This is a genomic window from Rhizobium sp. N122, from assembly GCF_002211295.1.
Classification (GTDB): Bacteria; Pseudomonadota; Alphaproteobacteria; order Rhizobiales; family Rhizobiaceae; genus Rhizobium.
This window is the reverse complement of sequence record NZ_LOKU01000010.1, coordinates 1-54,500: the sequence shown is the minus strand read 5'-3', so window position 1 is coordinate 54,500 and position 54,500 is coordinate 1. Positions and strand designations below refer to the sequence as shown.

61 protein-coding genes (1 of these 61 running past the window's edge) are annotated in these 54,500 nt (G+C 62.8%); 37 read left to right on the top strand and 24 right to left on the bottom strand.

The window, feature by feature from the left end; all coding sequences use genetic code 11:
• Positions 1–408, bottom strand: the beginning of a protein-coding gene (locus ATY75_RS09285) for a protein adenylyltransferase SelO (protein ID WP_088937380.1). 1,095 nt of this gene lie to the left of the window's left edge; only the first 408 of its 1,503 coding nucleotides appear in the window; its start codon is at positions 406–408; its stop codon lies beyond the left edge, outside the window.
• A gap of 237 nt (positions 409–645) precedes the next feature.
• Here ATY75_RS09285 and ATY75_RS09280 point away from each other — a divergent pair, with 237 nt between their 5' ends.
• On the top strand, positions 646–2,097 hold the full coding sequence (locus ATY75_RS09280; RefSeq protein ID WP_088937307.1) for an MFS transporter: 1,452 nt from the start codon (positions 646–648) through the stop codon (positions 2,095–2,097).
• Positions 2,098–2,160: 63 nt separating this feature from the next.
• On the opposite strand, the gene ATY75_RS09275 is transcribed toward ATY75_RS09280, so the two are convergent.
• Positions 2,161–2,679, bottom strand: a complete 519-nt coding sequence (locus ATY75_RS09275; protein ID WP_088937306.1) for a DUF1697 domain-containing protein — start codon at positions 2,677–2,679, stop codon at positions 2,161–2,163.
• A gap of 243 nt (positions 2,680–2,922) precedes the next feature.
• A complete protein-coding gene (locus tag ATY75_RS09270; RefSeq protein WP_088937305.1) occupies positions 2,923–5,031 on the bottom strand; it encodes a S9 family peptidase in 2,109 nt (702 codons plus the stop codon).
• 254 nt (positions 5,032–5,285) lie between these two features.
• Here ATY75_RS09270 and ATY75_RS09265 point away from each other — a divergent pair, with 254 nt between their 5' ends.
• Both ATY75_RS09265 and ATY75_RS09260 read left to right on the top strand, forming a co-directional pair.
• The gene (locus ATY75_RS09265) at positions 5,286–5,675 is read left to right on the top strand and encodes a DUF930 domain-containing protein (protein ID WP_064837623.1); all 390 of its coding nucleotides are present in this window, start codon (positions 5,286–5,288) and stop codon (positions 5,673–5,675) included.
• Between the two features lie 93 nt (positions 5,676–5,768).
• A complete protein-coding gene (locus tag ATY75_RS09260) occupies positions 5,769–6,557 on the top strand; it encodes a polysaccharide deacetylase family protein (RefSeq protein WP_088937304.1) in 789 nt (262 codons plus the stop codon).
• A 230-nt stretch (positions 6,558–6,787) separates the two neighbouring features.
• On the opposite strand, the gene ATY75_RS09250 is transcribed toward ATY75_RS09260, so the two are convergent.
• Both ATY75_RS09250 and ATY75_RS09245 read right to left on the bottom strand, forming a co-directional pair.
• Positions 6,788–8,080: an FAD-dependent oxidoreductase gene (locus tag ATY75_RS09250; RefSeq protein ID WP_088937303.1), complete on the bottom strand. Its 1,293-nt coding sequence runs from the start codon at positions 8,078–8,080 to the stop codon at positions 6,788–6,790.
• 18 nt (positions 8,081–8,098) lie between these two features.
• The gene (locus ATY75_RS09245) at positions 8,099–9,265 is read right to left on the bottom strand and encodes an AI-2E family transporter (protein ID WP_088937302.1); all 1,167 of its coding nucleotides are present in this window, start codon (positions 9,263–9,265) and stop codon (positions 8,099–8,101) included.
• A gap of 181 nt (positions 9,266–9,446) precedes the next feature.
• Between ATY75_RS09245 and ATY75_RS09240 the strand changes: the two genes are divergently transcribed.
• Positions 9,447–9,830: a hypothetical protein gene (locus ATY75_RS09240; protein ID WP_088937301.1), complete on the top strand. Its 384-nt coding sequence runs from the start codon at positions 9,447–9,449 to the stop codon at positions 9,828–9,830.
• A gap of 11 nt (positions 9,831–9,841) precedes the next feature.
• Here ATY75_RS09240 and ATY75_RS09235 read toward each other — a convergent pair whose 3' ends face one another.
• Positions 9,842–10,807 carry a VOC family protein gene (locus ATY75_RS09235; protein ID WP_190241336.1) on the bottom strand — a complete coding sequence of 322 codons (966 nt, stop codon included), beginning with the start codon at positions 10,805–10,807 and terminating at the stop codon, positions 9,842–9,844.
• 189 nt (positions 10,808–10,996) lie between these two features.
• Between ATY75_RS09235 and ATY75_RS09230 the strand changes: the two genes are divergently transcribed.
• The 4 genes from ATY75_RS09230 to ATY75_RS09215 all read left to right on the top strand — a co-directional run bounded on the left by ATY75_RS09230 (position 10,997) and on the right by ATY75_RS09215 (position 13,665).
• On the top strand, positions 10,997–11,416 hold the full coding sequence (locus ATY75_RS09230) for a universal stress protein (protein WP_088937299.1): 420 nt from the start codon (positions 10,997–10,999) through the stop codon (positions 11,414–11,416).
• Between the two features lie 128 nt (positions 11,417–11,544).
• Positions 11,545–12,213 (top strand): hemolysin III family protein, encoded by a 669-nt coding sequence (locus tag ATY75_RS09225; RefSeq protein ID WP_064837637.1) that lies wholly within the window; start codon positions 11,545–11,547, stop codon positions 12,211–12,213.
• 70 nt (positions 12,214–12,283) lie between these two features.
• Entirely contained in the window at positions 12,284–12,823 is a 540-nt protein-coding gene (locus tag ATY75_RS09220; RefSeq protein WP_088937379.1) for a GNAT family N-acetyltransferase, read from the top strand.
• 140 nt (positions 12,824–12,963) lie between these two features.
• Entirely contained in the window at positions 12,964–13,665 is a 702-nt protein-coding gene (locus ATY75_RS09215; protein WP_088937298.1) for a pentapeptide repeat-containing protein, read from the top strand.
• Between the two features lie 221 nt (positions 13,666–13,886).
• Here the strand turns inward: ATY75_RS09215 and msrB are convergent, their stop codons facing one another.
• Positions 13,887–14,300 carry a peptide-methionine (R)-S-oxide reductase MsrB gene (msrB, locus tag ATY75_RS09210; protein WP_088937297.1) on the bottom strand — a complete coding sequence of 138 codons (414 nt, stop codon included), beginning with the start codon at positions 14,298–14,300 and terminating at the stop codon, positions 13,887–13,889.
• 189 nt (positions 14,301–14,489) lie between these two features.
• On the opposite strand from msrB, the gene ATY75_RS09205 reads away from it, so the two are divergent.
• The 9 genes from ATY75_RS09205 to ATY75_RS09165 all read left to right on the top strand — a co-directional run bounded on the left by ATY75_RS09205 (position 14,490) and on the right by ATY75_RS09165 (position 21,841).
• Positions 14,490–14,705 carry a hypothetical protein gene (locus ATY75_RS09205; RefSeq protein ID WP_088937296.1) on the top strand — a complete coding sequence of 72 codons (216 nt, stop codon included), beginning with the start codon at positions 14,490–14,492 and terminating at the stop codon, positions 14,703–14,705.
• 115 nt (positions 14,706–14,820) lie between these two features.
• Entirely contained in the window at positions 14,821–17,184 is a 2,364-nt protein-coding gene (locus ATY75_RS09200) for a putative monovalent cation/H+ antiporter subunit A (protein ID WP_088937295.1), read from the top strand.
• Positions 17,184–17,624 (top strand): Na(+)/H(+) antiporter subunit B, encoded by a 441-nt coding sequence (locus tag ATY75_RS09195; protein ID WP_064837648.1) that lies wholly within the window; start codon positions 17,184–17,186, stop codon positions 17,622–17,624. The genes ATY75_RS09200 and ATY75_RS09195 overlap by 1 nt, the downstream gene beginning before the upstream one ends.
• Entirely contained in the window at positions 17,624–18,001 is a 378-nt protein-coding gene (locus tag ATY75_RS09190) for a Na+/H+ antiporter subunit C (protein WP_049734441.1), read from the top strand. The genes ATY75_RS09195 and ATY75_RS09190 overlap by 1 nt, the downstream gene beginning before the upstream one ends.
• A 264-nt stretch (positions 18,002–18,265) precedes the next feature.
• Complete coding sequence (locus ATY75_RS09185; protein ID WP_088937294.1) at positions 18,266–19,819, top strand: Na+/H+ antiporter subunit D; 1,554 nt, start codon at positions 18,266–18,268, stop codon at positions 19,817–19,819.
• Complete coding sequence (locus ATY75_RS09180) at positions 19,816–20,289, top strand: Na+/H+ antiporter subunit E (RefSeq protein ID WP_088937293.1); 474 nt, start codon at positions 19,816–19,818, stop codon at positions 20,287–20,289. The genes ATY75_RS09185 and ATY75_RS09180 overlap by 4 nt, the downstream gene beginning before the upstream one ends.
• A complete protein-coding gene (locus tag ATY75_RS09175) occupies positions 20,286–20,639 on the top strand; it encodes a cation:proton antiporter (protein WP_088937292.1) in 354 nt (117 codons plus the stop codon). Before ATY75_RS09180 ends, ATY75_RS09175 begins: the two co-directional genes overlap by 4 nt.
• Positions 20,636–20,968: a monovalent cation/H(+) antiporter subunit G gene (gene mnhG, locus ATY75_RS09170; RefSeq protein ID WP_064837658.1), complete on the top strand. Its 333-nt coding sequence runs from the start codon at positions 20,636–20,638 to the stop codon at positions 20,966–20,968. The genes ATY75_RS09175 and mnhG overlap by 4 nt, the downstream gene beginning before the upstream one ends.
• A 441-nt stretch (positions 20,969–21,409) precedes the next feature.
• Positions 21,410–21,841 carry a MucR family transcriptional regulator gene (locus tag ATY75_RS09165; protein ID WP_003569414.1) on the top strand — a complete coding sequence of 144 codons (432 nt, stop codon included), beginning with the start codon at positions 21,410–21,412 and terminating at the stop codon, positions 21,839–21,841.
• 231 nt (positions 21,842–22,072) lie between these two features.
• On the opposite strand, the gene ATY75_RS09160 is transcribed toward ATY75_RS09165, so the two are convergent.
• Positions 22,073–22,495, bottom strand: coding sequence for a SufE family protein (locus ATY75_RS09160; protein WP_088937291.1), 423 nt, complete (start codon positions 22,493–22,495; stop codon positions 22,073–22,075).
• Positions 22,496–22,766: 271 nt separating this feature from the next.
• Entirely contained in the window at positions 22,767–23,261 is a 495-nt protein-coding gene (locus ATY75_RS09155) for a DUF5330 domain-containing protein (protein WP_088937290.1), read from the bottom strand.
• 452 nt (positions 23,262–23,713) lie between these two features.
• On the opposite strand from ATY75_RS09155, the gene ATY75_RS09150 reads away from it, so the two are divergent.
• The 3 genes from ATY75_RS09150 (at position 23,714) to ATY75_RS09140 (ending at position 26,658) form a co-directional block, all read left to right on the top strand.
• On the top strand, positions 23,714–25,255 hold the full coding sequence (locus ATY75_RS09150) for a HAMP domain-containing sensor histidine kinase (protein ID WP_088937289.1): 1,542 nt from the start codon (positions 23,714–23,716) through the stop codon (positions 25,253–25,255).
• Entirely contained in the window at positions 25,227–26,150 is a 924-nt protein-coding gene (locus ATY75_RS09145) for a peptidoglycan-binding domain-containing protein (protein WP_088937288.1), read from the top strand. The genes ATY75_RS09150 and ATY75_RS09145 overlap by 29 nt, the downstream gene beginning before the upstream one ends.
• Before the next feature lie 163 nt (positions 26,151–26,313).
• Positions 26,314–26,658: a DUF1491 family protein gene (locus ATY75_RS09140; protein WP_064837669.1), complete on the top strand. Its 345-nt coding sequence runs from the start codon at positions 26,314–26,316 to the stop codon at positions 26,656–26,658.
• A 36-nt stretch (positions 26,659–26,694) separates the two neighbouring features.
• Here the strand turns inward: ATY75_RS09140 and ATY75_RS09135 are convergent, their stop codons facing one another.
• Together ATY75_RS09135 and ATY75_RS09130 are read right to left on the bottom strand one after the other, a co-directional pair.
• A complete protein-coding gene (locus tag ATY75_RS09135) occupies positions 26,695–27,744 on the bottom strand; it encodes a DUF2336 domain-containing protein (RefSeq protein WP_088937287.1) in 1,050 nt (349 codons plus the stop codon).
• Between the two features lie 248 nt (positions 27,745–27,992).
• On the bottom strand, positions 27,993–28,199 hold the full coding sequence (locus tag ATY75_RS09130) for a hypothetical protein (RefSeq protein WP_003578078.1): 207 nt from the start codon (positions 28,197–28,199) through the stop codon (positions 27,993–27,995).
• 540 nt (positions 28,200–28,739) lie between these two features.
• Here ATY75_RS09130 and ATY75_RS34560 point away from each other — a divergent pair.
• Complete coding sequence (locus ATY75_RS34560; protein ID WP_190241334.1) at positions 28,740–28,907, top strand: hypothetical protein; 168 nt, start codon at positions 28,740–28,742, stop codon at positions 28,905–28,907.
• 12 nt (positions 28,908–28,919) lie between these two features.
• On the opposite strand, the gene ATY75_RS09125 is transcribed toward ATY75_RS34560, so the two are convergent.
• From ATY75_RS09125 to ATY75_RS09115, 3 genes are all read right to left on the bottom strand, one after another.
• Positions 28,920–29,468 (bottom strand): DUF1254 domain-containing protein, encoded by a 549-nt coding sequence (locus ATY75_RS09125; RefSeq protein WP_088937286.1) that lies wholly within the window; start codon positions 29,466–29,468, stop codon positions 28,920–28,922.
• Positions 29,461–30,048 (bottom strand): DUF1214 domain-containing protein, encoded by a 588-nt coding sequence (locus ATY75_RS09120; RefSeq protein ID WP_088937285.1) that lies wholly within the window; start codon positions 30,046–30,048, stop codon positions 29,461–29,463. The genes ATY75_RS09125 and ATY75_RS09120 overlap by 8 nt, the downstream gene beginning before the upstream one ends.
• Before the next feature lie 313 nt (positions 30,049–30,361).
• On the bottom strand, positions 30,362–32,548 hold the full coding sequence (locus ATY75_RS09115; protein ID WP_088937284.1) for a PBP1A family penicillin-binding protein: 2,187 nt from the start codon (positions 32,546–32,548) through the stop codon (positions 30,362–30,364).
• Positions 32,549–32,765: 217 nt separating this feature from the next.
• On the opposite strand from ATY75_RS09115, the gene ATY75_RS09110 reads away from it, so the two are divergent.
• The 4 genes from ATY75_RS09110 to ATY75_RS09095 all read left to right on the top strand — a co-directional run bounded on the left by ATY75_RS09110 (position 32,766) and on the right by ATY75_RS09095 (position 35,444).
• On the top strand, positions 32,766–33,242 hold the full coding sequence (locus ATY75_RS09110; protein ID WP_088937283.1) for a YcgN family cysteine cluster protein: 477 nt from the start codon (positions 32,766–32,768) through the stop codon (positions 33,240–33,242).
• 220 nt (positions 33,243–33,462) lie between these two features.
• Entirely contained in the window at positions 33,463–34,446 is a 984-nt protein-coding gene (locus ATY75_RS09105; protein ID WP_088937282.1) for a TerC family protein, read from the top strand.
• Between the two features lie 43 nt (positions 34,447–34,489).
• Positions 34,490–34,792 (top strand): hypothetical protein, encoded by a 303-nt coding sequence (locus tag ATY75_RS09100; RefSeq protein ID WP_007626744.1) that lies wholly within the window; start codon positions 34,490–34,492, stop codon positions 34,790–34,792.
• A gap of 25 nt (positions 34,793–34,817) precedes the next feature.
• Entirely contained in the window at positions 34,818–35,444 is a 627-nt protein-coding gene (locus ATY75_RS09095; protein ID WP_088937378.1) for an exopolysaccharide biosynthesis protein, read from the top strand.
• Here ATY75_RS09095 and ATY75_RS09090 read toward each other — a convergent pair.
• A complete protein-coding gene (locus ATY75_RS09090; RefSeq protein WP_088937281.1) occupies positions 35,441–36,010 on the bottom strand; it encodes a TetR family transcriptional regulator in 570 nt (189 codons plus the stop codon). The genes ATY75_RS09095 and ATY75_RS09090 overlap by 4 nt on opposite strands.
• Positions 36,011–36,098: 88 nt before the next feature.
• Between ATY75_RS09090 and ATY75_RS09085 the strand changes: the two genes are divergently transcribed.
• Positions 36,099–37,013 (top strand): SDR family oxidoreductase, encoded by a 915-nt coding sequence (locus ATY75_RS09085; protein WP_088937280.1) that lies wholly within the window; start codon positions 36,099–36,101, stop codon positions 37,011–37,013.
• A 9-nt stretch (positions 37,014–37,022) separates the two neighbouring features.
• Here the strand turns inward: ATY75_RS09085 and ATY75_RS09080 are convergent, their stop codons facing one another.
• A complete protein-coding gene (locus ATY75_RS09080; protein ID WP_190241337.1) occupies positions 37,023–38,090 on the bottom strand; it encodes a fatty acid desaturase in 1,068 nt (355 codons plus the stop codon).
• Between the two features lie 101 nt (positions 38,091–38,191).
• Here ATY75_RS09080 and ATY75_RS34555 point away from each other — a divergent pair, with 101 nt between their 5' ends.
• The gene (locus ATY75_RS34555) at positions 38,192–38,773 is read left to right on the top strand and encodes a hypothetical protein (protein WP_190241338.1); all 582 of its coding nucleotides are present in this window, start codon (positions 38,192–38,194) and stop codon (positions 38,771–38,773) included.
• 172 nt (positions 38,774–38,945) lie between these two features.
• Here ATY75_RS34555 and ATY75_RS09075 read toward each other — a convergent pair whose 3' ends face one another.
• Positions 38,946–39,242: a hypothetical protein gene (locus ATY75_RS09075; RefSeq protein ID WP_088937278.1), complete on the bottom strand. Its 297-nt coding sequence runs from the start codon at positions 39,240–39,242 to the stop codon at positions 38,946–38,948.
• Positions 39,243–39,420: 178 nt separating this feature from the next.
• Entirely contained in the window at positions 39,421–40,821 is a 1,401-nt protein-coding gene (locus ATY75_RS09070) for an MFS transporter (protein ID WP_088937277.1), read from the bottom strand.
• A gap of 123 nt (positions 40,822–40,944) precedes the next feature.
• On the opposite strand from ATY75_RS09070, the gene ATY75_RS09065 reads away from it, so the two are divergent.
• Positions 40,945–41,907 (top strand): LysR family transcriptional regulator, encoded by a 963-nt coding sequence (locus tag ATY75_RS09065; protein WP_064837698.1) that lies wholly within the window; start codon positions 40,945–40,947, stop codon positions 41,905–41,907.
• 6 nt (positions 41,908–41,913) lie between these two features.
• Here ATY75_RS09065 and ATY75_RS09060 read toward each other — a convergent pair whose 3' ends face one another.
• Together ATY75_RS09060 and ATY75_RS09055 are read right to left on the bottom strand one after the other, a co-directional pair.
• Positions 41,914–42,294 (bottom strand): VOC family protein, encoded by a 381-nt coding sequence (locus tag ATY75_RS09060; RefSeq protein ID WP_088937276.1) that lies wholly within the window; start codon positions 42,292–42,294, stop codon positions 41,914–41,916.
• A gap of 219 nt (positions 42,295–42,513) precedes the next feature.
• A complete protein-coding gene (locus ATY75_RS09055; protein WP_088937275.1) occupies positions 42,514–43,131 on the bottom strand; it encodes an NAD(P)-binding domain-containing protein in 618 nt (205 codons plus the stop codon).
• A gap of 102 nt (positions 43,132–43,233) precedes the next feature.
• Between ATY75_RS09055 and ATY75_RS09050 the strand changes: the two genes are divergently transcribed.
• Positions 43,234–44,121: a LysR family transcriptional regulator gene (locus ATY75_RS09050; protein ID WP_088937274.1), complete on the top strand. Its 888-nt coding sequence runs from the start codon at positions 43,234–43,236 to the stop codon at positions 44,119–44,121.
• Between the two features lie 27 nt (positions 44,122–44,148).
• Here ATY75_RS09050 and ATY75_RS09045 read toward each other — a convergent pair whose 3' ends face one another.
• Positions 44,149–45,054, bottom strand: a complete 906-nt coding sequence (locus tag ATY75_RS09045; protein ID WP_064837709.1) for a S1C family serine protease — start codon at positions 45,052–45,054, stop codon at positions 44,149–44,151.
• Between the two features lie 290 nt (positions 45,055–45,344).
• On the opposite strand from ATY75_RS09045, the gene ATY75_RS09040 reads away from it, so the two are divergent.
• Together ATY75_RS09040 and ATY75_RS09035 are read left to right on the top strand one after the other, a co-directional pair.
• Entirely contained in the window at positions 45,345–46,748 is a 1,404-nt protein-coding gene (locus ATY75_RS09040) for a PLP-dependent aminotransferase family protein (protein ID WP_088937377.1), read from the top strand.
• Positions 46,749–46,952: 204 nt separating this feature from the next.
• Entirely contained in the window at positions 46,953–47,321 is a 369-nt protein-coding gene (locus tag ATY75_RS09035; RefSeq protein WP_088937376.1) for a DUF983 domain-containing protein, read from the top strand.
• A 99-nt stretch (positions 47,322–47,420) separates the two neighbouring features.
• Here the strand turns inward: ATY75_RS09035 and ATY75_RS09030 are convergent, their stop codons facing one another.
• Entirely contained in the window at positions 47,421–48,320 is a 900-nt protein-coding gene (locus tag ATY75_RS09030; RefSeq protein ID WP_088937273.1) for a LysR family transcriptional regulator, read from the bottom strand.
• A 142-nt stretch (positions 48,321–48,462) separates the two neighbouring features.
• Here ATY75_RS09030 and ATY75_RS09025 point away from each other — a divergent pair, with 142 nt between their 5' ends.
• The 4 genes from ATY75_RS09025 (at position 48,463) to ATY75_RS09010 (ending at position 51,243) form a co-directional block, all read left to right on the top strand.
• The gene (locus ATY75_RS09025) at positions 48,463–49,074 is read left to right on the top strand and encodes a glutathione S-transferase family protein (RefSeq protein WP_088937272.1); all 612 of its coding nucleotides are present in this window, start codon (positions 48,463–48,465) and stop codon (positions 49,072–49,074) included.
• Between the two features lie 60 nt (positions 49,075–49,134).
• Complete coding sequence (locus ATY75_RS09020; protein WP_088937271.1) at positions 49,135–50,088, top strand: pyridoxamine 5'-phosphate oxidase family protein; 954 nt, start codon at positions 49,135–49,137, stop codon at positions 50,086–50,088.
• A 105-nt stretch (positions 50,089–50,193) separates the two neighbouring features.
• Positions 50,194–50,655, top strand: coding sequence for a nuclear transport factor 2 family protein (locus ATY75_RS09015; protein WP_088937270.1), 462 nt, complete (start codon positions 50,194–50,196; stop codon positions 50,653–50,655).
• A 27-nt stretch (positions 50,656–50,682) separates the two neighbouring features.
• Positions 50,683–51,243: a TetR/AcrR family transcriptional regulator gene (locus ATY75_RS09010; RefSeq protein ID WP_088937269.1), complete on the top strand. Its 561-nt coding sequence runs from the start codon at positions 50,683–50,685 to the stop codon at positions 51,241–51,243.
• A 38-nt stretch (positions 51,244–51,281) separates the two neighbouring features.
• On the opposite strand, the gene ATY75_RS35445 is transcribed toward ATY75_RS09010, so the two are convergent.
• Positions 51,282–51,413 carry a hypothetical protein gene (locus ATY75_RS35445; protein ID WP_257784956.1) on the bottom strand — a complete coding sequence of 44 codons (132 nt, stop codon included), beginning with the start codon at positions 51,411–51,413 and terminating at the stop codon, positions 51,282–51,284.
• A gap of 146 nt (positions 51,414–51,559) precedes the next feature.
• On the opposite strand from ATY75_RS35445, the gene ATY75_RS09005 reads away from it, so the two are divergent.
• Both ATY75_RS09005 and ATY75_RS09000 read left to right on the top strand, forming a co-directional pair.
• A complete protein-coding gene (locus ATY75_RS09005; RefSeq protein WP_088937268.1) occupies positions 51,560–52,246 on the top strand; it encodes a hypothetical protein in 687 nt (228 codons plus the stop codon).
• A gap of 19 nt (positions 52,247–52,265) precedes the next feature.
• Positions 52,266–52,571 carry a Dabb family protein gene (locus ATY75_RS09000; RefSeq protein ID WP_088937267.1) on the top strand — a complete coding sequence of 102 codons (306 nt, stop codon included), beginning with the start codon at positions 52,266–52,268 and terminating at the stop codon, positions 52,569–52,571.
• 224 nt (positions 52,572–52,795) lie between these two features.
• On the opposite strand, the gene ATY75_RS08990 is transcribed toward ATY75_RS09000, so the two are convergent.
• The gene (locus ATY75_RS08990) at positions 52,796–54,046 is read right to left on the bottom strand and encodes an MFS transporter (RefSeq protein ID WP_088937265.1); all 1,251 of its coding nucleotides are present in this window, start codon (positions 54,044–54,046) and stop codon (positions 52,796–52,798) included.
• Positions 54,047–54,500: the final 454 nt, after the last annotated feature.

Below are 54,500 nucleotides of genomic sequence, written 5' to 3'. Positions count from 1 at the left end.
GATTGCCGCCCGCCCGTCGCCGCGGCGGGAAAACGGGGTAGGCCCAGCGCCCTTCAGCTGGATATCGAAGCGCTTGCCGCTGCGGTCGATCACCTCGCCGAGCAGGATCGCCCGCCCGTCGCCGAGCTGCGGCGAGAAGCCGCCGAACTGATGGCCGGCATAGGCCATCGCCAGCGGTTGCGCCCCTTCGGGAACGAGATTGCCGGAAAAGATCGCCGCGCCGTCGCGCCGCAGCGCCTCGACATCGAGCCCTAGTTCGGCGGCCAGCGGTTCGTTGAGCTTGATCAGCCAGGGCTCCGCCACCGCAGTCGGCAGCTGCGCCGCGAAGAACCGCTGCGGCAGGCCGGCATAGCTGTTGTCGAAGGCAAAGGCCGCGCTGGGCCGGTTTTTCTCAAGAGCGGAGGTCATGATCGATAGGTAGGGCCGGGCGGCCTGCGGCGCAAGCTCTTCACGAAGCATGAGGCCGATGCAAGCAATCGTGATCTGCTTTTCCCTCTCGTCAAAGCTGCTTTGCCATAAAGGACATAGCGCCGCCATGATCGCGGGCGTATACCAAATCGTCTCCCCTTGGCCTTGCGCCATGTCATCCCCCGCGGCCTTGCAGCCTCGTGTGCTCCGCCGCGCCACCGCGAGTGATCCCGGACGATGTCGGATCAGATTTACCAGGCGCCGATGGTTCGGCGCGCCGCGCCCAATTTCCGGGTGATCGCGATGATTGTCGCGAGTGCGATGCTGATGGAAAACATCGACGCGACCGTGCTGGCGACAGCGCTGCCGACCATGGCGCGCGATTTTTCCGTCAGCGCGCCGGCCATGTCGATCGCGCTGACTTCCTATCTCCTCAGCCTGGCGATCTTCATTCCGGCGAGCGGCCGCATGGCTGACAGTTTCGGCTCCCGCACCGTCTTTCGCGCCGCAATCGCCGTCTTCGTCATCGGCTCCATCCTCTGTGCGCTGGCGCCGACGCTGTCCTTCCTGGTCTTGGCGCGGCTGCTGCAGGGCTTGGGCGGCGCGATGATGATGCCGGTCGGCCGCCTGGTGCTGATGCGCAGCGTCGCCCGCAAGGATATGGTCAGCGCCATGTCCTGGCTGCTGGTGCCGGCGCTGATCGGCCCGATCGTCGGCCCGCCGCTCGGCGGCTTCTTTGTCACCTATCTCGACTGGCGCTGGATCTTCTACATCAACGTGCCGGTCGGCATCATCGGCATGATTTTCGTCTCGATCTATATCGACGAGGTCAAGGGCAAGGCGAGCGGCCCCTTCGATACGATCGGCTTCGTGCTCTCCGGCCTCTCGCTCGGCTCACTGCTCTTCGGCTTCGAAATGTCGAGCCACGAAGGCGAGGGCGCCTTCTCGCTCTTCCTGATCGCTGTCGGTCTGCTCTTCGGCATCGGCTATCTCAGGCATGCCCGCAAGCATCCGTCGCCGATCATGGATTTTTCGCTTATGAAGGTGCCGAGCTTCGGCACGTCGGTGATTGCCGGTTCGCTGACGCGCATCACGCAAGGAGCGCAGCCCTTCCTGCTGCCGCTGCTCTTCCAGATCGGCTTCGGCCTGTCGGCTGCCGCCGCCGGCCAGATCGTCATTGCCACCGCCCTTGGCGCGCTCGCCATGAAGCCGATGGCGAAGTTCGTCTTCAGCCGGCTCGGTTTCCGCCGCAGCCTCGTCCTCAACGGCATCTTCGGGACGGTCGGTTACGGCCTCTGCGCCGCCTTCCGGCCGGACTGGCCGATGCCGCTGATCTTCATCGTCCTGGTGCTCAGCGCCTTCTTCCTGTCGTTCCAGTTCACCGCCTACAACACCATCGCCTATGACGAGATCGACAAGGAGCGGATGAGCTCGGCCACGAGCTTCTACACCACCTTCCAGCAGCTGATGCTGTCGCTCGGCATCTGCATCGGCGCCTTGGCGCTGCATGGCTCCATGGCTTTCAACGATGTCGAAACGCCGATGCTCGGCGATTTCTCCACCGCCTTCGTCGTCGTCACCCTCATCTCGATCAGCGCGACGATCTGGAACCTGCGCTTCTCGCCGACCGCCGGCGAGGAGATCAGCGGCTATAGAGCGAAACGGACGAAGGATATTGCCGGCAGCTGACGCGACATCCATGAAAACAAGGACTTGAATCGCCTCGTCTGAATCAAATTCTACGCAGGCCCCTCAGCCTTCCATCGCCGCCGCCATGTCAGCGAGCTTGCGCACAGTGTTGAGATTGCGCGAGGTTCCCGCCTTCAGCGCCGGCAGCTTCAGCTTCGAACGGCCGGACCCCTTGGGGTAGTGCACGTAGATTTCACGGGTCGCGAGCTTCGCTTCCTCGCCATCGGGCGCCACCATTTTCTCCAGCGCATCGGCAGGCGGCTTTTCGGGCAGGAAATAGACGAGCAGAAAATTCGGCTTGGCGTCGGGAAAGGGCGCGTTCGCGGCAATCGCCTCGAGTTCCTTGCGGCTGCGCATCATCACGCCCGGCCGCTTACCCATCTTCTGCCCGAGCGCCGCGTCGAGCTTTTCCTCCACGGTCGCTTCGGATGCGTCCGAGCGAAACAGCACATTGCCGCTCTGGATGTAGGTTTTGACGTCTGTGAAGCCGAGGTCTTCGCAGATAGTCTTGAGTTCGGCCATCGGCAAGGCGCCGGTGCCGCCGACGTTCACGGCGCGGAGAAGGGCGACGTAGACGGGCATTTGTCTCTCCGTTGACCGTTGTGCCGTGCCAGCCCCTCTCTGCCCTGCCGGGCATCTCCCCCACAGGTGGGGAGCTTGGCTGGGCGCACCGACTTCCCTAAACAACTATTGTCAGGGTTGGGCGAAACGGAAGAGAGGCGGGAAGGTTTGGCTACTTGCCGATCTCCCCACCTGTGGGGGAGATGCCGGCAGGGCAGAGGGGGCTCACACGGCACGCCTTGCGCTATTCCCCTCTATCAACCCTCACATCTTCCCCGCAACCTTGATCGCAAACGCATACTCGAATGCAATCTCCTCCAGCCGCTGGAACCGGCCGGACGCGCCGCCATGGCCGGCATCCATGTTGGTCTTGAGCAGGATCGGCGCTTCACCGGTGGTCTCCTCACGCAGCTTCGCCACCCACTTGGCCGGCTCCCAATAGGTGACGCGCGGATCGGTCAGGCCGCCGAGCGCCAGGATCGGCGGGTAGGGTTTGGCGCCGACATTGTCATAGGGCGAATAGGCGGCGATCTGCTCGTATTCTTCGCGGCTCTCGATCGGGTTGCCCCATTCCGGCCATTCCGGCGGGGTCAGCGGCAGAGTGTCGTCGAGCATGGTGTTGAGCACGTCGACGAAGGGAACGGCGGCGATGATGCCGGCAAATTTCTCCGGCGCCATATTGGCGACCGCGCCCATCAGCATGCCGCCGGCCGAGCCGCCCTCGGCGATGATCTTCGCGTAAGAGGTGAACTTCTGTTGATTCAGATAGTCGGCCGCGGCGACGAAGTCTTTGAAGGTGTTCGTCTTCTTGTCCATCTTGCCGTCTTCGTACCAGGCAAAGCCCTTGTCCTTGCCGCCGCGGATATGGGCGATGGCATAGACGAAGCCGCGGTCAGCGAGCGACAGGCAATTGGTGTTGAAGCCGGCCGGAATGGTGATGCCGTAGGCGCCGTAGCCATAGAGCAGGCAGGGCGCGGTGCCGTCGAGCGGCGTGTCCTTGCGATAGAGCAGGGTGACCGGCACCGTCTCGCCGTCCCAGGCCGGGGCGAAGACGCGGCGGGTGACATAGTCGTCGGGATTGTGGCCAGACGGCACTTCCTGCGTCTTCAACAGCGTGCGCTCGCGCGTCACCATGTTGTAATCGTAAAGCTGCGACGGCGTCGTCATCGAGGAATAGGAGAAGCGGATGATATCCGTGTCATATTCCGCCGCGCCCGAAAGGCCCAGCGAATAGGCCTCCTCGGCAAAGGCGATCGCATGTTCCTCGCCGGTCGCCCGATCGCGGATCATGATCTGTGGCAGCCCGTCCTTGCGCTCCAGCCACAGAAGATGGCGAGCATAGGCCATATGGCTGATAACAAGCGTGCCGGGCTTGTGCGGCACGACCTCGCGCCAGTTTTCCTTGCCGGGCTTATCAACCGGCGCTTCCATGATCTTGAAATCCTTGGCGCCGCCGTCATTGGTCAGAATGTAGAAGATATCGCCGCCCTCGGTCAGCGAATATTCGATGCCTTCCTCGCGCGCCGCCACCAGTTTCGGCTCGGCGGTCAGATCCTTGGTCGACAGCAGCCGGTATTCGCTGGTCTCGTGATCGTGGATGTCGATATAGATGACATCGTCGAGCAGCGAGCCGCCGACGCCCATGAAGAAGCCGGCATCGGCTTCCTCATAGACCAGCCGGTCTTCCGATTGCGGCCGGCCGACAATGTGGTGGAACACCTTCGAGGGCCGGTGGTTCTCGTCGAGCGCCGAATAGAAGAAGCTCTTGCCATCGGGGGCCCAGACGCCGCCGCCGGCGGTATTCTCGATCACGTCGTCGAGATCCTGGCCGGTCGAGAGGTCGCGTACCTTCAGCGTGAAGAACTCCGAGCCCTTGTCGTCATAGCCCCAGATGCCGCGGCTGTGGTCGTTCGTATGGTCGAGGCCGGCGAGGCGGAAATAGGCCTTGCCGGATGCTTCCTTGTCGCCGTCGAGCAGCACCGTGCGGATCGTCTCGTCGGCGACGGCGCCGTCGCGGGGAATGCGGAAATAGCGCGGCTGCTCGCCGCCGGTAACGTAAAAGGTGCCATAGGCATAGGCACCGTCCTTCATCGGCACCGAGCTGTCGTCTTCCTTGATGCGGCCGCGCATTTCCGAAAACAGCACCTTCTGCAGCGGCTTGGTGTCTTCCATCGCCGCATTCATATAGGTGTTTTCGGCTTCGAGATGCCGGCGGATCTCGGGATCGAGGATCGACGGATCCTTGAACATCGCCTGCCAGTTTTCGGCACGCAGCCAGGCATAATTATCCGTGCGGGTAATGCCGTGGCGCGTATCGGAGAGGGGCTTCTTCGGGGCGGCGGGCGGCGTCGGCAGGCTCTTGAAAGCGGACAAGGAATGGCTCCGGATTGGGATATCGGGTTGGCAAGAGATAGAGGCGCGCCGCCGCCGGATCAAGCGGCAAGGCTGCGCCAACAGTGCGGGTGGCCTTCCACAGGCAGGGAGGCGGCTCGGCTCGCCCTGCCTTGATGTCACCACAATATTTAAGAATGTCCGCTATCGCAGAGCGAAATTTACACGTGCCAAGCCCCCGGCAAGCTGCCCGGGGCAGGGTGAAGAATGGACAACAGCAAGGGATTTTCTCAGCAATGCCGAAACGTCTGCTCCTGTTCGTATCCCTCGTCGGCCTTGCCGCCCCCGCCTTTGCCGTCGATCCGGCCATCAAGAAGCAGCTGGAAAAACTCGATCCCTCGACGCGTCTGGAGCAGAGCTGCGACACCGAGGCGATGAGCCGCATCAACCAGGACAGCACCGGTTTCAAGCCCGATAAGGTGATCGCCTATACTTTCAAGGACCCGATCCCTGGCGACAATTCGCTGCAGGCGCCAGGCGCCGTCTTCCGCAGCAAGGGCGACTGGTACCATCTCTCCTACAATTGCATCACCGGCCCGCAGCATATCAACGTGCGCGAGCTCAACTATCAGATCGGCGACAAGGTGCCGCGGGAGAAGTGGGACAAATATTATCTCTATGATTGATGCCCCGGCCTTCGTTCGGAGGTGACATCCGGCCACATGGCGCCATAGAGAAGCAGCCGCTAAAATCGGCCGACGAAATCGCAGAAGTCCCATATGAACCGTATCCTGCTCGCTTCGGCGTTGCTTTTCGCCGCCCTCTCTGCCGCCATGGCGGATGAAATTCCGCCAGCGCCGCCGGCCGCACTTCCGGCAACAAAGACGCCGGCGGTAAAGCTCGTCGAGCCGCATCTGCATATCGCCCGCTCCAACGTAGCAGGTCATGCCCGCATCGCGCTCACCTTCGATGCCTGCATGGGGCAGGCGGATGAGCGCATCCTGTCGACCCTGGTGCGCGAGCGTATTCCGGCAACGATCTTCGTCACCGCCCGCTGGTTGAAGCGCAACCCCGCCGCTCTTGCCGTGTTCCTGCAGAATCCCGATCTGTTCGAACTGGAAAATCACGGCGAGAACCATATCCCGGCCGTCGATACGCCAACGCTGATCTACGGCATCGCCGCTGCCGGCTCGCCGCAGGCGGTGAAACAGGAAGTCGACGGCGGCGCCGCGGCAATGACCGCGGCCGGCATTCCCGCACCCCACTGGTTCCGCGGCTCGACCGCCAAATACGATCTTTCCGCCATCGGCGAGATCCGCGCCATGGGCTATCGCATCGCCGGCTATTCGGTGAACGGCGACGGCGGCTCTCTGCTTGGAGCCGTCATCACCGAAACACGCATCGCCTCGGCCAAAGACGGCGATGTCGTCATCTCCCACATCAACCAGCCGACCCATGCGGCGGGCGAGGGGGTGGCGAAGGCGCTGGTCGATTTGAAAGCCAAGGGCACGGAATTCGTCCGGCTCGATGATGTCGAGGATATGGGCGACGATCGGACGACGGAGTAGCTTCTGGCTAACCGTGTGCCGTGCCCGCCCCCCTCTGCCCTGCCGGGCATCTCGCCCACAGGTGGGGAGATTACAAGTGGCCAAACCTTTCCGCCCGTCTACCGTTCCGGCGGGCTGCCACTCTAGTTGTTTGGGGAAACCATTGCGCCCAGCCAATCTCCCCACCTGTGGGGGAGATGCCCGGCAGGGCAGAGGGGGGCGGGCACGGCACAACAGCCAACGCGAAGCCTCTACCGCAACTCATCCCCACTCCCCAGCCTATCCTCCCCAAACCGCCGCAACCCCGGCCCATCCCGGTCGAGCGCGAAGTCCTCGAACCAGTCGCGATGCATGCCGGCCAGCATCGCGCCGATCATCTGGGCGGCGAGATAGGAAAAGGTGATGCCGTTGCCGCCGTAGCCGTAGGCGGCAAGCACATGCGGCATGCCGGGCACGGGACCGATCAGCGGCAGGCCGTCGGCGGTTTCGCCGAAGGTTCCGCACCAGGCGTGTTCCACCCGCGTATCGGCTTTCGGCCATAGCCGCTGCATCTTCTCGCGAATTGCCATGATCTTTGCCGGCAGCTTGCGGTCGCGGGCTTCGGGATCGGCGGTGCCGTCATCCTCGCCGCCGGCGACGATGCGGTTATCCTCGGTCGTGCGCATGTAGAGATAGGGGTGGCTGTCCTCCCAGATCAGCGCCCGGTCGCGCCAGAAATGCGCCGGGTCCTGGGGGACGGTGGCGAGCGCCCAGCTCGAACTGGTGCGATGCAGCTTCGGCATGTCGATGCCCGGCATCGAATAGCCGGTCGCAAGCACGGCGCGCCGCGCCTCGATGACATGGCCCGCGTCCGTCTCTGCGGTGACGCGATCGCCTTCGCTGTGAAGTGCCGTGACGGAAGTGTTGACCAGCCGCGCGCCGCGTCTAACGGAGATTTCGAGCAATGCCCAGGTCAGGAGCAGCGGATCGGCCTCGGCCGAACCCGGTGAATAGATCGCTCCATCCCGGTCGAGTTCGAACTGGGTGAACAGATCGGGATGTTCGAGGTAGACGCCGGGCAGGCCGGCTCGGCGTCGCAACTGGCGCTCCTCCAGAAGCTCGCGCGCCCCTTCCTGGTTGGCGGCGAGATAGAGCGTGTTGCGCGACCGGAAGCCGCAGGCAATCCCGTGTGCGGCGATCAGCTTGGAAAGGCCGGCGACCGCTGCTCCGCTGCGACGATAAATGCCGGCGGCGCGTTCGAAGCCGTAATAGTCCTCAAGCTCGGTCAGCGTGCTGTCGATTTCCCATTGCAGCATCGCCGTGCTCGCCGCGGTGCTGCCGAAACCGGGTCGCTCCCGGTCGATGATAGTGACGGAAAAGCCGCGCGCCGTCAGATGTTCGGCAACCAATGCGCCGGTGATGCCGCCGCCGATCACGGCGATGTCGGTGGAAAAACTCTCCTCGATCGGACGCCATTCCGGCCGAATGCCGCTTTTCCCCCAGAGGGAACGGCCGCTGACCATTTGGTCGTGATCGGATTCGTTGAGATCGAGATCAGATGCCACCGATATCTCCCCGGCTGATCATTTCGGCAATTGCGGCTGCGGCTTTTCCTCGATCAGCAATTCCTCGATGATCGTAATGACGATCAGCGACAGCGGCAGGGCCAGCATGGCGCCGACGGCGCCCCACATCCAGGTCCAGAACAGGATGGCGAGGAAAACGATGAAGGGATTGATTTCCAGCCGCCGTCCCATCACCGCCGGAAAGATCAGGTTTTCCATGATCAGATGCACGGTAAAGAAGGCCGCGGCCGGCATCAGGCCGATGACGATGTCGTCATGGGTGAGAATGCCGGCAACCGCGACCGCAAACGTCATCAGCGTGATGCCGAGATAGGGAATGAAGCTCGACAGGAAGGCGAAGAAGCCCCAGAGCACCGGCGCCGCCAACCCGCCGGCATAGGCGATGATCGTCATGACGACGCCGAGGCCGACATAGATCAGCGAGGCGGTGGCGAAATAGAAGCCGAGCACCTGCTCGACGGCATTGATGACACGGATGGCCGCCAGGCGCTGCGTGCGGGTGCGGAAGGTCATGATGATCGTCTTGCGCAGGTTGACGCGGCTGGCGAGGAAAAGCAGCAGCGCTGCGAAGAAGATCATCCCCTGCACGACAGCCGGCGTCAGGCTTGTCGTCACCACATGCAGCACATTGCCGGTGTTTTCGAGCAGCGCACCGATCGACATCGGCCCGCTTTCGAAGGTCGCCGGCGTGATATGCAGCCATTCGATGCGCTCGAGATAGGGCATGACGCGGTTGATGGTTCGCTCGGCAAAAGCCGGCCCCTCATTGGCCAGCGTCATCAGCGGGCCGGCGAGCGAGTTGATCAGCAGGAAGATCACCAGAGCCACGCTGCTCGACAGCATGAAGGCGTTGGCAAGCCGCGGCACACCCATCCGGCTCAGTTTTTCCGCCGCCATACCGAGGATCATGCCGACCACCACGGCCAGCGTGATCGGGATCAGGATCAGCGACATCAGGTAGACGGCGGCCAGCCCCAGAATGCCGAAGATGCCGATGATCGCCCAAGCCATGCTGATGTCCAGCCCGTCCTTCTCCAGCCGATGCAGCGGTGCCGGCGGCAGCTCTTCCGCTGCCTCCTTCAGGGTCTGCGCCCAAGCACTGGTGCGGCGTTCGCCGATCGCGATCTTCTTGGCCTGTTTGCGGATGCCATTGGCGATGCCCATGCGGTGAGGTCCCCCGAAGCCCATTGCTTCGTCACGGAAACGCGCCGACGCGGTTCCGGTTCCGCGAGGCCATGATGCCGTCGAACCGAGAAGCGTCACCGGCAACCGTGTCGATTTGAAATATCCCGGGGGAACAACCTCGCAGCCCCAGGAGTTCGGGCGTTTTGAAGGAGTTAAGGCCATGAAAAATGATCCCGATCAGACAAAAGCCGCCGAGAGTTTTACGACTGATCCGCCTTATGCCGACGAGGCGGCGCTTGTAGCCGCCGACCAGAGGCGGTGGTGGGGTTGGACCGTCCTGTTGGCCGGTGCAGCGGTGCTCATCATTGCCGGCGTGAGCGTCGCGATCTGGCCTGATCCTGGCAATAACGATCCGACGGCCACCGCCTCGACAAAACCGGACCCGATCAATGCGCAGCCATCCGGTCCCGGCACCTTCAACGACGATCCGGCCTCCGGCGCTTCAAAGCCTCCGGAAGCGGTAGATCGTTCACCCGCGCCGAGCGGAAATGGTGGCGGACCGACCGGGGTCACGAGCCCGGCCGGCACCGAGAAGGTCCAATAGCGTCGCTGCGGTCAAGCCGAAAGCGTGAGTCCAATCCCCCAGGGATCCCTGAGGAACACGCCGCCATCGCGCGTCTCGCTCTTGATCTCCAGCGCATCGAGCTTGGCGATGGCCGCATCCAGTGTGGCCTTGTCGTTGAACCGGAGCTTATAGTCCGAAAGCCCGGTCATATTGTCGGCGCGTGCCGTAGCACCCCGGCTGTTCCAGATATTGGCGGCGATATGGTGATGGTAGCCGCCGGTCGCAAAGAAGCTTGCGCCGGGACGGCTCGCCATCAGCTTCAATCCGAGCACGTCGCGATAGAAGGCGTCTGCCTGCGGGATATCGCCGACCTGCAGATGCAGGTGGCCGATCGCCGTCCCCATGGCCATGCCGTCCCAGCGCTCATCCGGCGCGCTGTCATAGAGTGCCTGCAGGTCGAGGCGCAGCGTCGCCATATCCACCATGCCGTCCTGATCGAATTTCCATTGCTGGTGCGGTCGGTCGGCATAGATTTCGATGCCGTTGCCTTCGGGGTCGGACAGATAGATCGCCTCGCTGACGAGATGATCCGAGGCGCCGTCGAGCACGACATTGTTGTGCGCCGCATGGCGCAGCCAGCGTGCCAACTCGGTGCGGTCGGGCATCAGGAAGGCGGTGTGGAAAAGGCCGGCGGCACTGCGCGGCGCGATGGCGGCATCCTTGGCGGTCGTCAGTGTCAGCAGCGGCAGATCGCCGACACCCAGCACTTGCCCGCTCGCCGTCTTCTCGATGACCTTCAGGCCGAGCATCGACTGATAGAAGCCGGACACGAGATCGAGGTCCGCCACGACGAGATGCGACTGGTCGACATAGGCGGGCCGCGTCAGCGCATAGGAAGTTTCGGTCGTCATGGATTGTTCTCCTGCTTCTGATCTGGCCTGTAGAATGGAAGGCGCGCCGGCGGTGGCGGCAAATGTGCCGCCCGCAGCAAGGCCGAGGAAGTTTCGCCGGTTCATTCGCCTTTGTCTCCTCTGGCCTGCCGTACTTGATGCCTATATGGCCGATTGCGATTGTTCACAGAAGTCCCGTTTTTGAGGATGAACTGTTGAGCAGGCGTTGACGATGACTTGCGCCCACTTGATCGCGGTCAAAGCGCCCATATCTTCTTTAGAGGATACTTATACATCTCAGTCATGGAGGGAGCCATGTACAGGAAGATCATCGTCGCGATCGCGCTCGGCGGCATCGAAAAGGGAGAGAAGATCCTCCGCAAGGCCGCGTCCTTGCTCGACGACGGCGGCGAGATCGTCGCGCTCAATGTCCTCGAGGATGTGCCGACCTATGTCGCGATCGAACTGCCGGCCAATATGGTCGAGGACGCCATGCAGGACAGCCGCGATCAGCTGAACGCGCTGATCGCCTCGACCGGTATTGCGGCCACCGTCGAGATCCGCAACGGCCCGCCGGCCAAAGCAATCATCTCGACCGCCGAAAGTTACGGTGCCGACCTCATCATCGTCGCTTCGCATGTTCCGGATTTTTCCAATTACTTCATCGGCGCCACCGCCGACCGGGTCGTGCGCCACGCCAAATGCTCGGTGCTGGTCGACCGGCAAAAGATTTGATTTGCGTAAGCCGTCTCGCCGCCAAACAGGCTGTTACGAAGATTGACTGCCCGTGCGCTTTGCCGCAGTTGCGCGCCCGTTCGTTCGATGCGACGATTGCAATCGGGGTCTGAAACGGATTGGCGTGCATGGCCGAGTTCAACGGCATTCGCTGGGCTTACGACAGATACGAACTGATCGCCGACGGTATCGTCCATGGCGTCGGTCTCGTGCTGGCGCTGATCGGGGCCACGGTGTTGATCTTCTACGCCACGCTCTGGAGTTCCTACGGCGCGCTCGCCGCCGCCTGGATCTATGGCGTCGGGCTGGTGCTGACGCTTGCCATCTCCTTCTCCTACAATGCCTGGCCGGTCTCGCGCACCAAATGGTACCTGCGCCGCTTCGATCATTCGGCGATCTTCCTGTTGATCGCCGCCACTTATACGCCTTTCCTCGAACGCGGCGCCGACGATCCGCTGCTCTTCTCCATGCTGGTGGCGATCTGGCTGTTTGCCGCCGCCGGCATTGTGCTGAAATGCGTCTTTCCCGGCCGCTACGACCGTCTTGCCATCCTGCTCTATCTCGCCATGGGCTGGAGCGGCATACTGGTGGCCGGACCTGTGGCGGCGCGCATTCCCACCGCCTCGATGCTGCTGATCGTCATCGGCGGCGTCATCTATTCGCTCGGCGTCATCTTCCATGTCTGGGAGAAGCTGCGCTTCCAGAACGCCATCTGGCACGCTTTCGTCGTCACCGCCGCGGCCGTGCATTATTCGGCCGTCTTCACCTGCTTCAGCCTGTCGGCGCCGGGCGTCTGACAAGGCCTGCTCCGGAAGCCGCCGGCATGCCGCATCTGCCGTTTACATCTTCGGGAGCGGGGCGTATGCCATCCCGGCACTCAATTCGAACCGGGCCATCATGACAGACGCCGTTCTCCTCCGCGACGCGACCGAAGCCGATCTTTCCGTCATCCGCGATATCTACAATCACGCCGTCGAGCACACGACGGCGATCTGGAACGATACGCTTGTCGATCTCGAAAACCGGCGGGAATGGATGCGGGCGCGCAAGGCCCGCGGCTTTCCGGTCATCGTCGCCGAGCTGTCGGGCAAGGTCGCCGGCTATGCCTCCTATGGCGATTGGCGGACCTTCGACGGCTATCGCCACACGGTCGAGCATTCCGTCTATGTCGACAAGGATTGCCGCGGCGCCGGCATCGGCGAGCGGCTGATGCGCGAACTGATCCTGCGGGCGGCGGCCGGCAACATCCATGTGATGATCGCCGGTATCGAGGCCGAGAACACCGCTTCGATCCGGCTGCACAAAAAACTCGGTTTCCGCATCGCCGGCAGATTTTCCGAGGTCGGCATCAAGTTCGGCCGCTGGCTGGACCTGACCTGCATGGAGCTTCGCCTGCCTTCGGCCTGACCCGGCAATCCCTAAGGCCCCCCTCGGCAAGCCATTGTGAACGGCGCTCGCCATCTTTTTATTGTAGTCTGAGCTGTGTAAGAAAGAGGAGGCAGCCTGCTTCGCGGTGGCCTCGGAATGGTATGGAGGTGAACAGTTCAATGGCAATGCATGGATCGTCGCCCGGTCTCCTTGCCCTCGTCCTTCTGGCATTTTCGTCGGTGGCCGCCGGGGCCGCTGATTGCGGCAGCCTGGCCTCGCCCAAGCTCGACTGGCAGGAATGCACCAAGAAAAACCTGATGCTGCAGGGCAGTGATCTCGAAGGCGCCAATCTCTTCGGCACCGATTTCTCGCTGACCGATCTCGCTGGCGCCAATGTCAAATCCGCCAATCTCGAAAAGGCGACTTTGGTGCGCGCCTCGCTCGAGGGCGCCCATGCCGAAGGCGCCAACTTCGCCAAGATCGAGGCCTATCGCGCCAGCTTCGCCAATATTGCCGCCGAAGGCGCGTCCTTTGCCGGCGCCGAGCTGCAACGCGCCAATTTCGCCGGCGCCCGGCTCGCCGGCGCCAGCTTCGAAAAGGCCGAACTCGGCCGCGCCGATTTCGACAAGGCGGTGCTGACGGGCGCGAAATTCGCTTTCGCCAATCTCTCCCGTGCCGATCTCTCCAACGCCACTTTCGAAGGCCCGGCGATATTCGAGCGCGCCTTCATGTTCCTGACCCGTATCGAGGGCCTCGACCTCTCGGCCGCATCCGGCCTCGAACAGGCCCAGATCGACCTTGCCTGCGGCGACGCCTCGACCAAGCTCCCCGCCGGCCTGTCGGCGCCGGCGAGCTGGCCATGCCCTGCCGAACATGAGTGATCAGGCAAGACCCGCCAGTCGGATCGTCAGGCTGCAGACCCGGTTTTGCGCCGAGAGCTGCCCCTCACCCTGACCCTCTCCCCGTAAGAACGGGGCGAGGGGACGTGCCATACGCGACGTATCGTGGAACGGAGAGGTTGCCGCAAATCCCCTTCGCCCTGTTTACGGGGAGAAGGTGCCGGCAGGCGGATGAGGGGCGGGCTGACTCCTGCGCCGAACCCCTATTCCCCCGGCTCGAACACCATGGAATGGCCGTTGATGCAGTAGCGCAGGCCGGTGGGCGGCGGGCCGTCGGGGAAGACGTGGCCGAGATGGGCTTCGCAGCTGCCGCAGCGGATTTCGGTGCGCACCATGCCGAAGGCCGTGTCGCGATGCTCGGTCACCGCATCGGGCGAGACGGCTTCGAAATAGCTCGGCCAGCCGCAGCCGGCGTCGAACTTCGTGTCGGAGCGGAAAAGCGGGGCGTTGCAGCCGACACAGCGGTAAAGCCCGGTCTCGAAGGAATCCCAATAGGGGCCGGTGAAGGCGCGCTCGGTGCCATGCTGGCGGGTGATGCGGTATTGCTCGGGGGTGAGCTGCTCTTTCCATTCCGCATCGGTCTTGTGGATCTTGGCGGTGGTTGCGGTTTCGGACATGCCATGCTCCTTTCGCCGAGGGGCGGTTTCATTTTGCCAGAAAATGTGGTGCGCCGTCGACAGTTCATCAAGACTTGGGCACCATCCTGCCCCATTGACCATGTACCGCTTTTTGGGGAGGACGCTTGCTCTTACATCCGTTAGGCGTTTTCTGTTAGGGTTAATGTTACGTGTATTGGGGAATCACTGGTGTTTGAAGCAGCCATCGTCCTGCTCTACGGCCTCGTAGCCGCAGCCGCCATGGCGGTCACGCTCCTGGAGGGCTGGGCCAACCATGACGGCTTGACGTTCCATCGTCTGGCCGGGCTTTTTGCCTGCCTGCTGTGGCCGCTGACGCTTGTGGTCTTTATCCTCCACGGCTGCATCGTCCGGCTGTTGACGCGTCTTTCCCGATCGGCCGCCTGACTACGTCGAACATCGCCGGCGGCCGAAATCGCTTGAGACGCCCTCCCGTTTCGCCTAAGTCAGAAGATAGGCCGGTTTTCGCTGGTGCTTCGTTTATCGCTGTTGGGGAGGAGACATGGCCGATGTCACGGCTCTGACATTTCTGGCCCTGTGTCTGCCGCTTGCCGGCGCTCTTGCCGCTCCCTTCATGATCCGGATCTTCGGCGCCAACGGTGCCTGGCTCCTGGCGATCGCCCCCTTGCTCGCCTTCCTGCATTTCCTGCGCTTCGTGCCCGTTGTTGCCGGCGGCAAGGTCGTTACCGGCGGTTATGCCTGGGTGCCGAGCTACAATCTGTCCTTCTCCTGGTTCCTCGACGGCCTGTCGCTCGCTTTCGCGCTGCTGATCACTGGCATCGGCACGCTGATCGTGCTTTTTGCCGGCGGCTATCTCAAGGGACATAAGGATCAGGGGCGCTTCTTCGCGTTTATTTTCCTCTTCATGGGCGCCATGCTCGGCGTCGTCGTTGCCGACAGTTTCCTGATGCTCTTCGTCTTCTGGGAACTGACGTCGATCACCTCCTTCCTGCTGATCGGCTTCGATCACGAGCGCGAGGCGGCTCGCCGCGCCGCCCTGCAGGCGCTTGTCGTGACCGGCGGGGGAGGGCTCTGCCTGCTGGCCGGCCTGCTGCTGCTCTGGAATGTCTCGGGCGTCACGCAGTTGTCGCAGCTTATGGGGTTTGGCGATGTTGTGCGCGAAAGCCCGTTCTATCTTGCTGCTCTCATGCTTATTCTGGCCGGCGCCTTCACCAAGTCGGCGCAGTTCCCCTTCCACTTCTGGCTGCCCAACGCCATGGAGGCGCCGACGCCGGTGTCGGCCTATCTGCATTCGGCCACCATGGTGAAGGCCGGCGTCTATCTGCTGATGCGGCTCAATCCGGTGATGGGGGCAACAGCCGCCTGGGAAATCCTTCTGCCCTTCTTCGGCGGGCTAACGCTGGTGGTCGGCACCGCCCTTGCCATTCGCCAGACCGACCTGAAGCTCAAGCTCGCCTATACCACTGTCTCTTCGCTCGGCCTGCTCGTCATGCTGATCGGCTTCGGCTCGGAGCATGCGGTGGCGGCGGCCTCCCTGTATCTGGTGGCGCATTGCCTCTTCAAGGGTGCGCTGTTCATGGTCGCCGGCATCATCGATCATGAAACCGGCACACGCGATATCACCCGCCTCGGCGGCCTGGGGCGGGCGATGCCGCTGACATGGGTCATCGCACTTGCGGCGGCTTTCTCCATGGCCGGCCTGCTGCCCTTCTTCGGCTTCCTCGCCAAGGAGGAGATCTATACGGCACTCGCCGGGGCCGATGTCCGCGCGCTCACCTTCACCGCCATCACCGTCTTCGGCAATGCGCTGATGTTCGCCGTCGCTTTCGCGGTGGCGCTGAAACCCTTTGTCGGCCGGCCGGTGGAGACGCCGCAACATCCGCACGAAGCGCCCGTCCTGCTCTGGCTCGGCCCGGCGGTTCTCGCCGCCCTCGGCCTGCTGGCGGCGCTGTTTTCGACCTTCACTCACACGGTCCTGTCGTCGCCGATCGCAGCTGCTATCCGCCAGACTCCTGTTGAAATCGACGTCTCGCTGGCGCTGCATCCAGGCGTGCCCTTGGCGCTCTCCGCTTTGACGGCGCTGCTCGGCATCGGCGTCTATTGGCAACTCGCCCGCGCCCGTGCGGTGATGGCCATCTTCCTACGCGCGGCCGGGCGCGGCCCGGATCACGGTTTCGACCTGGCCGTATCGGGGCTTGTCCGCTTCGCCGGCCGCCTCATGCGCGTCCTCCAGCCGGGGCGGCTGCAGATCTATATCACCTGCACATTCCTCTCGGTTGCCGCCATCCTCGTCATTCCCCCGATCGTCTATGGCGAACTGCCGCAGCTTCCCGCCTGGCCCTCCGAAATCAGGCTCCATGAATGGGCGGTCCTGTCGATCGCCGCCGTCGGCCTTGCCGCCGTGCTCGTCGCCCGCGACCGGCTGACGGCGATCGTCTCGCTCGGCATTCAGGGTTTTGCCGTCGCTATCATTTTCCTGCTGTTCGGCGCGCCGGATCTCTCCTTCACCCAGTTCATGGTCGAAACCCTGGCGGTGGTCATCCTCGCCCTCGTCATGACCAGGCTTCGGCTCTCTCCCGACGATCGGCGCTCGCCCGGCCGCAGGCTTTTCCACGGCACGCTGGCGCTTGCCTGCGGTCTCGGTTTTTCGCTTTTGCTGCTTCGGGCGACGCAGGCGCCGTTCAACGATGCGCTGACTCTGTTCTTCAACGCCTATTCCAAGTCGATCGCGCACGGCGCCAACGTCGTCAACGTCATCATCGTCGATTTCCGTGGCACCGACACGCTCGGCGAAATCGCCGTCGTCGCGGTCACCGGCCTTGCCATCCTGGCGCTGATCCGCATCCGCGCCGGTACCCAGCGCCGGCTTGCCGCCAATGATCCCGCGGTGGAGACAAAGGGCTGATGAATACCCTGATCTTTCGCACCGTCGCCCCGTTCCTTACCGCGCTGATGCTGCTTTTTTCCGTCTTCGTGCTGCTGCGCGGCCACAACGAGCCGGGCGGCGGCTTCATCGGCGGGCTGATCGCTGCCTCGGGACTGGCGATCTACGGCATCGCCCTCGGTGTTGCCGCCGTTCGCCGCGCGCTGTTTTTCCATCCGCTGTCGATCGCCGGTTTCGGCCTGCTACTGTCGACGCTGTCAGGCCTTCTCTCCATCTTCTTTGCCGTTCCCTTCATGACCGGCCTCTGGGTCTATCCAAACCTCTTCGGTCTCGAAGTGCCGCTGTCGAGCGTCATGCTCTTTGATCTCGGCGTCTATCTCGTCGTGCTCGGCGCCATTGCCTCGATCGCCCTGACATTGGAAGAAAAGGAAGTGACATTGGAAGAAAAGGAGGTGGAGTGATGGAGCCGCTTCTGGCGATCCTCGTCGGCCTGTTCTTCGCCGCCGCCATCTATCTGATGCTGTCGAAATTCACCATTCGCATCATGCTCGGCATCGCCATCCTCGGCAATGCCGTCAACCTGCTGCTCTTTACATCAGGCCGGCTGACGCGCGAGGTGCCGCCGATCATCCCGGCCGGTCTCGACGCCTTGCCCGCCGGCACCGCCAACCCGCTGCCGCAGGCGCTCATCCTGACGGCGATCGTCATCTCCTTCTCCTTCCTCGCCTTCCTGCTGGTGCTGACCTACCGCGCCTATCAGGACCTCGGCACCGACGACACCAGCGAAATGCGCGCCGCCGAACCCGACGACCGGCCGCTGCCGCCATTGGGGTATTGAGGATGGAGATGCGGAGCTTGGTTGAAGCGCTGTCGGCTGCTTCCCTCTTCTCCCCAGCGGGGAGAAGGTGCCCGTTAGGGCGGGTGAGGGGGGCGAGGAGCAATAGCGACGAGCGTCCGAAGCTCAAGCGAAGGGCAGTATTTTCGGCACAACGAAGGATAGCCCATACCGTGCGGCCCCCCTCATCCGACCCTTCGGGCCACCTTCTCCCCGCTGGGGAGAAGAGGGAGCAAGCCTCGCCGACCGGAAAAGAAACCTGATCGCATGGCCGCTGCCACCTCCACCATCGATCTCGCCGCCGCCCTGGTCACCGCCCCGGTGCCGATCGGCCATTGGCTCGCCATCCTGCCGGTTGCTCACTGCATCACGCTCGGCGCCGTGCTGCTGATGCTGCGCGCTCATCTCCGGCTGCAGGCCTGGCTCGCCATCTCAGGCCTTGCGATGCTGGCGCTGATCGATGCGGCGCTGCTTGCCAAAGTCGCAGCCGAAGGCCCGCTCACCATGGTCATGGGGCGCTGGCTGCCGCCCTTCGGAATCGCCTTCACCGTCGACCTCCTCGGGGCGCTGATGGCCTTCACATCAGCCCTTGCGGCGCTCGCCGCCGGCATCTATGCGCTGGCCGATATCGGCGAAAGCGGCCAGCGATACGGTTTCTTTCCGCTGCTCATGCTGCTGATGGCCGGCGTGACAGGCGCCTTTCTCACCGGCGATGTCTTCAATCTCTATGTCTGGTTCGAGGTGCTGCTGATCTCCTCCTTCGGGCTGATCATCCTCGGTTCCGAACGTCAGCAGATCGACGGCGCGCTGAAATATGCGGTGCTGAACCTCATCGCCACGACGCTGTTTCTGATCGGCGTCGGCATCCTCTATGCCGTCTTCGGCACGCTCAACATGGCCGACATCGCGGCAAGGGCGAGGGATCTGCGCGCCACGGCGCCGCTGATGACCTTGGCAAGCCTCTTGCTGCTCGCCTTCGCCATGAAGGCGGCAGCCTTCCCGGTCAATTTCTGGCTGCCTGCTTCCTATCACACGCCGCGCATCGTGGTCTCGGCACTGTTTGCCGGCCTGCTCACCAAGGTCGGCATTTACGCGCTGATCCGGGTTGTGGTCATGCTGCTGCCGGTGGAGCGCCAGGAATTGAGCCCGCTGATCGCGCTTGCCGCCGCCGCGACCATCCTCGTCGGCGCGCTCGGCGCACTTGCCGAAAACGATATCCGCAGGCTGTTCGGCTATGTCGTCATATCGGGCATCGGCAATATGCTGGCCGGCGTGGCACTCGGCAGCCCCGGCGACGGCATCAGCGGCGCGGTCTTCTATGCGCTCCATTCCATGGTGCTGATGACGGCGCTTTACCTTGCCGCCGGCGAGATCGCCCGGCGCGGCGGCGGCTTTTTATTGTCGGGCCTCGGCGGCCTCTATCGGCAAAGCGGCGGTTTCACCGCGCTCTCCCTCGTGCTTTTCCTTGCCGCCTGCGGCCTGCCGCCTTTTTCCGGATTCTGGCCGAAAGTCATTCTCGTCAAGGCCTCGCTCGATAGCGGCGCCTGGTGGCTGGCGGCCGTCATCCTCGTCGGCGGTTTTCTGACGACGATCGCCTTCGGCCGGCTGTTTCTGCTCGCCTATTGGCGCCCGGCGCCGACAGCCGCGATGCCGTCGGCAGCCGTCTGGCGCACCGGCCTGCCGCTGGCCGCGCTGACGGCGCTGGTCGTCGGCTTCGGCATCCTGCCGGAACGGCTGCTGGCGCTGTCGCAAGCCGCCGCCGCCGGTCTTGCCGATCCGCAGGCCTATCTCCATTCGGTCTTTCCCGGAGGCTTCAGGTGATCGCCTTCCTCTTCAATCTGCTGCTCGCCATTGCCTGGGTCGCGGTCACCGGCAGCGCCTCGCTGCACAATCTTGTCTTCGGCTTCCTGCTTGCCGCCCTTTCGCTCGCCGTCATCCGCGAACCCTTCGGCGGCAAGGGCTATCTGCGCCGCGTCTGCCTCGTGCTGTCGCTTGCCCTCCTGTTCCTGAAGGAATTGTCGCTGTCAGCCTGGAAGGTGACGCTGACCATCCTCTCGCCGGATATGAAGCTGAAGCCCGGCATCTTCGCCTTCCCGCTGACGGTGACGAGCGACTTCGAGATCACCTTGCTTGCAAACCTCATCACCCTGACTCCCGGCACGCTTTCGGTCGATGTTTCCACGGATCGCCGCACGCTCTATGTCCATGCGCTCGATTGTTCCGATCCCAAGACGAGCAAGCGTGACATCGCCAATGGTTTCGAACGCAAGATCATGGAGGCTTTCCGGTGATGACCCCTGTCGCCATCGTCACGGCCGCATCCTCGGCCGCCCTCGTCATCCTCGGCCTGGCGCTGATTCTGACGGTCTCGCGCGTCGTTGCCGGCCCGACATTGCCGGATCGCATCCTCGCCCTCGATATGCTGACCGGCATCGCCATCGGCTTCATCGCCGTCATCGCGGTCAAAACCGGCTTTTCGCTCTATATCGATATCGCCATCTCGCTCGGCCTCGTCGGCTTCCTGGCGACCGTCGCGTTCGCCCGATTCGTGCTGTCGCGCGGCAATAGCAAACCGCCGGCCTCCGCAGCTCCGGAAAAGGCCGGCGCCAAAAGGCGCCATGCGGGAGGCAAGAAACGATGATGGATTATATCCTGGCTGCCGTCACCGCTTTGCTGCTGATATCAGGTGCGCTCTTTGCTCTTTCGGCGGCGGTCGGCCTGCTCAGGCTGCCCGATCTCTATACGCGCATGCACGCGGCCTCGAAGGTTGGGACGGTCGCCTCCGGCCTGCTGCTCCTTGCCGCCGGCCTCTATTCGCAGGACCTGGCGATTCTTGCCCGCGCCATTGCCGGCTTCGTCTTCCTGTTGCTGACGGCGCCGGTCTCCGCCCATCTGCTGGCGAGAGCCGCCCACCTTTCGGGATATGCGCTCGGTGCCGTCTCGGTCCGCGACGATATGGGCGAGCGCTGAGCCCCGTGCTATTTCGCTGCTTTACCAGATTTATGCAAAACTTATGCACAGGAAGATGTGAGTAAAGCTTGCTTCTGAGCGCCTTAATTCTTCATCTGTCATTTTTTCTCAAGAAAAACGACAAATAATAATTGGCCTTTCGACCAAACGATGGTATTTGAAAATGCAAGTAGAGTTCTGATTGTGAATCGCAATCGTACTGCTTCCAAGTCCCTCAGTTTTGATTTTTTATGTCTAAACTGAGGCCATCGCCTGGGGCATGACGTAGTGGTTTGCAGGCAGGCAGTATAAGAACAGGTCTCGCTCTTCGGAATCTAGGGGTGGATTTCGCGTTTTTCGAAACAGAAGGTCGCTTCCGGTGCTTTTGCTGTTCGCTTCTACGAGGCGGGTCTTTGACGTAACAGTCAAAGGCCGTTTGAGCATGCTAACAGGAGAAAAAATATGACGGAAATGGCGACCGGCAATGCGCCGGAGCTGCTTGTGGAACTGACAGCCGACATCGTCGCGGCTTATGTCAGCAACCATGTTGTCCCGGTCAGCGACCTGGCAAATCTGATTTCCGACGTGCATTCGGCACTCAGCAACACGTCCGTACCGCAGCCTGCTGCGGCCATCGTCGAAAAGCAGAAGCCTGCAGTCTCTGTCCGCAAGTCCGTTCAGGACGAGCAGATCACGTGTCTGGAATGCGGCGGCAACTTCAAGTCCCTCAAGCGTCACCTGATGACGCATCACTCTCTCTCGCCGGAAGAATACCGCGAGAAGTGGGACCTGCCGACCGACTACCCGATGGTAGCGCCCGCCTATGCCGAAGCGCGTTCGCGCCTGGCAAAGGAAATGGGCCTGGGTCAGCGCCGCAAGCGCGGCCGCGGCTGAGCTTTTTCGAAAGCCACCAACGACAAAAGCCGGGTCTTGTGCCCGGCTTTTCTGTCTGTGTTTGCGGCAGGGCCTCTGCTCTATGCTTTCCCGGCCGCCGTAGAATGTATTCCTATACTATGAGCAAGTGTTAATGTACTGATTCGCGGACAGCGGCGCTTGCCGAATCGCTGCGCACGGCATCTCTTAAAGCCCAACAAACGCCAATGCATGTCGCCCGAAACTGCGCGTTCAGGCCGCAGCGCGGAGCTTTGCTTCTTCGCGGATTCTGTTGACCATCGATCGCAGACCATTCGAACGCTGTGATGACAGGTTCTCCACCAGGCCGATCTTCGAGAAGATGTCGAAGGCATCGAGCCCGGCGATTTCGGACGCCGTCTTGCCGGAATAGGTGGCTAGCACGATGGCGACCAGGCCGCGCACGATATGGGCGTCGGAATCGCCCTCGAAACTCATCACCGGGTTATCGGGATCGCCTGTCGTATGCGTCACCAGCCAGACCTGGCTGGCGCAGCCCATCACCTTGTTTTCGCTGGTACGCTTCTCCTCGGCGAGTTCAGGCAGCGCCTTGCCGAGTTCGATGACATAGCGGTAGCGGTCTTCCCAATCGTCGAGGAAAGCGAAGTCGTCGATGATCTGGTCGAGGGATGCCATGGGAAAGCCTTTCAATCTTAAGACTGCATATAGGTGAAAGACCGGCGGATTTGAACCGTTAAAGCGCGTCGCGTCGAACAGCATTCCTGCGACAGGCTTTGTTTCTTTGTTTATGCATGCCGTTATCCCTCCCGATGACAGGCATAAAAAAGAAACGCCGTGAGGGATGGGCATCCTCACGGCGCAGCAACATGCTGAATTAAACAGGGCAGGCACGTCAGGCATGGGGCATTTCCGCGTCATGCGGACCACCGATGCAAGGTCGAAAAATTCAGATTGCCGGCTTCGGCGTCGGCAGCGGGATCGCGCCGGTGACAACAGTTTCGGTGGAGGCGTCATCTTCGACCGGCGGGCGGTAAGGCATCGGCTGGTTCAGCGCGGCCTTTGCCTCGCGCACCTTTTCCTGGATGGCGGGCGCTACAGACGAAGGCATGGCGAGAGCCACCGGCGTCTGCGGTTCGGCAGGCCTTGCGGTCGCCGGCGCCTCGTCCTTGAACTGGCTGTCGAGCAGTTCGTAGGCGACGCGGGCGCCTTCGCGGGCACGGTAGCCGAGTGCGGTGACGGTTTCGGCACCCTTGACGCAGACCTCGGGCTTCTCGGAGCACATGCCGGTGAGATAATCATAGGCGCCGCTTGCCGCAGTAAAAGCGTCGGAAAGCTGCAATTGCGGGCCGTTGGCGAGCTTGTCGGAACCCTGCGTGCTGAAGACGGAAAGAAGCACGAGCACAAGGCCAAACCAGAAGGATCCTTTGATCAGAAACCACATTGTCGTTGCCCATCCTGTTTTCCCGTCCGGTTCTTGTCGCCGAATCAGGCCGGTTGTCCGGTGTGATTTCACCCTACCGCCAAGTTGCGAATGCCGCTTTTCGAAACTCACGCGCATTTGCGGCAAATTTAGTTCAAATTTTAGCGAACGGTATTTGACCGGCCTTTTAGTCGAATGCGAGCGATCGCCGTTAAGCATCAGGGCAGTACCGCGCTGCAATTGCAGGGCTTTTGCCGGCTCGCCTTGCCACAGGAGTTAACGCAATGCTGAAATATGAGGAATATCCATCGCTTACCCGCTATTAACCACAAAAGGCAAAGAGCCTTTCAGATGCTTCAAAACGGGATTTTCGGCCCTTTCCGGCTGTGAACAGCGCTTTTGCCTTATCCTTTCTTTAAGTCGCCGGGGCCTATTGTCCGGATCGACAGACAGCCTTTTTGGGCGGGTATTGCGTGCGAGTATTGAGTAACATTGGCGGCTGGGTGACGGCGCTCGTAGACCGGGCGGCGACAAGCTGGCTCTCCCGGACGGGCGGCGGTGAAGCCGTGCGCCAGCGCGAGCTCGCGATCCTGCGCCGCCTCGTGCTGCTCTCCTCGGCCGCTCTTGTTGTTGCGCCCATCGGCCTTTCCGCGGTCACCAGCCCGGCCGTCGCCTTGCCGGCGGGTGTCGCCATGGTCTGCGCCGCCTTTCTCTTTTCCGCCGTCGGCAGCATCGCGCTCGCCCGTCAGGGCTCGTCGGCCGGTATCGCGACGCAGTCGGCCGAGGATTTCTTCCTTGCCGCCACCCCGGGTCTCGTCTTCTTCCTCGACCCGCATGGCAGTGTGGCCACGATCGGCGGCCGCGACCGGCGCGATTTTCTTGCCTGGATGCGCGATCCCAAGGGCAGGGGTTTCCTGGAGCAGGTGCATGTCTCCGACCGCATTCTTTTCCTGCAGGCGCTCGATAGCCTGCGCCGGGGAGAGGATGCGGAGTGCGTCGATCTGCGCATCGACCGCCCCTCGGTCGCGCGCGATCAACGCCAGTTCGCCTATCTTAGAATGGACATGACCGCCCGGCGCGACGCCGACGGAGAGCTTGCCGCCGTCATTGCCCAGCTGCGCGATGTCTCCGTCGAGCAGCAGCTGCGGGCCGAAGCCCAGAACCGCGTCGCCGATGCCGAGTCGGCAAACGACGCCAAATCGCGCTTCCTCGCCGCCGTCAGCCATGAGCTGCGCACGCCGCTGAACGCCATTCTCGGTTTTTCCGATATCCTGATCGGTGAATATTTCGGCAAGTTCGAAAACGACCGCCAGCGCGAATATGTCGGCCTCGTGCGCGAATCCGGCGCGCATCTCCTGTCGGTCGTCAACACCATGCTCGACATGAGCAAGATCGAAGCCGGCCGGTATGAGCTGATCCTCGAAGCCTTCGATATTTCAAGCTCGGTCAAATCCTGCGAATCGATGCTGGCATTGCAGGCCAAGACCAAGGGGCTGACGCTGACGAGCCGGATCCAGCGCGGCCTCGGCGAGATCGTCGCCGATCAGCGCGCTATCCAGCAGATCCTCATCAATCTCGTCGGCAATGCGATAAAGTTCACCGAGGCCGGCGGCGTCGTCTCGGTCGATGCGGCGGCGCGCGACGGCATCCTCAAGCTGACGGTCAGCGACACCGGCATCGGCATTGCGGCCGACAAGCTGGCATTGCTCGGCCAGCCCTTCGTCCAGATCCAGAACGATTATACCCGCCGCTTCGAAGGCACCGGCCTCGGTCTCTCCCTGGTCAAGGGGCTGGTGGCGCTGCATGGCGGGCATTTCGCCATCGCCAGCCAGCCGGGTGAAGGCACGATCATCACCATCGAGATCGCGGTGGACGGCTCGGGCGCCGCGTGCGCCGAAGACGCCGGTCATGCCGCGACTGTCGAGTTTCCGCCGCGGCTGAAGGGCGCGGTTCACACGGGTGCAGAATTGGGGGAGGGGCGTTTCGATGGCCGCGCGCAAGCGAAAATCGCCTAAGGGAAAAAGGGGACGGCAGCAGCCGGGCCTCCTGATGTCGGGTGCCGCCGCCCTCGGCGGCCTCAGCCTGCAGGGCGCATCCGTGCTCGGCGGCGTCATCGGTCGCAATCCCTCGGTTGCCGGCGGCACGATCGCCTTCGTCGTCATCTTCTCCTTTGTCGCCGCCAACGCCCTCTGGTATCAGCCAGGCCTGCACCCGCACCCGATTTTCCACACCCGCGATCCGCAGTCTTCCAATGTGCTCGGCGCCCGCCGCCCGGCCGAAGAGCAGCAGGGCGAGGTCACCACCTTCCGCATCGAACGGCCGGAGGATGGCGCGACCACCACCAACGCGACGCCGGCGCCCGCCGCGCCCGGCCAGCAGCCGAGCCAGCTTGTCATGGACATCCAGCAGCAGCTGGTGCGCCGCGGCCTCTATAACGGCATACCCGACGGCATCATCGGCCCGCGCACCAGTGCCGCCATCCTCTTCTTCGAGGAAACCGTCGGCATGGCCCAGACCGGCGATCCGACGCCGGAGGTGCTGGCGGCGCTGAAGACCGATGCATCAGGCCCTTCGACCGTACCTGTGGAAAAGCCGCCCGAGGATGTGAGTTCGAAGGCGGCGGCGGAAGACCCGGTGGCGGCGGCGATCCGCAGCGCCGAAAAGACCGTGAAAACCGCTCCTTCGGCCGCAAAGCAGGTGCCCTCGAGCGAAATCACCAATGTCGACCTGGTGCTGAAGATCCAGAAGGGCCTTTCCAACATGGCCTATGCCAATGTCGGCGTCGACGGCGTCGCCGGCGAACAGACCCGCGCGGCCATCCGCCATTTCCAGAAGCATTACAACCTGCCCGAAAACGGCGAGCCGACCCAGGCGGTGCTGAAAAAACTCAAGGAAATCGGCGCAATTTAGCCGAAAGCCTGTCGCGCAAAAGTGCGTAGCGCTTTTCCCCGGCACAGCGCGAAGTGCCTTAGAAACACCCTACGATAACCGGAAACCCTAGCAGCCTGGCGATGTCGGCTGGAACACCGCCAATCGCATTGCCGCCGGCGGCAGCCCGGTCTATACCGCGCCGATGAGATTACGCGCCGACATCTTCGTTTCCGCCCTCCTGCGCCGCGTCTTCGCCAGCGGCGATTTCGCCGCCGTCGAGAAGAAGGGGGCGGAGGAGGCGGGCGCGATCTTCATCCGCCAGCATTTTCGCGACGGCTTGGAAACCCTTTATGCGCCAGCGCCGCAGACCGCCTTCGGCGAGGGGGAGGCGGGCGGCCGCCTGTTCGAAATCCGCCTGTCGCGCAGCGAGCCGGAGGCGGTGCGCGCCATGCTGGAGCGTGAACGCCGCTTCGACCCCGATCTCTGGATCGTCGAGCTCGAGGCGGAGGAACTGGGAGATATGATCCCGCTTGCGCGGGATGGCTGAGGGCCGACGGCGCTCCCGGTCTTAGCCGGATTGGTCTTAGCGGGATCGCCGGCCCAGGATGCGCATGTCGCGCGGCGCCGGCGCCTGATTGAGGAAGCGGTGGTTCGGCGTTTCCTGAGGGACGGGCGCATTGGCCGCCTCGGGCTTGTAAGTGTAGCGATCGGCGCGGCGCCAGGCTTCCACCCTCTCGTGGCACTCTTCCGGGTCGAGCTGGTCGAGCACCATCCAGCCGCGCGTGACATTGTGCTGCTGTTCGGCAAGATGCGGATAGAGCTTCTCCAGCACGAAGACGGCGTCGAGAAAGCCCATGCCGAGGCTCGTCAACGTCGTCGCGAGCTGCTGGCCGGAAAGATCGAGCATGATGCGCTCGGCAAGCCAGCGGCTGGCCGACAGCGCATCGGCAAGCGCGGTTGCGAAATGCGTCGCCTCGCGCGAGCGGGCGAAGCGCACCAGCAGCGCCTCCTGAATATCGGTGAGCGTGCGCAGGCCAAGCCTGTCCTCGTCGGCCCGGCCGAGATGGCCGGCAAGACCGAGAATACGCTCGCGCAGCGCCTCTTCATTGGCAACCCGCTGTTCCTGCAGCGCATCCGCCTCGTTGGTTTCTCCTGGCGCCGGCGACAGCGGCACCGTCTGGGATTCCGTGATGGGCGCCGATGCGGCGGCCGAGCGCGGCTGGCTCTGGCGCAGCGCCACCAGCGCATCGATGACCTTCGGCGAGAGCGAATCCCGGCTGACGATCGCCTTGACATGCGCTGCGCCCTGCATGCGCGCGATGGTGATCAGCGTATCGTCGGCGATGGCCTTGGAGGCGGCAAGAAAAGGGGCGGCGATCTCGATCGGCTGGTTGCCGATGAACAATGCCACGGCCGCCGGCATATTTTCGCATTGGGAGAGCGCCGCGACCGCCTGGCGCTTGGCCTCGTCGGAGGATGCCTGGAAGAGCGGCATGAAAAGCTCGGCAAATTGGCGCAGTTCGGACCGTGTCGGATGAGACAGGCCCTCGAAACTGCTGACGGTCGCCATCAATACCACGTCCTTTTTCCTGACGGCCAATGGGCCCTCTAGGTCTCGAAACCGGTCACGCACAAGAACACCCCGAATACGCCGAACCAAGGGGAACCACGGGCCGATATGCACTGGCGGAACGCATGCCGGGCCACATGGTTTATGAACAAATCCTACACCGGTAGGGTTAATGCATGCTGAAGATTTTATTAAAATGTAGCAGAAATATACACGCGGCGCGTGTTGCCGCCTGATTGGCCGGCAATATGAAAGTCTTGTTGGAAAAAGCCCTGCAACGATTGCACATTGCTGGCGTAATGGGGAAGGGTTCAGGCGGCCTTGCGATCGCGCAACGCGTCCAGCAGCTTCTCGCGGCTGTCGTGGCCGGCCTGATAGAGGTCGAGTGCTGCCGATGCTGCATACTGCGCCTCGACGCTCTTGATGTCGACGCGCCGTTCCGCGCACCAGGCATCGAGCGCACCGCGCAGCACGTCGAGATCGTCAGGCGAGAAAGATGAATTCACTAGCAAAGACACCGCTAGCCTCCGCATTCCGGCAAGAGCGTGAATATCCGCGGTCGACCGGGCTCGGAAATCAGCGATCGACTGGGAGTAAACATACGCGTATCCGAGGTGGCCGCAATTAAATATTTTCATGAAGCATTTTTGCAACATCTCCGCTTTCCCCGCGATTAGGCCAGCAGCATTCATGCCAACTATATGAATTGTTTTTAAATTTATACATCGGCGCCCCGTCGCGGCTTTGCACGGGCGGCGTGAAACCAAATCAACTCTTTGCGCGTTACAGAGGAAGTGACGTGAACTGTGTTTGGCTTTCGCCGAATATTAGTAAACTGTTAACTGTCATCTGTCTCAATTCGGATGGGAACGACGCGATTTGAGTGTTTGGATCGTTGAAACTCCTGGTCACGGTATTTCAATCAGGTGCCGTGGGAAAGGCGTGAATGCCCTCGGTCCGGTCACTCCGCCACCGCAGGACGCGCCGGCTCGCACATTGGCGGGCAGGGTGAAATCCATCGCAAGTTCATCCGTCTCGGGCAGTGCATGGAGACGAGAATGGCAATAGTAGTCGCATTGGCGGATCGGCAGCCGCGGGCGCCGCGCCGCCCGGACAAAGAGCCCCGCGAAGCCAAGATCCTGTGGTTCACCGGCGTCCGCTACGAGCGGCTGAGCGAGAGCCCCAGGCATGGCCCGGCGCCCGCGCCGCGCGTCAAAAAGAAGTAACGTCGTTCAACTTCAGCGGGCACTGAATTGCTCGCAGCCGGCTTCCGTCAGGAAGTTTCGTGCCGCCTCATCAAAACTTGCCTGCGGCGCCAGCGTCCGCAGCACGGCATAACCGTCCGGCCGCGCCATCTCCACCAGGATCGCCTGCTGCAATTCCTGCGGCAAGTTCTTGCGCAGGTCGGTCAGTTGGATCGGACCGCCGGCCAAGACGTCGAGCGCGCCGCCGACCGAAGTCCGGTCGTTCATGCTGAAGACCTCGTTGGAGGCGCTGTCATAGATCGCGATCGACCAGAACGGCACCTTGCCCTTGGCGGTGAAATGCACCGGTGCATCCTCGACGTCGAACGAGCAGACGGCGGTGCGCACGAAGGGATCGCCATTGGCGAGGCCCGCCTCGTCATACTGCCTGCCAAGCAGCGTGAAATTGTTGAGGTCGCCCTCCGCCGCCACGCGGGTCGCTGCATCCTTGCCGGTGAAATGCGGCAGCGACAGGATGATGACGAGGTGCAGCAGCGCTGCGCCGAAAAGGCCGGTCAGGATGGCGAAGAAGATTCTAAGCATTGCCGCATCCGGTCTTGGTGAGCTTCGGCATGGCGAGATCGATCACCCCGGAACTGCCGGCGGTCGGTGTGTCGAACAGCGTCAGCACCAGCCGGAAGGTGCCGGCCTCCGGCAAGGCCAGCCAGTTGCCCGGCTGCGCCGCGGCCGAGATCTCGATCGAGAAGCTGCTGTCCGGCTGGCGCAGCACCGTCCAGGAATTGAGTGCCGCGGGATGCCCGGTTTTTACCGCCGCCGGATTGCCGCTATTGTCGGCGGTAAAGAGGGTCCAGAGCCGGGCAGGCGGCGTTTGTCCGCTGATGCGGTAGCGGCAGCCGGCATTCAGCCGCGCGCCATCGTCGTCGACGCTTGCCGTGAAGGTGAGCCCCTCGGCGCTGCCGTAAAGCAGCCTGCCGGCGCGCGCCCGGTGCGACTTGGCGTAAGGATCGGCATCGACCGTCTGCAGCGCCGGAAAGGCCTCCCAGGCGCCGAGCTTGATCCCCCCGAAACCCTGTGTCGCATCCAGCGCATACAGCGAAATCATGATCCCGCCGCCGAAGGCGACGATCAGCGTGACCAGGATGAAGAGGGGGAATCGAAACACGTCAAGACCTTGGAAACCATATCGGGTGAAAGGGTTACCACTGATTCTGGCAGGGTGGAATGCCGTGCGGCGACATGGGCGGTTGATTGATCCCCGGTTATATCCGCGAAGCGGTCGGTCATGCCAGGTGCGGCAATAAGGCTGCCGGGTTGGCCTGTCCAAGACCCCTCCCCAACCCTCCCACAAATCTGCGACGTTTCGAGTGGGAAAGAGGCGGGCGCTCCGGGTTAGTCCCTCCCCTTGTGGGGAGGGGTTGGGGAGGGGGACTTTCACACAGGCGGATAGGGCAGCCATCGGCGAACTCCGCCGCCAACTACTCCGCGCTCGCCACCTTCGCTGGCGCAAGCGGAGCGGCATTTTTCAGCTTTTTGCCGAGATCTTTCAGGACATTGGTCGATTGCACCGAGAGCATGCGCGGCCGGATGAGCTGCGGCAATCCGTCCTGCGGTTTGGCGACGACGGTCTTGGCCACGTCCTTTTCGGAGGGCAGGGGGTTTTCGACGCCGGGAATGGCGCGCAGCGTCACGCCCTGATGGGCATAGTCCATGGCGCGCTTGAAGGTCATCGCCGGCAGCGAGCCGCCGGTCATCTCGTTGGTCGAGGTGTAGTCGTCATTGCCGAACCAGACGGCGCAGGTGTAGTTGCCGGTGAAGCCGACGAACCAGGCGTCGCGATAGGCCTGGGTGGTGCCGGTCTTGCCGGCGGTCAAAACGCCGTTGTCGAGAGCCGCCTTGCGCGCCGTGCCGACATAGGGCACGCGCGACAGCATCTGGTTCATATAGGCGTCGGCCTGTTCCGACAGCACGCGTTTGGCCGCCGGCTCGTCTCGGTCGAAATCGTAGAGCACATCACCCTCGTAATCGAGGATCTGGCTGATGCCGTGGCGGCGCGACTGGTAGCCGCCGGCCGGGAAGGTGGCATAGGCCGTCGCCTGGTCGAGCACCGTCACCTCGGAGGTGCCGATCGGAATGGTGACGTCGTCGCGGATCGGCGTTTCGACGCCGAGATTCTTCGCCATCGCCCGGATCGGCTGGATGCCGAGCTTCTCCTTGGCGAGCCGGACCGGCACGGTGTTGATCGACTGGGCGATCGCAGTCTCGAGCGTGATGCGGCCGACATAGCGGTTGGCATAATTGTGCGGGCTCCAGTTGCCCCAGGAGATCGGCGCGTCGACGATCGTCGTCTGCGGCGTCATTCCGCTCTCCATCGCCAAGGCATAGGTATAGACCTTGAAGGAGGAGCCCGGCTGGCGCAGCGCCCGGGTGGCGCGGTTGAACTGGCTCTCGCCGTAATCCCGCCCGCCGACCATGGCGCGCACGGCGCCGCCGTTCTCGATCATCACCATGGCGCCTTGCTTGGCGTGATAGGCCTCGCCATATTCGCGCAGCGACGTCTCGACCGAATCCTCCGCTGCCTGCTGGATGCCCATGTCGATCGTTGTGCGCACGATCAGCGAATGCTGGTGGAAGCGTGGCGAAAGCCGCTGCACCTCGTCGAAGGCCCAGTCAAGGAAGAAGTCGGGCGATTCCACCTCGTTGCGGTCGACGACGGTCGCCGGATTGCGCCTTGCGGCAATCACCTGGCCCTCGGTCATCAGCCCGCTCTGCACCAGATTGGTCAGCACTTCGTTGGCGCGCGCACGGGCCGCGGGCAGGTTGACATGCGGCGCATATTTCGCCGGCGCCTTGAACAGGCCGGCGAGCATGGCGGATTCGGCGAGGTTCACATCGGTGATGTTCTTGCCGAAATAAAACTGTGCTGCCGCGGCTGCGCCAAAGGTGCCGCCGCCCATATAGGCGCGGTCGAGATAGGTCGAGAGGATTTCCTTCTTGGAAAGGTTGGCCTCCAGCCAAAGCGCCAGAAACGCCTCGGTGACCTTGCGGTCGATCGAGCGTTCGTTGGAAAGGAACAGGTTCTTGGCGAGCTGCTGGGTGAGCGTCGAGCCGCCCTGCACGACTTCGCCGGCCTGGGCGTTGGTGACCATGGCGCGGAACAGGCCGATGACGTCGATGCCGAAATGGTCGAAGAAGCGCCGGTCTTCGGTGGCGAGCACCGATTTGATCAGCGAATCCGGCAGCTCGTCGATCGGCACGGAATTCTGGTGGATGACGCCGCGATGACCGATGACGTTGCCGTAGCGGTCGGTGAAGGTGACGGCGAAATCGCCGCGGTTGCGCCAGTCCTCCTTGGTCGCCTCGAAGGCGGGCTGGGCAAGCAGCAGCATCAGCACGGAACCGGCCGCCCCGAGCGTCAGCCCTTCGCCGGCAAGTTCGAAGACCATGCGTTTCCAGCCGCGCACGCGAAAGCGGCGGAAGAAGATGGTGATGTCTTCCCAGATTTCAGCGGCGCGGAAGCCGGCGTTCCACACGGTCGAATCGATCCAGGAATCGATGCGCAGCAGAATGTGACGGCTCTTCGCCGGACGTTTGCCCGCCGTACCGTTCGCCGCTTTTCCCGGCTCGCTTTCCGAGCCGCTTTCTGGGTTGTCCGGGTCCTGCACGTCCTGTATTCCCGCTTGATCGCACTTCGGTCATATCCTGCCGCCGGAAGGCGACGAAAGCGCGAGGCCCGCATATGGCCGCAAAGCTCGCCGATACCGGGAGACAGTTCTCCGGTACCAGGAGCATACTGAAGAATTGATTGATTTTGCGGCTGATAACAAGAGAGATGCATGAGGGTCACGCGAATTTGCGGGCCGCTGTTGCAAGAAACGAACGATGAACGATCTGCCCTTCTGGAAGAGCAAGACGCTGGCCGAAATGACCGTCGCCGAGTGGGAAAGCCTCTGCGACGGCTGCGGACTCTGTTGTCTCAACAAGATCGAGGAATGGGATAGCGGCGATATCTATTTCACCTCGGTCCGCTGCAAGCTGCTCGACGGCGAAAGCTGTCGCTGCTCCAGCTACGGGAATCGCTGGGATTTCGTACCCGATTGTGTGCAACTGACCAAGGAGAACGTGCCCGATATCGCCTGGCTGCCGCCCACCTGCGGCTACCGGCTGGTCAATGAGGGCCGCGATCTCTACTGGTGGCACCCGCTCGTCTCCGGTGATCCCGAGACCGTTCATGCCGCCGGCATTTCCGCGCGCGGCCGCACGATCAACGAAAACGAGATCGATATCGACGATCTCGAGGATTACGTCGTCGACTGGCCGCTGACCGTCGGCGAGACGAAGGACGAGGAGGAAGCCTGAGGCGGCTGGCGCCCTCGGCTTTCGCCTGCGGGCGAATGACCCATTGGCCCCTTGTCTTCGGCGCAAAACGTAAAATTGGCGCCGGCCGCTGCTTGATTATTGAAAAGTGAGACCCCACTTGCGGCTCAACCCGCTGGTCCGGGCCCCTCTGGCGAGAGCTTCGGCACTCTTGCGATGTCGGACCTCTTCTCCGACAACCAGTGCCGACAGGGGACTCTCCGTGAATCTGTCTTTTTTGTTCGTCGAGTGGCTGGGAACGCCGCTCTGGATGTGGTCGAGCTTTTTCGTCCTCGTCATCGCCATTCTGTCGTTCGACCTCGGTATTCTTCATAAGCAGAACAAGGAAATCGGTGTCGGCGAAAGCGTCAGGCTTTCCGCCCTTTATATCGCGCTCGGTCTCGCCTTCGGTGGTTGGGTATGGTGGTACCTTGGCTCCGATGCCGGCCTTGCCTATCTGACCGGCTTCGTCGTCGAAAAGACGCTGGCCCTCGACAATGTCTTCGTCATCGCCCTGATCTTCTCCTTCTTCGCCGTGCCGCGCCTCTATCAGCACCGGGTGCTCTTCTGGGGCATTCTCGGCGTCATCGTGCTGCGCGCCATCATGATTGGCGTCGGCGCCACGCTGGTCGCCGAATTCGCCTGGCTTCTCTATATCTTTGCCGCGTTCCTGATCGTCACCGGCATCAAGATGCTGTTCGTCAAGGAGGCCGAGCCTGATGTCTCGAAGAACGTCCTCGTCCGCTTCATGCGCAGCCGTTTCAACGTCACCGAGGAGCATCACGGCGAACGGTTCTTCGTCAGAAAGGCAAACCCCAGGACGGGAGCGATGACCTGGTTCATCACGCCGCTCTTCATGGCGCTCGTGATGGTCGAAGTGGCCGACGTCATCTTCGCCGTGGATTCGGTCCCCGCGATCTTCGCGATCACCACCGATCCGTTCCTCGTCTATACCTCGAACATCTTCGCGATCCTCGGCCTTCGCGCCCTCTATTTCGCGCTGGCGGCGATGATCCATCGCTTTCGCTATCTGAAGCCCGCGCTTGCCATCGTGCTGATCTTCATCGGCTCGAAGATCTTCGTCGCCGATCTGCTGGGCCTGGAAAAATTCCCGGCTGCGCTCTCGCTGAGCATCACTTTCGCGATCATCGCCGCCGGCGTGGTCTGGAGCCTCCTCAAGACGCGGGATCCGCAGCAGCCCGCCTGAGCGGGCTCTGCGAGGAATATGTTAACAAAGGAAGGAAACAGATATGATTTCGGATTTCATCGGTTGGATTTTTGCCCTCCTCGTCGTCGGTCCGCTGCAGGCTGAAATACAGCAACAGGCTGAGCGCGCCCGGCTTCCCGTGGAGATCGTCCGCCAGTCCCAGGCCTGCCTGACATCCCAGGGACCGCGGCTCATCGAGCGCGCCGCCGGCGACTACGTCTGGGCGGCGGCCACGGTCGTCAGCATAGCGATCGGCCATACCGCGCCGGCAGAACTTCTCGACGGCAGCGACCCGCAATGCGCAGCCCTCGCCAGTGCCCTGAAGGGAGACGGCGAGGGTGCGTGACGGCAACCAGCTGACAATGGAGCGTGTGATTGATCAAGGCGGGAATGGGCAACCGCCGCGCGGTGTCGCCACAACGCGGCTTCGGGAGATGCTGGAAATTGCCCGGGTGAAAGGCGGCCTCTCCATCGGCGAGGCTCTGGAGACGATGGGCCAGACGAGCATCGCCTTCACCATCCTGTTCCTGGCAATCCCGGCGCTGACCCCGATCCCCGGGCCGTTCGGAATGGTTTTCGGCACCGCGCTGGCGCTGGTCTCCCTGCAGATCGTCGCCGGCGGCCGAAAGGTCTGGTTGCCCGCCATCGTCAGGGATCGCCGGGTGTCGCCCGCGGCGCTTGATCTTATCGTGGGTCACGCGGTTCCGGTGATTGCCCGGGTGGAAAAGCTCGTGCGCGCCGGCCGGCTGCAGGCCCTGACCGGTCCGACAGTGCAGGCACTTCTTGGCGTTCCTGTCTTCCTGCTTGCCGTGGTGATCGCGCTGCCGATCCCCTTCGGCAATATTCTGCCGGTGGTCTCGCTGGTCGTGCTGGCCGTCGCCCTGATGGAGCGGGATGGTCTCGTCACCTTGATCGGACTGCTGCTCACATCGGCGACGATCGTCGTCACTGCCGCCTTGCTCTATTTTATCAAGGCGATGATCATCACCGCCTCTTAAGCCGAATGGACGGGGACCGCGGCGAGGAACCGCCGCAGCTCCGTCTCCACATATTCATCCACTCGGCCTTCTCCGCCAAAACCCCACCAGGTGAGCGAGCCCTGCCATTGCGACAACATCAGCCGGGCGATGGTCTCAGGCGCGCTCGCCGATCCGAAACAGCGTGCGATCGCCGCCGTCAGCGCTTTGCCCCAGGCGGCCCCGCGGGCCCGCAGCACCGGATCGCGAAGATCTTCGCGAAGCACCAGCAATCCCTCGCCATAGGCTGCGGCATTGTCGCCGTAATCCTGCGACAGGCCGACGAGCAGCGCGATGGCGCCATCCGGCGTTTTCGCCACGCTGCCGGCAAGCCGTGCCGTTTCCGCATCCAGCCTGTCCCAGGCATAGAGCAGTGCGGCGCGCAGCATCGCCGCCTTCGTCGTAAAGCGCTGCACCAGCGTCGAGCCGGAAAGGCCGCTGGCTTTGGCCACCGCCGCAAAGGTTGCCGCATCCGGCCCCTCGGCCTGGACCAGCGCTAGCACCATGGCGAGAAGCTGTTCATCGGAGAGCGTGCGGCGGCGCGGCATGTAATTCCTCTTGCATCTGTCTTATTTGTAAACGATCATTCGTTTATATACAATAGGCGGTTTCGGTTCGAACATGGAGGATGGAGACATGACAGCGGACTTGCGGGAGAAAGTGGCTTTGGTGGCCGGTGCCACACGCGGCGCCGGCCGCGGCATCGCGGTGGAACTCGGCGCTGCCGGCGCCACCGTCTATGTGACGGGGCGCACGACACGCCTGCAGCAATCCGAATATGCCAGGCCGGAGACGATCGAGGAGACGGCCGAGCTGGTAACGGCTGCGGGCGGCAGGGGTATCGCCGTTCGGGTCGATCATCTCGTCGCGGACGAAGTCGAGGCGCTGGTTGCCCGCATCCGGGCGGAAGCCGGCCGGCTCGATATTGTCGTCAACGACATCTGGGGCGGCGAAAAACTGTTCGAATGGGACAAATCCGTCTGGGAGCATTCGCTGGAAAAAGGCCTGCGTATGCTGCGGCTCGGCATCGAGACGCATCTGATCACCGCCCATTATGCGCTGCCGCTGATGATCGAGCGGCCGGGTGGGCTGCTGGTGGAGGTGACCGACGGCACGGCCGACTACAATGCCACGCATTACCGGCTGTCGCCCTTTTACGACCTCGTCAAGACGAGCGTTACCCGCATGGCTTGGGCGCATGCCCAGGATCTGGCAAAACACGGCGCCATGGCGGTTTCGATCACGCCCGGCTGGCTGCGCTCCGAAATGATGCTGGATGCCTATGGTGTCAGCGAGGAAAATTGGCGCGAGGCGACCAAGGTGCAGCCGCATTTCGCCATTTCCGAAACCCCGCGCTTCGTCGGCCGGGCGGTGGCCGCCATTGGCGCCGACCCCGACCGCGCCCGCTGGAACGGTCAGTCGCTGTCGAGCGGCGGACTGGCCAAACTCTATGGCTTCGACGATATCGACGGGTCGCGGCCGGATTGCTGGCGTTACATGGTGGAAGTGCAGGAGCCGGGCAAGCCGGCCGATGTCGCCGGCTATCGCTGAGGCTGCCGTTTACCGCGCAGCTGCAAGCCGCGCCGCGTCGCGAAACGACACCAGCCGCTTGGTCTGTTCGTCCCACAGCACCAGCTTGACGCAGCGCAGGCTGTCCATGAGCGTGATGCGGCCTAGGTCGGCAAGCTCGGGATGGTCCCGCAGCACCTCCGGAAGCCGGTAGTAAGGCACCCGGCTCGACAGGTGATGCACGTGGTGAATGCCGATATTGCCGGTGATCCATCGCAGCACCGGCGGCAGGTCGTAATGCGAGGCGCCGTGCAGGGCGGCATGCTGGAACTGCCATTCCGGCTTCTTCGACCAATGCGTTTCCTCGAACTGGTGCTGGACGTAGAACAGCCAGACGCCGGCGGCACCCGCAAGCAGCACGATCGGCAGGTGCACCAGCAGGAAGGGGATGATCCCGACCGCCCAGATCGCCAGAGCGGCGGCGAGCGCGATGGCAAGGTTGGTTGCCATTGTGGAGACCCAGGGCAGGGCGCCGGAGCGCATCATGCCGAACGGCAGGCGCTGTTTGATGATGAACAGCCATGCCGGCCCGATCCCGAACATCACGGCCGGGTGCCGGTAGAGCCGGTAGCCGAGCCGGCCCCAGCGCGACAGCGCATTGTATTCGGCGATCGTGAGCGTCTCGATGTCGCCAACACCGCGTTCGTCTAGGTTTCCGGCCGAGGCGTGATGCTCGGCATGCGCCCGGCGCCAATAGTCGTAAGGCGTCAGCGTCAGGATGCCGATGATCCGCCCGACCCAGTCGTCGAGGCGGCGGCGGGCAAAAAACGAGCCGTGGCCGCAATCATGCTGGATCATGAACAGCCGCAGCAGGAAAGCGGCGGCGGGAATGACGAGGATCAGGCCGGGCCAGAAGCTGTAATGAACCGCGGCCCATGCGGCGGCCCAGAACAGCGCGAAAGGCACGACCGTGACGGCAAGCTCGAAAGCGCTGCGTCCGGCCCGTGGCTGGCGATATCCGGCAAGGATCTTCAACCAGTGCTTTTCAGCGAAGGCCTCCTTATGCGCATCGGCTCGCGCCGGGTTTTCATCGGGCTGGCCAGAAGCGGCGATCTGCATTTCCTCGCTCTCGTTGCGGCGCGCGGCTTCGATCACAGAATGGCGCCGTCAAAAGCAGCGATGCTCGAAAGGCTAAGGGCTGAGCGGAGGAGGAAGGGCGGATGATCCAACGGGTGCATTCTTTCAAGAGAGGTCATGGTCGCAGCACTTCCCGTTTTTCTGAAAGCATGTCAATGGGCGATAGTGCCGCGCCGAAGCGCGGCGCGTCCGGCGGCATGCACCAAGACGCTCCATCGCTGCGAGCCTGCCGACGGTCCATTCCGGAAAATCGATTCCGCTTTGAGCAATTGTGCAGTCCTGCCGGCAGCGGGGGCGCAAGCCGTCCCCGCCGCGCCGATGCGAGGCGCTACTTCTTCGGGGCGCTGCCGTGCGGCGCACTATTGGCGGCCGTCTTCATCTGGTTGGAGAATGTGCTGTCCGTCTTCGCCGCCTGCTTGTCCTTCTTCGGCTTGCGGACTTCGCGGTTGCTTCTCATTTGCCCTTTTGCCATGGATGAAATCTCCTCTCTCATTGCAATGGAAAGCTGCGGGCTGCGCCGCAATCGCCCCCGTTTGTCGGTCGCGATCGACGTTCGCGAGATGAACGAAGGCAACCCGGCAGCGGCGGACCACAGGGAATGGAATGAAAACGCAGGCTTGAACCCGATACCGGGGCTTTCTCCCGGGAAACAGCCGTACCGGTAACCCCGTCACCGCATATTTCGGTCAATCATCAATGCCTTCTCATGGCATGAAAATGAGACGCCATTAAGGCGCTGCCGCAAGAAAGCCATATTTCAGCAGCCCCCGGCCTGTCCGTTCGGCAGAGGCTTCGATGAAGGAAAAGCTTCATCGGCGGAGCTGGAACATGTCAATATTAGCCGGCGGCGCGTCTTTCGCGTGGTAGTCCCTGTATCGCATATCTGTTGCAGATGGGGGTGATCGGTTTCGGCGGCGCCTTCGGCTTGCCGAAATGGTATTCGAGAGCCTTTGAGAGCAGGGCCGGCGAGGTGACGCCCTCCTGGAACAGCCTGATCAGCAACACGGCCGCCACGTTGAAGACGCATTCGTCGTCGGTCGGAATTCGGGCATCATAGCCGGCCTCGTCGAGTACGCCCTGCAGCATGTCGAGATCGGCAGAGGTCAGGTGCGGCTTTTCGGAAGTGGAAGACATCGGCCCTCCTTTCGTCGGGGCGAGGGTATCGAAAACCCTCAGTCGGCAGCGCCCGTACAATGGCTGCCGAAGGCGAGACCATGCTCCTTTCACCGAGGCAAGGCAATGGGATTCTGCTGCTTATATGCGTTTTATCTTATGAAAAGCCCGCGCCGGTTCGCGGTGCGGGCCGCAAGCCTCATTCCGCTGCCTGATAGGCCGACGTCCGCGCCGCCGATGTCCGCGGGCCGGCGGCTGCAAGCAGGGTGATCGCGATCGCAAGCAGCGCCACGAAGGCGATGCCGGCGACATAAGGGTCCCATCCGAAATGCGGTGCAGCGCCGAATACCGCCGAGGCGGCTGCGAGCACGATGCCGCCGCCGATCTGGAAGGAGGCAAAGAGCAGTCCGGAGGCGAGCCCCGACTTGTCATCCTCGACGTCGGAAAGGGCTGCGACCTGCACGGAAGGGTAGGTCATGGCGTAGCCGAGACCGAGCGGGATCTGCGAGAACAGCACCAGCAGGATCGGATCGACATGTCCGAGTGCCGTCACCCAGAAGATATAGCTGAAGGCCTGCAGACCGACACCGGCCGCCATCAGCCCGGTGGCGCCGCGATTTTGCGCAAGGCTCGCGAACCGTGGTGCGAGGAACATCACGAAGACGCCGCCAAGCGCAAAGCAGAAGCCGGTGGTGAAGGCCGACCAGCCGATGACGTTCTGATAGTAGAGTGTCGCCAGGAACTGGAAGCCGACATAGGCGCCCTGGAACAGTGCGGCAATTGCATTGGCATGCCGGAGCTTCGCCCGGCGGAACATGCCGAGCGGCACCATCGGATCGGTATGGCGGGCTTCGACCGCGAGGAACAGCAGGATCAGCACAAGCGACGCGGCGAGCGAAGCCCAGGTCGCAAAAGCCTGCCAGCCGGCGGCCGCGGCATTGGTGATGCCGAAGACGAAGAGCAGCAGGCCGGGGGTGATCGTCAGCGCGCCGGCCCAGTCGAAGCTTGGCCGCGGTCCTGTTCGTTTCGGATCGGCCGGCAGCGCCAGCGGCGCAAGCAGCAGCGTCAGGATGGCGACCGGCGCGCCCATCACCAGCGTCGCCCGCCAGCTGAAGATCGTCGCAGCACCGCCGAGCACCATGCCGAGCACGAAGCCGGTGGCGCCGGTGGAGGCGAAGACGCCGAGCGCTTTCGCCCGCGCGGATCCTTCGCCGAAGACGGAGAGCAGCAGGGCGAGCGCTGCCGGCGCGGTGAAGGCGGCGGCGATACCCTTGATCAAGCGGGCGGCGATCAGCGTCGGGCCGCTGTCGACGAAGCCGCCGGCGATGCTGGCGGCGGCAAAGATCGCCAGTGACCAGAGGAAGACGCGGCGGTGGCCGAAGACGTCGGCGACCCGGCCGCCGAGCAGCAGAAAACCGCCATAGCCCAGCACATAGGCGCTGACGGCCCATTGTAGCGAAGTCGCCTCCATGCCGAGTTCGGCCTGGATGGCGGGCAGCGCGACGCCAATGGTAGAGACGTCCATGGCGTCGAGAAAGTTGGTGGCGCAGAGCAGCAGCAATGCCAACCCCGCTCCGCTTTTCGATTTGGAAAGTGTCATCGAAACGTTCCTTCTTTGCTGCCGCCTCGTCGAGGGAGGATGCGCGGACGGCAGGGAACGAGAAAATGTACAGCTTCCGAACCTATTGCAAATTGATAGTAGCCATGCCAGGTATTACTGGTGATGATGAATGATGCCACGCTGCGCAAAATCGACCTGAATCTGCTGCTGGCCTTTTCGGTACTGATGCAGGAGCGCAATGTCAGCCGCGCCGCCGAACGGCTGCTGCTCGGCCAGCCGGGCCTGTCGGCGGCTTTGCGAAGGCTGCGCGAGGCGCTGGATGACGAACTCTTCGTGCGCGTCGGCCGCGGCCTGCAGCCGACTCCGCGCGCCCTTTCCATTGCCCCGGCGATCGAGGATGCGCTGTCGGGCATCGAACGCGCGATCCGCCCGCAGGCCGACTTCGATCCGGCGAGCTGGCAGGGCGAGTTCCGCATCGGCATGTGCGACAATCTCGAATCCGCCTTCTTCGGCCCGCTTGCCGCCCGCCTGCTGCAGTTTTCGCCCGGCGCCCGGCTGATCGGCATCGCTTCGGAAAAGCGCGAGGCTGCCCGTCGGCTGGACGAGGGGGTCTTCGATTTTAGCGTTTCCGTGCATGACGAACCGGCCTCCTGGCACATCCGGGCGCCGCTGTTCAACCAAGCCTCGATCTGCATCTACGATGATGCTCAACTCAAGCTGAAGGCGCCATTGAGCCTTGAGGATTTCGCCGCTGTCGCCCATCTCACCGTCTCGTTCGAAGGCAATGCCGCGACCAGCATCGATGCCGCGCTGAGCCGCACCGGTCATGTCAGGCGCGTGGTGGCGACGGTGCCGCGCTTTTCCGCCCTGCCGACGGCGCTGCGGGCGATGCCCGCCATATCAATCGTGCCGGAATCGATCGGCCGCTGCATGGCGCAATTGCATGGGCTGACGATCGCAGCCCCGCCGCTTTCGCTGCCGGCCGATCCGGTGACCATGCTCTATCGCCGGGTCGACCAGGCCGATGGCCGGGCGCGCTGGTTCCGCCGGCTGTTCCTCGACGTCGCCGGCGAGGCGCTCGTAGCCTCCGGCTGCCGCGTCTCGATCTCGAGAGCGGCGGCCTGATCCTTATTATAGCTCGCCTTTGTGAAAATAGGCTTCGAGGCGGTAACCGTCCGGGTCGATGATGAAGGCGGCATAATAGAACTGCCCGTAATCCGGCCGGATGCCGGGTTCGCCATTATCCGTGCCGCCGGAGGCGACGGCCGCCGCATGAAAGGCGTCGACCCCCGCTTCATCGGGCGCGACGAAGCAGAAATGCAGCCCGGATCGCAGATCGGCAAGAACCGGCTGCTCGACCTGCATCACCCAGAGCCCGACCCGTTCCGGGCCGTAGCCGATCATGGTGTCGGAATTCGACAGGCGCTCATAACCGAGTGGAGCCAGCGCCGCATCGTAGAAACGGCGGGCTCTTTCCAGGTCTTTGACGCCGATGGAGACATGATCGAACATGGGCCGCAAAACTCCTTATATCGCTCGTTCCAGACGGATTTCTCATCCTCAACATGGCGCGACCCCACCATCTTTCAACCGCCGTCGCAAGTCAACGAACGGCGCTGGCCGTTGCGGCCTGGAGACTTCAGGCGATCCTGTTCGGCGGCAGAAGTCGGCCAGCCGTCCAATCCGGCGATAGGAGTGACTGGCCCCGCATCGGCGGGACCAGTCGCAATCTCAGCCGTCGATCGCAGCCCATTTCGGTGCGATACCCGTACCGCGGCCCAAGCCGTAACCAAGGCGGATATTGAGCATTCCCAAGGGTTCGAGCAGGCGAGCGGCATCGAGCGAGCCGGTTTTCTCGACAGCAAAGCCGGCGTCCTTCACCAGCGCTGCGGAGGTTTCGACAGCATCATCGTCGCCGGCCAGGAAGACCGGTATGGTGGAGGTGTGTTTTGGGGAGGCCGCGAACAGCTCGGCGAAGATGGTATTGAAGGCCTTGACGACTTTGGCGCCCCTGGCCCGGTGCTGGATTTCCTCGGCTGCCGACGTGTCGTGACCAAACAGCAGGCCGGAGAAATCGGGCTTCAGCGGATTGGTGATGTCGACGACGATCTTGCCCTGCAATGCCGCCGTTCCGGCAAATTCGAGCGCCGAAGCATAAGGCAGCGCGAGGACGAGAATATCGGCTTCGGCCACGGCGGAGGCGATCGATACGCTTGTCGCGCCGATCGCCTCGGCAAGCGACTTTGCCGCGGCCTCATTGCGCGACGCCAGGATCAGATCGCGCTTGCCTGCCAGCCGACGCGCCAAGCCGGCGCCCATGTTTCCAGTTCCGATAATCGCGGTTTTCATATGGTCGGTTCCTTCATCCAGTTGAATGACGTCGATATAGCCGGCCGCGATCCCATCATGAATGGCATTGAATGGAAGAATATAATTGCATAAAAGTATCGAATGACCGATCTCACCAATTTGAAGACCTTTGTCGCCGTTGCGACGGCCGGTAGCTTCGCCAAAGCCGCCGCCAGGCTCAACCTGTCGCCCGCCATGGTCGGCCGGCGCATTCAGGCTTTGGAAACCGACTATGGTGTCAAGCTGATCGAGCGCACCACGCGAACCCAGAGGCTGACCGAGATCGGCCTCCGGTTTCTGGAAAGAGCCAGCAGGGTCATCGATGAGCTGGAGCAGTTGAACGACCTCGCCGGCCCAGCCAACCACGAAATATCCGGCCACCTTCGCATCAGCGGACCGACGACGCTCGGCGTCAAGCGGCTGGCATCGTCCATTGCTCGATTTGCCAATCAGCATCCCGCTGTCAGTCTGGAGCTTAATCTGACCGACCGGAACGTCGATCTGATCGCTGAAGGCTATGATCTTGCCATTCGGGTGGCGCATCTGCGGCCATCTTCCTTGATCGCAAGAAGGATCGGCACCTATCGCTTCGTCTGCTGCGCCTCTCCCGGTTATCTCGACAAGAACGGCGTGCCGACACATCCCGAGCAGTTGCAACAGCACCGCTGCATCCTGAGCCTCAACCTCGTCCCGCGCGATCAATGGCATTTCGAAGATCAGGAGGGACGGGCGCTGGCGGCAAAGATCGACAGCAATATCGGTATCGACAATGGCGAAGCCATGCGCGTTGCCGCGGTTGAGGACGCCGGCATCGTCTACGCGCCGCTGGTCCTGGTAGAGGAGGACATCGCCGCCGGGCGGCTGACCGAGGTACTCGCCGATTGGGAAAAGTACAGCCTGCCGATTCACGCGGTGCACCCGTCGCGGCAATTCGTGCCGCGACGGGTGAAGGCCGCGATCGGCTGGATTGCCGGAGATCTCCGCCGCTAGAATCGTGCAAGCAGCCGCGGCGCGACCCTACTGCAATTGCGGCTTCTTGAGAAAACTGTTGCGGTCGGCGGACTTGATGCGCAGCCAGGCTTCCCGGCCATTCCTGAGGATCCGCATCGGAATTTCGGCGCCGGCCGGGCCGCTGCTCCACACCTTCCGATAGAAATCGGCCAGGCCATCGACCTCTTCGTCGCGGATCTCCGAGATGATATCGCCCTGCCGCAGGCCCGCCTGGGCGGCCGGGCCGCCTTCGGCGACGCTCATCACCACCACGCCGCCATTGCTCTCGGCGGAGAATGCGCCGAGCCAGGGCCGCGGCGGCTTGTTGACCTGGCCGCGGTTCAGCAGATCGTCGAGGATCGGCGTCAAAAGGTCGATCGGCACGACCATATTGATATCGGCGACCTCGTCGCCCTGGCTCATTTGCAGGCGAAGCGAACCGATGCCGAGAAGCTTGCCGTCCGAACCGATCAGCGCCGCACCGCCCCAGGAGGGGTGGGCCGGCGCCGTGAAGATCGCCTCGTCGAGCAGATATTCCCAGTAGCCGGCGAATTCCTGCCGGGCGACGATGTTCGCCTCGACGAATTCGCCGACGCCATCGGCAAGCACGACGGCATCGCCGGGCTTGGCGCTTGCCGCGTCGCCGAGATCCACTGCCGGCGCATTCAGAACCCCAAGCGCCTGCACCAGGCCGAAACCGGTTTCCTGATCATAGGCAAGCGCATGCGCGGGGACGACGCGCCCGTCACGGGTGGTCAGCCAGACCTCTTCGGCCTCGGTAATGAGATAACCGATGGTCAGCACCAGCCCATTGTCGCGAATGACCACGCCGCTGCCCTCCCGGACGGTGCCCAGCGTCTCCGCTGTGAAGGCATCGTCCGGAATGGAAGAACGAACGGCCACGACTGACCGCAAAATCGGATCGATATTCATGCTTTCATCCCGACAGGCGCCGGCGCGAGAGACTCAAAATCCGGCGCACCCTGTCCTGAATAGGTAAGAAGATGAGTGGGCGGCGGCAAGGCTATGGCCGATGGAATTTCCAACCTCCTGGAAGCCAAGGCGCCATGCATGCAATAGGCAATCAAATCGCTCGGACGAAGCCGCACCATGCCATCCGCTGCCAGCACCAGAATCCTAGGCACGATATTTCTGGTGACAGCGCCAATGTGCAACAATATACGGTCAATCCCATCAGGCTCAGGCTGACACGGATTTGCGACATGAAAGACTGGCATCCCGATCTCGGCCGCAGCAGCAGCCCCCGTTACATGGCCATCGCCGATGTCATCGAAATGGATCTGCGCAGCGGCCATCTGGTGGCCGGCGACCGGCTGCCGCCGCAGCGCGAACTCGCCAAGCGGCTGAACGTCGATTTCACCACGGTGGCGAGAGGCTATGTCGAAGCGCAGAAGCGCGGGCTTGTCGATTCGCATGTCGGCCGCGGCACCTTCGTCACCGGAGGCGCGGACAGGGAGCGCCAGGGTTTTGCGGCTGGCGCCGCAGCCGATCCGCGCCGCGCATCTGTCGTCGATTTCTCGATGAACATGCCGCCGGAGCCGGATGATCCGGAACTGATCGCCCGCATGCGCGAGGGCATGGCGGCGGTGGCCGCAAACCTCATTCCACTTCTGCGCTATCAGGGCTTCGGCGGTTCCGGTATCGACAAGGAGGCCGCCGCCGCCTGGCTCGGCCGTCGCGGGCTCAAGCCCTCGCAGGAGCGGATATTCGTCACGCCGGGTGCCCATCCGGCCCTGCTGGCGATCTTCGGCCTGCTGGCAAAACCGGGCGAAACCGTGCTTTCGGAAATCATCACCTATCCCGGCATGCGCTCGATCGCCGCGCAGCTGCGGCTCAATCTGGCCGGCCTGGCGATGGATGAGGACGGTGTGCTGCCGGGCGCCTTCGCCGAAGCCTGCGAGCGGCTGAAGCCGAAGGCGCTCTATCTTAATCCGACACTGCAGAACCCGATGACGCTGACTGTCCCGGCCAGGCGCCGCGAGGAAATCGCGGCGGTCGCCCACAAATATCACGTGCCGATCGTCGAAGACGATGCTTACGGCTTCATCCCGCAGCAGGGCCCGGCGCCGTTCGCCGCCATGGCGCCCGATCTGACCTGGCACATCGGCGGCCTGGCGAAATGCATCGGCGCCGGTCTGCGCCTTGCCTATGTGGTGGCGCCGGATAGCAAGGCCGTCTGGCCCTTCGTCAGCGCCGTGCGCGCCAACAATGTCATGGCCTCGCCGCTGACCCTGGCGCTCGTCACCCGCTGGATCGAGGACGGCACCGCCGATGCGATCCTGCGTTTCATCCGCGACGAGACCGCCGCACGCCAGCAGATGGTGGCCGCCATCCTGCCGGCCGGCGGCTTCCGCGCCGACCCGATCAGTTTCAATATCTGGCTGCCGCTTTCCAACGGATGGACCCGCTCCACCTTCGGCAGCCATATGCGCTCCGCCGGCATCGGCGTCGTGGCAAGCGATGCCTTCACGGTCGAGGGCGCCGCGCCCGAAGCCGTGCGGGTCTGCCTCGGCGGCCCGATCGGCCGCGAGAAACTGCAGGGCGCCCTGGAATTCATGGCCCATGCGCTTGAGGGGCCGCCGGAAATGGCGGCTTCGTTCTTCTGACCCGGCAACGCCGCGCCGTGCCTTCAGGCAAGTTATAAGTCCTTCTTCATCATGTCCGTGCAATCCGCGGTCGGCTCGACCTGCGGAAATCTGCGGCATTCTGACGAGTTGACTGGCAATGTCCCGACAATGTATTTATATTGAATGCATACATTGTTGAGCATTGATTGGTTTGATGCTCGCGCAGAATAAGGTGTGATCATCATGGAGACCGAATATCCCCCGCTTCCGCCGCTGCAGACCGGCATCAAGGGGCGCTGCCCGCGCTGCGGCCAGGGCCATATGTTCAAGGGTTTCCTGACCTTGCAGCCGCAATGCGAGGCTTGCGGTCTCGATTATTCCTTCGCCGATCCGGCCGACGGTCCGGCTTTTTTCGTCATTTGCTTTGCCTGCATCCCGAGCGTGCTGCTCGGCGTCTGGCTGGAGGTGGCTTTCTCGGCGTCGATCTGGGCGCAGCTCCTGATCACCGGCCCCTTCATGCTCGCGACCTGCATTCCGCCGCTCAGGCCGCTGAAGGGCTGGCTGATCGCCAGCCAGTATTTCTACAAGGCGGAAGAGGGCAAGCTTGCCTAAAGCATTTCGCGCAAAAGTGTGCAGCGCTTTTGCCGCAACGACATGCGAAAAACAAAGGGCTAAAACGCAAGGAGCGAATCTGAAAGATTGCGACGCGCTTTAGGGCTTGTTGAGCGTCGCGCGCAGGCGCGGCGTGGCGAAATCGATGAGCGCCCGCAATTTCAACGGCACCATGCCCTGCGCGGGATAGACGAGATGCACCGGTGCCGGCGGCGGTTCGAAATCAACAAGCAGCGGCGTGAGCAGCCCGGCCGTCTCGGCACGGGCGGCCTGGTAGGACAGAACCCGGGTGATCCCGAGCCCGGCGACCGCCGCATCGACCGCCGCCTCGGCGGTGTTGACGGCAAGCCGTGAACGGATGGGCACGGTGAGATCGCGTTTTCCCTCTGTGAATGTCCAGTTCAGCGTCGAGGCCATGCTCTCGAAGGTGATGCAGTCATGTGTGGAAAGATCGGCTGGGTGCGGAGGCGTGACGTGCCGCCTCAGATAATCCGGGCTGGCATAGGCGGTCCGGCGGATCGCGCCGAGCCTGACGGCGATCAGGTTGCTGTCCGGCAGATTGCCGATCCTGAGCGCCACATCGATATGATCCTCTACGAGGTTCGACAGCCGGTCGCCAAGCATCAGCCGCAGATTGATATCTGGATAGGCTTTGAGGAAATCCACCACGACAGGCAGCACATGCAGCCGCCCGAAGACGATCGGCGCGGTCATCGTCAACGCGCCCTTCGGCGCGCTATATTCACCGGCCGCCGCCCGTTCCGCCTCTTCCACCCGATCGAGAATTTCCCGCGCCGCCTCCACATAGGAACGGCCGGCCTCGGTCAGCGTGACCTTGCGGTTGCTTCGCCGCAGCAAGCGGGCGTTCAGATGCGCTTCCAGTTCGGAAATCTTGCGGCTGACGGTTGCCAGCGGCGTCCGCAGATGCCGGGAGGCGGCCGACAGGCTGCCCTGTTCGACAACGGCGAGAAGCACGGTCATGGCGTCGAGGCGGTCCATTCTTTCCTTCCGAAAATCGGGAATATGCCTTCCAGATTAGCATTCTACTACAATCAAGTGGAAGGCAATACATTAGCCGCAGATGGCAAGTGGCCATCGTCAATCGCGGCCCGTCGTTCGGGAAGACCAAAGGAAACTGCCAATGAAACTCTACCATCACCCGCTTTCCGGCCATGCCCACCGGGTTCACCTGTTTCTGTCGCTGCTTGGCGTGCCCTATGAACTGGTCGAGGTCGACATGGCGGCGGGCGCCCATAAGGCACCGGAGTTTCTGAAGCTCAATCCATTCGGTCAGGTGCCGGTGCTCGACGACGACGGCACGGTCGTCACTGATTCCTCTGCCATCCTCGTCTATCTCGCGCGCAAATACGGCCGCACCGATTGGCTGCCGGAAGGAGCCTTGGCCGCAGCGCGAATCCAGAAATGGCTGTCGGTTGCTGCGGGTGAGATCGCCTATGGGCCGTGCGCTGCGCGATTGGTGACTGTCTTCGGCGCCGATTTCCGCGCGGACGAGGTGATCGCCCGGGCGCACCGCATTCTCGCGCTGATCGAGGCGGAGCTCTCCGACCGCCGCTTCCTGCTCGGCGACAATCCCGTGATCGCCGACATCGCGCTCTACAGCTACATCGCCAATGCGCCGGAGGGCAATGTCGACATCGCGGCCTATCCAAGCGTCCGCGCCTGGCTTGCGCGCATCGAGGCGCTGCCGGGCTTCGTCGGCTTTCGCAAGACGAAGATCGGCCTTGCCGCATGAGACGCCGCCGGGACGGATCACCGTCCCGGTTTCCCAAATGGTGGCCTTAAGGAGGTCGTGATGCCGGAGCAGACAAGACAGGACGCGACGTCACCCTGGCATCAGGGGGAGCTCGCCATGCAGCGCAGCGTCGGCGTCGTCGAACGCATGGATGGGCCCGGACGCAATTTCGTCCGCAAGGCGATGCCGGAGCAGCACCGCGCTTTCTTTCCGATGCTGCCTTTCATAGTGCTCGGCGCCGTCGATGCCAAAGGCGATGTCTGGGCAACGTTGCGGGCCGCACGACCGGGATTTCTGTCCTCGCCCGATCCGGAAATCCTCGATGTCGACCTGCCGCGCGACCGGGTCGACCCGACCGAGGCCGGCCTGGAGCATGGCGACGCGATCGCCATGCTCGGCATCCAGCTCGAGACCCGGCGGCGCAACCGGCTGAACGGCGTCATCCGCAGAACGGATGCCGAAGCTTTCCGCGTGCGCGTCGGCCAGAGCTTCGGCAACTGCCCGCAATATATCCAGCCGCGCTCTTGCATCTTCGCCCGCGATCCCGACAGATCGACAACGGCGCCGCCGCTGCATTCCGCTCAACTCGACGATCGCATGCGTGGGATGATCGAGGGCGCCGATGCCTTCTTCGTCGCCTCCTATGTCGACCGCGACCATGGCGAGCGGCAGGTGGACGTGTCGCACCGCGGCGGTTATCCCGGCTTCGTGCATCTCAGCGCTGACGGCGTCCTCACCATTCCCGATTTTTCCGGCAATCGGTTCTTCAACACACTCGGCAATTTCCTGGTCAACCCGAGGGCCGGGCTGGTCTTCATCGATTTCGAAACCGGCGACATGCTGCAGATGGCAGGGAAGGCCGAGGTGGTACTGGATTCGCCCGACATTACAGGTTTTCCAAACGCGGAGAGGCTGTGGCGTTTCACGCCCGAAAAGATCGTGCTTCGCCCGGATGCCCTGCCGTTGCGATGGAGCAAGGAGAGCGCCGATCTGCTGCGCCGTTCCCGCGGGTGAGGGGGCCTGGCTGCCTCTCGACCTCTGACGTAAAACACTGCTGCTGCCTTGCAAACAAATGTACTGATAGGTACAATGATGACTGTTCAGTACAGGAGCGCGCCAATGCCCAGCCTCGTCCCGCCTTTCACCCTTGAGACCGCCACCCGGAAAGTCCGCCTTGCCGAGGACGGCTGGAACAGCCGCGATCCCGAGCGCGTCTCGCTCGTCTATACGCCGGACAGTCGCTGGCGGAATCGCGCTGAATTCGTCAACGGCCGTGCCGAGATCGTCGCCTTCCTCACCCGCAAATGGGCCAAGGAGCTGGATTACCGGCTGATCAAGGAGATCTGGGCCTACACCGATGATCGCATCGCCGTACGCTTTGCCTATGAATGGCACGATGACAGCGGCAACTGGTTCCGCTCCTATGGCAACGAGAACTGGGAGTTCGATGCTGCCGGCCTGATGCAGCGCCGCTTCGCCTGTATCAACGACCTGCCGATCCGCGAATCGGAGCGTAAATACCATTGGCCGCTCGGCCGGCGGCCGGACGATCATCCCGGTCTGACCGAGCTTGGCCTCTGACACAAGCGAGCCCAAGGAACTCCGCCGGTGAAGACCGTCCACGAACGCGCCGACATCGTGCCGCTATTGGCGGAAATTTTCCGCGAACTCGGCTATGAGGGCACGTCGCTCAGTCGCATCACCGAACGCACCGGCCTCGGCAAGGGCAGCCTTTACCACTTCTTTCCCGGCGGAAAGGAGGAGATGGCAAGCGCCGTGCTTGCCGATATCGACGCCTGGTTCGAGCAGGCGATCTATCGGCCGCTGAGACAGGGCGACGCGCACCAGGCGATCGCAGCGATGTGGGACAATGTGAATGATTATTTCAGATCCGGCCGCCGCATCTGCCTTGTCGGCGCCTTTGCCCTTGACGACACAAGGGAACGGTTTTCGGCGGCGATCGGCGACTATTTCATCCGCTGGATCGCCGCCTTGCATTCGGCGCTGAGCGGGGCAGGCTGTTCCGAGGCAGAGGCGAAAGCGCTGGCCGAGGAAGGTGTCGCCGGCATACAAGGCGCGCTGGTGCTGGCGCGGGCGCTGGCAGACGAAACGATCTTCACGCGCTCGCTGCAAACGCTGGCGAAGCGCTTTGAGGCAGCGACGCGATGAGGACTGGCCTTACATCCGCGCCGCTTTGCCTGTATCTCTCAGCGCTGTTGTTGGGGCTGCGGGGCCGGGCGCGGATTTTCCCGTTCAAGGCGAATCTGGCGCCACTCGTTTTCCATCTGGTCGACGAGGTGCTGGGGAATGGTGGTTTGCGTCGTGGCGGGCGTCTGCATCGGAAGTCTCCTCAAGGCTTCAGGGCAGCTAAATGCATTGCACAAGACAAAAGCTGTGTAAATCAGTGGCTTAAACACTTTAAACGATTAAATGAATTTTAATCGATTAAGACTGTTTTAACCATGACATTTCTGGGAAGCGCGGAATGGTTGTCCACATGGACCGAAGTTTCTTTTTCGATGCGGTGAGGGGCGATCTCTTCAAGGGAGAGATGACGCATCCTCAGGTAGTGGGGATCACGGCGATTCTCGATGCCTGGGATGAGCGGTTTTCGCAGGCCGACCGACGGTGGCTCGCCTATATCCTGGCGACCGCCTATCACGAGACCGCCTATACGATGCAGCCGGTTCGCGAGACGTTGGCGCAAAGCGATGCCCGTGCCGTCGAGATCCTGGAAACGGCCTTTGCCGCTGGCCGGCTTTCCTGGGTAAAGACGCCCTATTGGCGGCCCGATGAAGATGGCCGCTGCTGGCTCGGGCGCGGCCTGGTGCAGCTCACCCACAAGCGGAACTACGAGGCGATGAGCGTGCTGACGGGCATCGACCTCGTTGCCGATCCTGACCGGGCGATGGAGATGGATGCGGCGGTGACGATCCTGATCGACGGCATGCTGCAGGGCAGCTTCACCGGCCACAAGCTTGCCGATCACCTGAACGCGGCGAGCGAGGACTGGGTGAATGCGCGGCGCATCGTCAACGGCACCGACCGGGCGGAAAAGCTCGCGGCTTACGCAATGGCCTTCCATGCGGCGATGCGTCCCAATGCTGCGCATGGCGTGATCGCGCGGTTGAAGGCCTGGGGCTCGCGTGTTATCGCGCGGCTGACCCTCTGAAATCTGACAGGAGCTTCGCGTGATCCGCCATATCGTCTTCTTCACCGTGCAGGAGGAGCATCTGCAGGAGGTGAGGGCCGGGCTGTCGATCCTGACCGCCATTCCGCATGCGCGGCTCCTGGAAATCGGCACCAATGTGAAGACCGATCAACTGGGCACCGAGATCGATCTCGTGGTCTATGGCGAATTCGACGACGAGGCAGCACTTGCCGCCTACAAGGCCCATCCGGATTATCAGCTGTCGATCGAGCGGGTGCGGCCGATCCGGGAAAAACGCATTGCCGCCGATTACGACAGCCGCACGGCGGTGACGCGGCCGCTTTGATTTTCAAAAACATTCGGCTGTCACATTCCGTTGAAATTTCAAACGGATGACTGATTTTCCGGAGCGGGAGCGCGCCGCAGCTCAATCAACTTCCGAGCCGCCCGACTCAACTTTCGAAAAAGCGGCGGCAAGCGATTCAAAAGATTCGGCAAAAGTGGCCGCACCGGTCGCGATGCGTGGACGAAAGCCGCTCTCGTCCTGATGCCGATGATAATCAAGACATATTAAGAAGGGCTGACCTGACTGCCGATTTCTTGAGCGGCGGGCGGAGTCGGCTGGGATGCGTGGGCGCGCACCATCGCCATCAACATCAGCACGAAGGTTAGCGACAAGGCTGCGAGAATGGCGCAGGCGATGAGTGCCGGCCCGGTGCCGGCGCGGTCGAGGATCGCGGTGAAGATGACCGGGGCGATGGCGTTGGCGAGGTTTTGCGGCAGCGATAGCCGGGCCGATTGCAGGCCGTATTCGCCCGGTGAAAACACTGCCAGCGGCAGAAGCGCGCGGGCGACGGTCATGACGCCGGCGCCGAAGCCGTAAAGCAGAACGAAGGTGACGAGCAGCGGCGGCGACGAACCGGCGGCCAGCAAAATCAGGAAACTGATCATCATCAGGCCGATGCCCGTGGCCGCGCTGAGCATGGGGTTACCGCGCCTACCGAGCAGCATATCGAGGAAACGCGCCGAGATGCCGAGGATGCCGCGTGCCGAACCGAGCTGCAGTGCGAAGGCCGGCGAGGCGCCGGACTGGCGGAAGATTTCGAGCAGCGATGGCGAGATGCCGAAGGTGATGAAGGTCGAGATCGTCGTCGCAGCCGCAATCAGCAGGAAGGCTTTGCGCCGCGCCGCTTTGGACAGCGGCAGCGGGGCGAGGTCCAAGGCGCCGCCTTCGACATGTGTTACGATCGGTTTCGGCAGAGCGAAAAGATGCAGCGGCAGGCAGATGAAGAATTGCAGGCCGGCTGAGATGAGAAAGGTGAGGCGCCATCCCACCGTTTCGTTCAGCAGGCTGAGAATCGGCCAGAAGATGGTGCTCGATAGGCCGGTGAACAGCATGAGAATGGCGATGACCCGTTTGCCGTTCGCGCCTTCGCGCTCGACGATGGCGGTATAGGCCGGTGCCGAAAGACCGAACGCGCCGCCGATGCCGATGACGACCCAGGCGGTGGCATAGAGCAGGACGCCGTTTGCCGCGGCAAGCAGAGAGAGGCCAAGCGCAAAGGTGAGCGATGAGGCCGAAAGCACCCGCGCGGCGCCGTAGCGGGCGAGCCAACGGCCGGTCGCGGGACCAAGCATGGCGCTGATCATCATCATGATCGTCAGGCCGGCAAACACCACCTCGTTCGCCAAGCCGAGAGCGGGCGCCACGATGCGGCCCATGACCCCGAGCATGTCGAAAGTCGTGCCCCAGCCGATCAGTTGGGTGACGGCAAGCACGCTGACCGTCTGCGCCGAGCGGAAGCGGTGGAAATTTGGCATGGGTGCTGAAATGGCCTGAATGCGGGACCCAAGGACATAACAGTTTCAATCGGCCGGTAAAAGCTGCGATTGCAATTCCCGGCAGCATCCACCAGCAGCCGTGGCATGGATGCTCGGGTCAAGCCTGATGCTGGGGTCAATCCCGATGCTCGGGTCAAGCCCGAGCAGGACAGAGGGTGGGGAGCCCAGGGAGAAAATACCGTAAGTCGCAGCGGTTTTGTCGAAATTGCCGTCCCTTGTTTTGCGCAAATCCGCTTCCGCGATCTTGATGGAATTCCTCCAGACGTCCCGCCTCTTGCCGGTCGTTGCCCCCCACTCTCCGTCCTACTCGGGCTTGACCCCATATGCGCTAACTTAGCTGTCTATGTGCGATGGATCGTCGCCTTCGCGGCGGCTCGCGCAGTCGATAGAGCAACCGGATTCTGGCGATCGCCCTGATGGGAGCGTGCAAGAC

Bases quoted from the DNA above. Each gene is read 5' to 3' on its own strand.
- ATY75_RS09080 (WP_190241337.1), bottom strand. From the start codon at position 38,090: ATGCAGATCGCCGCTTCTGGCCAGCCCGATGAAAACCCGGCGCGAGCC.
- ATY75_RS09215 (WP_088937298.1), top strand. From the start codon at position 12,964: ATGGCAATGCATGGATCGTCGCCCGGTCTCCTTGCCCTCGTCCTTCTG.
- ATY75_RS09050 (WP_088937274.1), top strand. From the start codon at position 43,234: ATGACCGATCTCACCAATTTGAAGACCTTTGTCGCCGTTGCGACGGCC.
- ATY75_RS09085 (WP_088937280.1), top strand. From the start codon at position 36,099: ATGACAGCGGACTTGCGGGAGAAAGTGGCTTTGGTGGCCGGTGCCACA.
- ATY75_RS09165 (WP_003569414.1), top strand. From the start codon at position 21,410: ATGACGGAAATGGCGACCGGCAATGCGCCGGAGCTGCTTGTGGAACTG.
- ATY75_RS09030 (WP_088937273.1), bottom strand. From the start codon at position 48,320: ATGGACCGCCTCGACGCCATGACCGTGCTTCTCGCCGTTGTCGAACAG.
- ATY75_RS09190 (WP_049734441.1), top strand. From the start codon at position 17,624: ATGGAGCCGCTTCTGGCGATCCTCGTCGGCCTGTTCTTCGCCGCCGCC.
- ATY75_RS09275 (WP_088937306.1), bottom strand. From the start codon at position 2,679: ATGCCCGTCTACGTCGCCCTTCTCCGCGCCGTGAACGTCGGCGGCACC.
- ATY75_RS09125 (WP_088937286.1), bottom strand. From the start codon at position 29,468: ATGCTTAGAATCTTCTTCGCCATCCTGACCGGCCTTTTCGGCGCAGCG.
- ATY75_RS09040 (WP_088937377.1), top strand. From the start codon at position 45,345: ATGAAAGACTGGCATCCCGATCTCGGCCGCAGCAGCAGCCCCCGTTAC.
- ATY75_RS09235 (WP_190241336.1), bottom strand. From the start codon at position 10,807: ATGAACCGGCGAAACTTCCTCGGCCTTGCTGCGGGCGGCACATTTGCC.
- ATY75_RS09005 (WP_088937268.1), top strand. From the start codon at position 51,560: ATGGTTGTCCACATGGACCGAAGTTTCTTTTTCGATGCGGTGAGGGGC.
- mnhG (WP_064837658.1), top strand. From the start codon at position 20,636: ATGATGGATTATATCCTGGCTGCCGTCACCGCTTTGCTGCTGATATCA.
- ATY75_RS09140 (WP_064837669.1), top strand. From the start codon at position 26,314: ATGAGATTACGCGCCGACATCTTCGTTTCCGCCCTCCTGCGCCGCGTC.
- ATY75_RS09075 (WP_088937278.1), bottom strand. From the start codon at position 39,242: ATGTCTTCCACTTCCGAAAAGCCGCACCTGACCTCTGCCGATCTCGAC.
- ATY75_RS09245 (WP_088937302.1), bottom strand. From the start codon at position 9,265: ATGGGCATCGCCAATGGCATCCGCAAACAGGCCAAGAAGATCGCGATC.
- ATY75_RS09025 (WP_088937272.1), top strand. From the start codon at position 48,463: ATGAAACTCTACCATCACCCGCTTTCCGGCCATGCCCACCGGGTTCAC.
- msrB (WP_088937297.1), bottom strand. From the start codon at position 14,300: ATGTCCGAAACCGCAACCACCGCCAAGATCCACAAGACCGATGCGGAA.
- ATY75_RS35445 (WP_257784956.1), bottom strand. From the start codon at position 51,413: ATGCAGACGCCCGCCACGACGCAAACCACCATTCCCCAGCACCTCGTC.
- ATY75_RS09185 (WP_088937294.1), top strand. From the start codon at position 18,266: ATGGCCGCTGCCACCTCCACCATCGATCTCGCCGCCGCCCTGGTCACC.
- ATY75_RS09045 (WP_064837709.1), bottom strand. From the start codon at position 45,054: ATGAATATCGATCCGATTTTGCGGTCAGTCGTGGCCGTTCGTTCTTCC.
- ATY75_RS09230 (WP_088937299.1), top strand. From the start codon at position 10,997: ATGTACAGGAAGATCATCGTCGCGATCGCGCTCGGCGGCATCGAAAAG.
- ATY75_RS09020 (WP_088937271.1), top strand. From the start codon at position 49,135: ATGCCGGAGCAGACAAGACAGGACGCGACGTCACCCTGGCATCAGGGG.
- ATY75_RS34555 (WP_190241338.1), top strand. From the start codon at position 38,192: ATGATCCAACGGGTGCATTCTTTCAAGAGAGGTCATGGTCGCAGCACT.
- ATY75_RS09090 (WP_088937281.1), bottom strand. From the start codon at position 36,010: ATGCCGCGCCGCCGCACGCTCTCCGATGAACAGCTTCTCGCCATGGTG.
- ATY75_RS09015 (WP_088937270.1), top strand. From the start codon at position 50,194: ATGCCCAGCCTCGTCCCGCCTTTCACCCTTGAGACCGCCACCCGGAAA.
- ATY75_RS09155 (WP_088937290.1), bottom strand. From the start codon at position 23,261: ATGTGGTTTCTGATCAAAGGATCCTTCTGGTTTGGCCTTGTGCTCGTG.
- ATY75_RS09280 (WP_088937307.1), top strand. From the start codon at position 646: ATGTCGGATCAGATTTACCAGGCGCCGATGGTTCGGCGCGCCGCGCCC.
- ATY75_RS09070 (WP_088937277.1), bottom strand. From the start codon at position 40,821: ATGACACTTTCCAAATCGAAAAGCGGAGCGGGGTTGGCATTGCTGCTG.
- ATY75_RS09200 (WP_088937295.1), top strand. From the start codon at position 14,821: ATGGCCGATGTCACGGCTCTGACATTTCTGGCCCTGTGTCTGCCGCTT.
- ATY75_RS09265 (WP_064837623.1), top strand. From the start codon at position 5,286: ATGCCGAAACGTCTGCTCCTGTTCGTATCCCTCGTCGGCCTTGCCGCC.
- ATY75_RS09195 (WP_064837648.1), top strand. From the start codon at position 17,184: ATGAATACCCTGATCTTTCGCACCGTCGCCCCGTTCCTTACCGCGCTG.
- ATY75_RS09110 (WP_088937283.1), top strand. From the start codon at position 32,766: ATGAACGATCTGCCCTTCTGGAAGAGCAAGACGCTGGCCGAAATGACC.
- ATY75_RS09240 (WP_088937301.1), top strand. From the start codon at position 9,447: ATGAAAAATGATCCCGATCAGACAAAAGCCGCCGAGAGTTTTACGACT.
- ATY75_RS09100 (WP_007626744.1), top strand. From the start codon at position 34,490: ATGATTTCGGATTTCATCGGTTGGATTTTTGCCCTCCTCGTCGTCGGT.
- ATY75_RS09260 (WP_088937304.1), top strand. From the start codon at position 5,769: ATGAACCGTATCCTGCTCGCTTCGGCGTTGCTTTTCGCCGCCCTCTCT.
- ATY75_RS09035 (WP_088937376.1), top strand. From the start codon at position 46,953: ATGGAGACCGAATATCCCCCGCTTCCGCCGCTGCAGACCGGCATCAAG.
- ATY75_RS09225 (WP_064837637.1), top strand. From the start codon at position 11,545: ATGGCCGAGTTCAACGGCATTCGCTGGGCTTACGACAGATACGAACTG.
- ATY75_RS09060 (WP_088937276.1), bottom strand. From the start codon at position 42,294: ATGTTCGATCATGTCTCCATCGGCGTCAAAGACCTGGAAAGAGCCCGC.
- ATY75_RS09055 (WP_088937275.1), bottom strand. From the start codon at position 43,131: ATGAAAACCGCGATTATCGGAACTGGAAACATGGGCGCCGGCTTGGCG.
- ATY75_RS08990 (WP_088937265.1), bottom strand. From the start codon at position 54,046: ATGCCAAATTTCCACCGCTTCCGCTCGGCGCAGACGGTCAGCGTGCTT.
- ATY75_RS09160 (WP_088937291.1), bottom strand. From the start codon at position 22,495: ATGGCATCCCTCGACCAGATCATCGACGACTTCGCTTTCCTCGACGAT.
- ATY75_RS09145 (WP_088937288.1), top strand. From the start codon at position 25,227: ATGGCCGCGCGCAAGCGAAAATCGCCTAAGGGAAAAAGGGGACGGCAG.
- ATY75_RS09065 (WP_064837698.1), top strand. From the start codon at position 40,945: ATGATGAATGATGCCACGCTGCGCAAAATCGACCTGAATCTGCTGCTG.
- ATY75_RS34560 (WP_190241334.1), top strand. From the start codon at position 28,740: ATGGCAATAGTAGTCGCATTGGCGGATCGGCAGCCGCGGGCGCCGCGC.